At 74.7% G+C, this 55,518-nt stretch carries 51 protein-coding genes (1 of these 51 only partly in view); 22 read left to right on the top strand and 29 right to left on the bottom strand.

Going from position 1 to position 55,518, the window contains the following annotated elements; all coding sequences use genetic code 11:
- The first annotated feature begins 50 nt into the window (after positions 1–50).
- Positions 51–1,109, top strand: coding sequence for a fatty acid desaturase family protein (locus tag Sdagh_RS05710; protein WP_189420703.1), 1,059 nt, complete (start codon positions 51–53; stop codon positions 1,107–1,109).
- 10 nt (positions 1,110–1,119) lie between these two features.
- Here the strand turns inward: Sdagh_RS05710 and crcB are convergent, their stop codons facing one another.
- Both crcB and Sdagh_RS05700 read right to left on the bottom strand, forming a co-directional pair.
- Complete coding sequence (crcB, locus tag Sdagh_RS05705; RefSeq protein ID WP_189420704.1) at positions 1,120–1,494, bottom strand: fluoride efflux transporter CrcB; 375 nt, start codon at positions 1,492–1,494, stop codon at positions 1,120–1,122.
- Positions 1,491–1,910 (bottom strand): fluoride efflux transporter FluC, encoded by a 420-nt coding sequence (locus Sdagh_RS05700; RefSeq protein WP_189420705.1) that lies wholly within the window; start codon positions 1,908–1,910, stop codon positions 1,491–1,493. The genes crcB and Sdagh_RS05700 overlap by 4 nt, the downstream gene beginning before the upstream one ends.
- 117 nt (positions 1,911–2,027) lie before the next feature.
- Here Sdagh_RS05700 and Sdagh_RS05695 point away from each other — a divergent pair, with 117 nt between their 5' ends.
- Positions 2,028–2,510 carry a MarR family winged helix-turn-helix transcriptional regulator gene (locus Sdagh_RS05695; protein WP_189420706.1) on the top strand — a complete coding sequence of 161 codons (483 nt, stop codon included), beginning with the start codon at positions 2,028–2,030 and terminating at the stop codon, positions 2,508–2,510.
- On the opposite strand, the gene Sdagh_RS05690 is transcribed toward Sdagh_RS05695, so the two are convergent.
- The gene (locus tag Sdagh_RS05690) at positions 2,430–2,828 is read right to left on the bottom strand and encodes an SseB family protein (RefSeq protein WP_189420707.1); all 399 of its coding nucleotides are present in this window, start codon (positions 2,826–2,828) and stop codon (positions 2,430–2,432) included. The genes Sdagh_RS05695 and Sdagh_RS05690 overlap by 81 nt on opposite strands.
- 216 nt (positions 2,829–3,044) lie before the next feature.
- Here Sdagh_RS05690 and Sdagh_RS05685 point away from each other — a divergent pair, with 216 nt between their 5' ends.
- From Sdagh_RS05685 to Sdagh_RS05655, 7 genes are all read left to right on the top strand, one after another.
- Positions 3,045–4,808 (top strand): glycoside hydrolase family 35 protein, encoded by a 1,764-nt coding sequence (locus tag Sdagh_RS05685; protein WP_189420709.1) that lies wholly within the window; start codon positions 3,045–3,047, stop codon positions 4,806–4,808.
- Between the two features lie 100 nt (positions 4,809–4,908).
- Positions 4,909–5,952, top strand: coding sequence for a LacI family DNA-binding transcriptional regulator (locus Sdagh_RS05680; protein WP_190078484.1), 1,044 nt, complete (start codon positions 4,909–4,911; stop codon positions 5,950–5,952).
- 76 nt (positions 5,953–6,028) lie between these two features.
- Positions 6,029–7,297, top strand: a complete 1,269-nt coding sequence (locus tag Sdagh_RS05675) for an amidohydrolase (RefSeq protein WP_190078485.1) — start codon at positions 6,029–6,031, stop codon at positions 7,295–7,297.
- Positions 7,298–7,409: 112 nt separating this feature from the next.
- Positions 7,410–8,855: a glyceraldehyde-3-phosphate dehydrogenase gene (locus Sdagh_RS05670; RefSeq protein ID WP_190078486.1), complete on the top strand. Its 1,446-nt coding sequence runs from the start codon at positions 7,410–7,412 to the stop codon at positions 8,853–8,855.
- Between the two features lie 111 nt (positions 8,856–8,966).
- Positions 8,967–9,386 carry a CBS domain-containing protein gene (locus Sdagh_RS05665; protein ID WP_189420717.1) on the top strand — a complete coding sequence of 140 codons (420 nt, stop codon included), beginning with the start codon at positions 8,967–8,969 and terminating at the stop codon, positions 9,384–9,386.
- Positions 9,387–9,420: 34 nt separating this feature from the next.
- Positions 9,421–9,966, top strand: a complete 546-nt coding sequence (locus Sdagh_RS05660) for a hypothetical protein (protein WP_189420719.1) — start codon at positions 9,421–9,423, stop codon at positions 9,964–9,966.
- A complete protein-coding gene (locus Sdagh_RS05655; RefSeq protein WP_189420721.1) occupies positions 9,963–10,421 on the top strand; it encodes a DUF6098 family protein in 459 nt (152 codons plus the stop codon). Before Sdagh_RS05660 ends, Sdagh_RS05655 begins: the two co-directional genes overlap by 4 nt.
- A 50-nt stretch (positions 10,422–10,471) precedes the next feature.
- Here Sdagh_RS05655 and Sdagh_RS05650 read toward each other — a convergent pair whose 3' ends face one another.
- From Sdagh_RS05650 to Sdagh_RS05635, 4 genes are all read right to left on the bottom strand, one after another.
- Positions 10,472–11,062, bottom strand: coding sequence for a hemerythrin domain-containing protein (locus tag Sdagh_RS05650; RefSeq protein ID WP_189420723.1), 591 nt, complete (start codon positions 11,060–11,062; stop codon positions 10,472–10,474).
- 10 nt (positions 11,063–11,072) lie between these two features.
- Entirely contained in the window at positions 11,073–12,272 is a 1,200-nt protein-coding gene (locus Sdagh_RS05645) for a hypothetical protein (protein ID WP_189420725.1), read from the bottom strand.
- A 229-nt stretch (positions 12,273–12,501) separates the two neighbouring features.
- Complete coding sequence (locus Sdagh_RS05640) at positions 12,502–13,446, bottom strand: Rieske (2Fe-2S) protein (RefSeq protein WP_226534626.1); 945 nt, start codon at positions 13,444–13,446, stop codon at positions 12,502–12,504.
- 44 nt (positions 13,447–13,490) lie between these two features.
- Entirely contained in the window at positions 13,491–14,594 is a 1,104-nt protein-coding gene (locus Sdagh_RS05635; RefSeq protein WP_190078487.1) for a sulfite oxidase, read from the bottom strand.
- 409 nt (positions 14,595–15,003) lie between these two features.
- On the opposite strand from Sdagh_RS05635, the gene Sdagh_RS05630 reads away from it, so the two are divergent.
- Entirely contained in the window at positions 15,004–15,801 is a 798-nt protein-coding gene (locus Sdagh_RS05630; RefSeq protein ID WP_190078488.1) for an SDR family NAD(P)-dependent oxidoreductase, read from the top strand.
- Between the two features lie 12 nt (positions 15,802–15,813).
- Here Sdagh_RS05630 and Sdagh_RS05625 read toward each other — a convergent pair whose 3' ends face one another.
- Positions 15,814–16,419 (bottom strand): TetR/AcrR family transcriptional regulator, encoded by a 606-nt coding sequence (locus Sdagh_RS05625; protein WP_189420731.1) that lies wholly within the window; start codon positions 16,417–16,419, stop codon positions 15,814–15,816.
- 88 nt (positions 16,420–16,507) lie between these two features.
- Here Sdagh_RS05625 and Sdagh_RS05620 point away from each other — a divergent pair, with 88 nt between their 5' ends.
- Complete coding sequence (locus tag Sdagh_RS05620) at positions 16,508–17,959, top strand: amidase (protein ID WP_190078489.1); 1,452 nt, start codon at positions 16,508–16,510, stop codon at positions 17,957–17,959.
- A gap of 27 nt (positions 17,960–17,986) precedes the next feature.
- Here Sdagh_RS05620 and Sdagh_RS05615 read toward each other — a convergent pair whose 3' ends face one another.
- From Sdagh_RS05615 to aztB, 7 genes are all read right to left on the bottom strand, one after another.
- The gene (locus Sdagh_RS05615; RefSeq protein WP_190078490.1) at positions 17,987–20,920 is read right to left on the bottom strand and encodes an ATP-binding protein; all 2,934 of its coding nucleotides are present in this window, start codon (positions 20,918–20,920) and stop codon (positions 17,987–17,989) included.
- Between the two features lie 2 nt (positions 20,921–20,922).
- A complete protein-coding gene (locus Sdagh_RS05610; RefSeq protein ID WP_189420736.1) occupies positions 20,923–22,764 on the bottom strand; it encodes an HSP90 family protein in 1,842 nt (613 codons plus the stop codon).
- 46 nt (positions 22,765–22,810) lie between these two features.
- A complete protein-coding gene (locus tag Sdagh_RS05605) occupies positions 22,811–23,800 on the bottom strand; it encodes a hypothetical protein (protein WP_190078491.1) in 990 nt (329 codons plus the stop codon).
- Between the two features lie 158 nt (positions 23,801–23,958).
- Positions 23,959–25,158 (bottom strand): zinc metallochaperone AztD, encoded by a 1,200-nt coding sequence (aztD, locus tag Sdagh_RS05600; protein ID WP_190078492.1) that lies wholly within the window; start codon positions 25,156–25,158, stop codon positions 23,959–23,961.
- A 91-nt stretch (positions 25,159–25,249) separates the two neighbouring features.
- Complete coding sequence (gene aztC / locus Sdagh_RS05595; RefSeq protein ID WP_189420739.1) at positions 25,250–26,227, bottom strand: zinc ABC transporter substrate-binding protein AztC; 978 nt, start codon at positions 26,225–26,227, stop codon at positions 25,250–25,252.
- Entirely contained in the window at positions 26,224–27,465 is a 1,242-nt protein-coding gene (locus tag Sdagh_RS05590) for a hypothetical protein (RefSeq protein WP_190010879.1), read from the bottom strand. The genes aztC and Sdagh_RS05590 overlap by 4 nt, the downstream gene beginning before the upstream one ends.
- Positions 27,466–27,486: 21 nt before the next feature.
- Positions 27,487–28,341: a zinc ABC transporter permease AztB gene (gene aztB / locus Sdagh_RS05585; RefSeq protein ID WP_190078493.1), complete on the bottom strand. Its 855-nt coding sequence runs from the start codon at positions 28,339–28,341 to the stop codon at positions 27,487–27,489.
- 15 nt (positions 28,342–28,356) lie between these two features.
- On the opposite strand from aztB, the gene aztA reads away from it, so the two are divergent.
- Positions 28,357–29,100 carry a zinc ABC transporter ATP-binding protein AztA gene (gene aztA, locus Sdagh_RS05580; RefSeq protein ID WP_190010877.1) on the top strand — a complete coding sequence of 248 codons (744 nt, stop codon included), beginning with the start codon at positions 28,357–28,359 and terminating at the stop codon, positions 29,098–29,100.
- Positions 29,101–29,124: 24 nt separating this feature from the next.
- On the opposite strand, the gene Sdagh_RS05575 is transcribed toward aztA, so the two are convergent.
- The 4 genes from Sdagh_RS05575 to Sdagh_RS05560 form a co-directional block, all read right to left on the bottom strand.
- Positions 29,125–29,892, bottom strand: a complete 768-nt coding sequence (locus Sdagh_RS05575; RefSeq protein WP_189420747.1) for a class I SAM-dependent methyltransferase — start codon at positions 29,890–29,892, stop codon at positions 29,125–29,127.
- A 78-nt stretch (positions 29,893–29,970) separates the two neighbouring features.
- Positions 29,971–31,140 (bottom strand): aminotransferase class V-fold PLP-dependent enzyme, encoded by a 1,170-nt coding sequence (locus Sdagh_RS05570; RefSeq protein ID WP_226534624.1) that lies wholly within the window; start codon positions 31,138–31,140, stop codon positions 29,971–29,973.
- A gap of 5 nt (positions 31,141–31,145) precedes the next feature.
- Positions 31,146–32,486 carry a pyridoxal-phosphate dependent enzyme gene (locus Sdagh_RS05565; RefSeq protein WP_226534621.1) on the bottom strand — a complete coding sequence of 447 codons (1,341 nt, stop codon included), beginning with the start codon at positions 32,484–32,486 and terminating at the stop codon, positions 31,146–31,148.
- Positions 32,483–33,970, bottom strand: coding sequence for a Y4yA family PLP-dependent enzyme (locus Sdagh_RS05560; RefSeq protein WP_370594863.1), 1,488 nt, complete (start codon positions 33,968–33,970; stop codon positions 32,483–32,485). Before Sdagh_RS05560 ends, Sdagh_RS05565 begins: the two co-directional genes overlap by 4 nt.
- A gap of 212 nt (positions 33,971–34,182) precedes the next feature.
- Here Sdagh_RS05560 and Sdagh_RS05555 point away from each other — a divergent pair, with 212 nt between their 5' ends.
- Complete coding sequence (locus Sdagh_RS05555; RefSeq protein ID WP_189424939.1) at positions 34,183–34,992, top strand: alpha/beta fold hydrolase; 810 nt, start codon at positions 34,183–34,185, stop codon at positions 34,990–34,992.
- Positions 34,993–35,011: 19 nt separating this feature from the next.
- Here the strand turns inward: Sdagh_RS05555 and Sdagh_RS05550 are convergent, their stop codons facing one another.
- The 4 genes from Sdagh_RS05550 to Sdagh_RS05535 are packed head-to-tail and all read right to left on the bottom strand — an operon-like array spanning position 35,012 to position 38,389.
- Positions 35,012–36,025 (bottom strand): DUF2891 domain-containing protein, encoded by a 1,014-nt coding sequence (locus Sdagh_RS05550; protein ID WP_189424941.1) that lies wholly within the window; start codon positions 36,023–36,025, stop codon positions 35,012–35,014.
- The gene (gene pcp / locus Sdagh_RS05545) at positions 36,025–36,675 is read right to left on the bottom strand and encodes a pyroglutamyl-peptidase I (RefSeq protein ID WP_189424943.1); all 651 of its coding nucleotides are present in this window, start codon (positions 36,673–36,675) and stop codon (positions 36,025–36,027) included. The genes Sdagh_RS05550 and pcp overlap by 1 nt, the downstream gene beginning before the upstream one ends.
- 23 nt (positions 36,676–36,698) lie before the next feature.
- Complete coding sequence (locus Sdagh_RS05540; protein ID WP_190078562.1) at positions 36,699–37,673, bottom strand: DUF979 domain-containing protein; 975 nt, start codon at positions 37,671–37,673, stop codon at positions 36,699–36,701.
- Positions 37,670–38,389, bottom strand: coding sequence for a DUF969 domain-containing protein (locus Sdagh_RS05535; RefSeq protein WP_189424947.1), 720 nt, complete (start codon positions 38,387–38,389; stop codon positions 37,670–37,672). Before Sdagh_RS05535 ends, Sdagh_RS05540 begins: the two co-directional genes overlap by 4 nt.
- 217 nt (positions 38,390–38,606) lie before the next feature.
- Here Sdagh_RS05535 and Sdagh_RS05530 point away from each other — a divergent pair, with 217 nt between their 5' ends.
- The 3 genes from Sdagh_RS05530 to Sdagh_RS05520 are packed head-to-tail and all read left to right on the top strand — an operon-like array spanning position 38,607 to position 40,878.
- Entirely contained in the window at positions 38,607–39,359 is a 753-nt protein-coding gene (locus Sdagh_RS05530; RefSeq protein WP_189424949.1) for a LamB/YcsF family protein, read from the top strand.
- The gene (locus Sdagh_RS05525; RefSeq protein ID WP_190078561.1) at positions 39,356–40,024 is read left to right on the top strand and encodes a 5-oxoprolinase subunit B family protein; all 669 of its coding nucleotides are present in this window, start codon (positions 39,356–39,358) and stop codon (positions 40,022–40,024) included. Before Sdagh_RS05530 ends, Sdagh_RS05525 begins: the two co-directional genes overlap by 4 nt.
- Positions 40,021–40,878: a 5-oxoprolinase subunit C family protein gene (locus Sdagh_RS05520; protein WP_190012216.1), complete on the top strand. Its 858-nt coding sequence runs from the start codon at positions 40,021–40,023 to the stop codon at positions 40,876–40,878. The genes Sdagh_RS05525 and Sdagh_RS05520 overlap by 4 nt, the downstream gene beginning before the upstream one ends.
- 11 nt (positions 40,879–40,889) lie before the next feature.
- Here Sdagh_RS05520 and Sdagh_RS05515 read toward each other — a convergent pair whose 3' ends face one another.
- The 4 genes from Sdagh_RS05515 to Sdagh_RS05500 form a co-directional block, all read right to left on the bottom strand.
- Complete coding sequence (locus tag Sdagh_RS05515; protein WP_190078560.1) at positions 40,890–41,384, bottom strand: NUDIX hydrolase; 495 nt, start codon at positions 41,382–41,384, stop codon at positions 40,890–40,892.
- Positions 41,385–41,452: 68 nt separating this feature from the next.
- Positions 41,453–43,066 (bottom strand): apolipoprotein N-acyltransferase, encoded by a 1,614-nt coding sequence (gene lnt / locus Sdagh_RS05510; protein ID WP_189424957.1) that lies wholly within the window; start codon positions 43,064–43,066, stop codon positions 41,453–41,455.
- A gap of 60 nt (positions 43,067–43,126) precedes the next feature.
- Entirely contained in the window at positions 43,127–43,672 is a 546-nt protein-coding gene (locus Sdagh_RS05505; RefSeq protein WP_189424959.1) for a hypothetical protein, read from the bottom strand.
- An 82-nt stretch (positions 43,673–43,754) separates the two neighbouring features.
- On the bottom strand, positions 43,755–44,540 hold the full coding sequence (locus tag Sdagh_RS05500) for a glutamate racemase (protein WP_190078559.1): 786 nt from the start codon (positions 44,538–44,540) through the stop codon (positions 43,755–43,757).
- Between the two features lie 39 nt (positions 44,541–44,579).
- Between Sdagh_RS05500 and Sdagh_RS05495 the strand changes: the two genes are divergently transcribed.
- Entirely contained in the window at positions 44,580–45,779 is a 1,200-nt protein-coding gene (locus tag Sdagh_RS05495; protein ID WP_190078558.1) for a glycosyltransferase, read from the top strand.
- Positions 45,780–45,798: 19 nt separating this feature from the next.
- On the opposite strand, the gene Sdagh_RS05490 is transcribed toward Sdagh_RS05495, so the two are convergent.
- Positions 45,799–47,022 (bottom strand): TerD family protein, encoded by a 1,224-nt coding sequence (locus tag Sdagh_RS05490; protein WP_189424997.1) that lies wholly within the window; start codon positions 47,020–47,022, stop codon positions 45,799–45,801.
- A gap of 315 nt (positions 47,023–47,337) precedes the next feature.
- Between Sdagh_RS05490 and Sdagh_RS05485 the strand changes: the two genes are divergently transcribed.
- The 4 genes from Sdagh_RS05485 to Sdagh_RS05470 all read left to right on the top strand — a co-directional run bounded on the left by Sdagh_RS05485 (position 47,338) and on the right by Sdagh_RS05470 (position 52,041).
- Entirely contained in the window at positions 47,338–47,787 is a 450-nt protein-coding gene (locus Sdagh_RS05485) for a DUF6643 family protein (RefSeq protein ID WP_189424965.1), read from the top strand.
- A gap of 48 nt (positions 47,788–47,835) precedes the next feature.
- Entirely contained in the window at positions 47,836–48,660 is an 825-nt protein-coding gene (locus Sdagh_RS05480; RefSeq protein WP_189424967.1) for an MOSC domain-containing protein, read from the top strand.
- Between the two features lie 179 nt (positions 48,661–48,839).
- Entirely contained in the window at positions 48,840–49,445 is a 606-nt protein-coding gene (locus Sdagh_RS05475) for an Rv1733c family protein (RefSeq protein ID WP_189424969.1), read from the top strand.
- A gap of 154 nt (positions 49,446–49,599) precedes the next feature.
- A complete protein-coding gene (locus tag Sdagh_RS05470; protein ID WP_189424972.1) occupies positions 49,600–52,041 on the top strand; it encodes a right-handed parallel beta-helix repeat-containing protein in 2,442 nt (813 codons plus the stop codon).
- On the opposite strand, the gene Sdagh_RS05465 is transcribed toward Sdagh_RS05470, so the two are convergent.
- The gene (locus tag Sdagh_RS05465) at positions 52,011–54,308 is read right to left on the bottom strand and encodes a hypothetical protein (protein WP_372478412.1); all 2,298 of its coding nucleotides are present in this window, start codon (positions 54,306–54,308) and stop codon (positions 52,011–52,013) included. The genes Sdagh_RS05470 and Sdagh_RS05465 overlap by 31 nt on opposite strands.
- Before the next feature lie 420 nt (positions 54,309–54,728).
- Here Sdagh_RS05465 and Sdagh_RS05460 point away from each other — a divergent pair, with 420 nt between their 5' ends.
- Positions 54,729–55,518: the 5' portion of a DeoR/GlpR family DNA-binding transcription regulator gene (locus tag Sdagh_RS05460; RefSeq protein ID WP_190078557.1), read on the top strand. Its footprint extends 26 nt past the window's final position; only the first 790 of its 816 coding nucleotides appear in the window; it begins with the start codon at positions 54,729–54,731; its stop codon lies off the right edge, out of view.

Below are 55,518 nucleotides of genomic sequence, written 5' to 3'. Positions count from 1 at the left end.
GGGGGCCACCGTCATTCATTTCCCCCGCGACCGTTCACATACTGAAGCACATGGCCAATCCCACGGTGCTCACGGAAAACACGACCCCGGCCGAAGCCGGTGCCCGGCGCGAAAGGGGCAGCGATTTCGCCGAACTCTCCCGGCGTATCACCGAAGCGGGACTTCTGCGGCGCCGCCCGCTGTATTACTCGGTACGTTTCACGCTGGTCGGGCTCGCGCTCGCGGGGGGCGTGGTGTCCTTTCTCGCGCTCGGGGACAGCTGGGCGCAGTTGTTCGTCGCGGCCGGACTGGCCGTCGTCTTCGGCCAGCTCGGGCTGGCCGCCCATGACCTGGCCCACCGCCAGGTGTTTTCCCGGCGGCGGCCCAGCGAGGCCGGCGGACTGCTGACGGCGAACCTGCTGCTGGGCATGAGCTACGGCTGGTGGATGAACAAACACACCCGCCACCACGCCAATCCCAATCACGAGGAGAAGGACCCGGATGTCGCGCCCGACCTTCTGGTGTGGTCGCGGCGGCAGGCGCGCGAGGCCGTGGGAATCCCGCGTTTCATCGGAAAGCACCAGGCGGTGCTGTTCTTCCCGCTGCTGACGCTGGAAGGGCTGAATCTCAGCTTCAACAGTTTCAAGGCGCTGCGCAGCCCGTCCATGAAACGGCCGTGGCTGGAGGGCACGCTGCTTCTCGCCCACTTCGCGCTCTACTTCGGCGGGCTGTTCACGGTCCTCTCCCCCGGCAGGGCACTCGTCTTCCTCGCCGTGCACCAGGGCCTGTTCGGGATCTACCTCGGCTCGGTCTTCGCTCCCAACCACAAGGGCATGCCGATGATCGAGGAGGGCACCCGGCTGGACTTCCTGCGCCGCCAGGTCCTCACCTCCCGCAACGTCGACGGCGGGGTGTTCGTGGACGCGCTCATGGGCGGCCTCAACTACCAGATAGAGCACCACCTCTTCCCGAGCATGCCGACGCCCGCCCTGGCGCGGGCCCAGCGGCTCACCGAGCGGTACTGCGCCGAACTGGGCATCCCCTACCACCACACGGGGCTGCTCGCCTCGCACCGGGAGGCGCTGCGGCACCTGCGCGGTGTCGGTGAGCCGCTGCGCGCCGCGCGGTGACCGGGGGCTCTCAGCCCCACAGGGCGCGGCCCAGGGCCACGCCCGCGCACGCCGCGCCGAGGCCGGCCGCCACGCTGAGCAGCACATTGCCGGCGGCGGACCGGCCGGCCCCCGTCTCCACGAGCCGCAGCGTCTCCCAGGAGAAGGTCGAGTACGTCGTGAGCGCCCCGCACAGACCGGTGCCGAGCAGCAGCTGGAGCCGGGAGCCGGCGGCACCGGCGAGGGCCGCGCCGGTGAGGGTGCCGAGCACCAGGCTGCCGGCGACGTTGACCGTGAAGGTGCCCCAGGGGAACGCCGTACCGTGCCGGGAACGGACGGCGCGGTCGGTGAGGTAGCGCAGCGGGGCGCCGGCCATGGCGCCCAGGACGACGAGCAGCCAGTTCACGCGGCGCCTCCCTTCGGTCCGAGGACGCGCCGGGCCGCCGAGGCGGCGAGCCACACCGCCGTGAGCGCCGCGAGAGGCGTCGCGGCCAGACAGACCAGCGCGGTGGCGGGGTGCCCGCCGGCGGCCAGGTCCCGGACGTCGACGGCGTACGTCGAGAAGGTGGTGAAGCCGCCGAGCACGCCGGTGCCGAGGAAGGGCCGCAGCAGGCGGTGCGGGGACCACACCTCGGTGACGGCCACCATGAGCGCGCCCATCGCCGCGCAGCCGGCGATATTGACCAGGAAGACCGCCCACGGGAAGTGCCCGGCCGGGGTGGGCCAGCACAGCGCGGCCGCGTACCGGGCGGCGGCGCCGAGGCCGCCCCCGACGGCCACCGCGGCGACGACCGGCGCCTGGGAGGGCCGTACCGCTGTCATCGTGTGTCTCCTGCTCACCGGGCCGGGCTGCCCCTCGTCCGTGCCTGGTCACGGCGTGGGCCAGGTTATCCCCGGTGACGCCTGGGGGTCACCTCGGCCCGGTACTACCATGCGGACATGGGAGCGACGACGGCCGGCGGCGGGCTGGAGGACCGGTGGCGGGAGATCCTCGCGGTGCACGCGCGCACGATGTGCGGGATCGACCGGGCGCTGCACCCGTACGGCCTCGGCGCGAGCGACTTCGAGGTGCTCGACCTGCTGGCGGGCGCCGCGCCCGGGGAGGCCGGGCACTGCCGGGTGCAGAGCCTGGCCGGCCGGGTCCACCTCAGTCAGAGCGCGCTGTCCCGGCTGATCGCCCGGCTGGAGCGGGACGGCCTGGTGGAGCGCGCCGTCTGCCTGGAGGACCGGCGCGGCGTGTGGGTGACGCTGACGGCGAAGGGCCGCGAGCTGCACGCGCGGGCGCTGCCGGCGCAGCGGGCCGTGCTGGCCCGGACGCTCGGCGACGCCGGGGGCCCGGTGTCAGGGGCGGGCGAGCAGGGTGCGGACGCCGTCCGAGGTGAGGGTGAGCCGGTGTTCGGAACCGGCGTCGATGGACAGTGACAGGTCGTCGGCCGGCCACTGCGCGGCGAGGGCGCCCAGCGGCACCAGGCGGTAGCGGGAGACGAAGGGCAGCAGGCCGGCCATCTCCAGCTCCGAGGTGAAGACGGGCACCACCTGTCCGCCGCCCGACTGCTCCAGCACGGGCAGCGCCAGGGACGCGCCGGCCGCGTCCTCGTCGCTCGCGTCGTCCGGCACCGGCACGAGCACCTCGCTGCCCGCCAGGGTGTCGAGCGCGGCCGGGTCGGAGGTGTTCTCGGCAAGGGTGTCCAGTGCCCGCTGTGCGGGGTTGGCGGCGTTGTCGTTCGCAGGTGTCTGCATGGCGATTCCCTGATAGCGGCGTTCGTACTGCCCGCTGAGACCTCGATCGGCACGGGCCCGGTCCCGCCTCGCGTACCCGAGCGGGAGTACGGCAATCCCCCGCGCGGCGCCGGGTCGCGCCGGGGGTTGACCGGGGGCCGGGCACACGATGTGATGTTACCGGTAACACCAAGCGCTTCCCCGTGGCGCCCCGCCCCTTGCGAAGGGAACCCCCGTATGCCCGCCCTGACGACGACGTCCGACGGATTCCTGCTCCACGGCGAGCCGTTCCGGATCGTCTCCGGCGCGCTGCACTACTTCCGGGTCCACCCGGAGCAGTGGGCCGACCGGCTGCGCAAGGCCCGTCTGATGGGCCTCAACACGGTGGAGACGTACGTCCCGTGGAACCTGCACCAGCCGGACCCCGGGGGCCCGCTCGACCTGGGCGGCATCCTCGACCTGCCCCGCTTCCTGCGGCTGGCCGGCGAGGAGGGGCTGACGGTGCTGCTGCGGCCCGGCCCGTACATCTGCGCCGAGTGGGACGGGGGCGGCCTGCCCGCCTGGCTCACCGCGGACCGGGACGTCCGGCCGCGCAGCGGCGACCCCCGCTTCACCGGTGCCGTCGACCGCTACCTCGACCTGCTGCTGCCCCCGCTGCTGCCGTACCTCGCCGCGTCGGGCGGCCCGGTGATCGCGGTCCAGGTGGAGAACGAGTACGGGGCGTACGGCGACGACACCGCGTACCTGGAGCACCTGGCCGAGGGACTGCGGGCGCGCGGCGTCGAGGAGCTGCTGTTCACCTGCGACCAGGCCGACCCGGCCCACCTGGCCGCCGGGAGCCTGCCGGGCGTGCTCGCCACCGGCACCTTCGGCAGCCGGATCGAGGAGTCGCTCGGCACGCTCCGCGCCCACCGGCCGCGGGGACCGCTGATGTGCGCGGAGTTCTGGATCGGCTGGTTCGACCACTGGGGCGGCCCGCACCACACGCGGGACGCGGCCGACGCCGCCGCCGATCTGGACCGGCTGCTGGCGGCGGGCGCCTCGGTGAACCTGTACATGTTCCACGGCGGCACCAACTTCGGCCTCACCAACGGCGCCAACCACCATCACGCCTACGCGCCCACCGTCACGTCCTACGACTACGACGCCCCGCTCACCGAGGCGGGCGATCCCGGTCCGAAGTACCACGCCTTCCGCGAGGTCATCGCCCGTCACGCCCCGGTGCCGGACGAGCCGGTCCCGCCCCCCGGGCGCAAGCTGGCGCCCACCGGGGTGGAGCTGGACCGGCGGGTGCCCCTGCTGCCGTACGCGGGCGGGGCGGGGGCCGCCGCGTACGGCGCCGATCCGCTGCCGATGCGCGAGCTGGGGCGGGCGGGCGGCCTGGTGCTGTACCGCACCACCGTGCCGGCGGCCGGCGACGGACTGCTGCGCTTCGCGGGCGGGGTCGGCGACCGGGCGCAGGTCTTCGTCGACGGCGCCCCGGCGGGCGTCCTGGAGCGCGAGCGCAACGAGGAGACCCTGGCGGTGCGCGTGCCCCGGCCCGGTGCCGCGCTGGACGTCCTGGTGGAGGACCTCGGCGGGGTGAACTACGGGCCGCGCGTCGGTGACCCCAAGGGCCTCCTCGGCCCGGTCTCCCTGAACGGGACCGCGCTGCGCGGCTGGGAGTGCCGTCCGCTGCCGCCCGGGGTCCCGGACGCGGCGGCGTTCGAGCCGTCCGGCACCGGTCCGGCCGCCGTCCCGGCCTACCACCGGGGCACGTTCGAGGTGGCGGAGCCCGCCGACGCCTTCCTGGCGCTGCCGGGCTGGTCCAAGGGCCTGGCGTGGGTCAACGGCTTCGCACTGGGCCGCTACTGGAACCGGGGCCCGCAGCGCACGCTGTACGTCCCCGCGCCGGTGCTGCGCCCGGGGTCCAACGAACTGGTCGTGCTGGAGCTGCACGGCACGCCCGCCGCCCGCGCCGCGCTGACCGACACCCCCGACCTCGGGCCGGAGCGGGTCTGACCGCGTGCCGCCGCCCGTCCCGCCCCGGCCTATGCTGTGCTCCTGCCGGGCGGGACGGGGCAGCCGTACCGCCGCCGACGACGCCGAGGAACCGACCCGTATGAGCCCGAGCGCGCCCGAGGGACCCGCGCGGCGCAGCCGGCGCAACTTCGCCGGGGCGCGGCCCGTGATGGACGACGTGGCGCGTCACGCCGGCGTCTCCAAGCAGACGGTCTCCCGGGTCCTGAACGACCACCCCTCGGTCCGTCCGGAGACCCGGGAGGCGGTGCGGGAGGCGATGCGGACGCTGGGCTACCGCCCGAGCCGCAGCGCGCGGTCGCTGGCCAGCGGGCGGACCCGGATGCTCGGCGTCATCTCCTTCGACGCCGCGCGCTACGGGCCGGCCGCCATCCTGACCGCGATCGGCACGGCGGCGCAGAAGGCCGGTTACCTGGTCAGTTCGATCGCCCTGGACACCGCCGACCGGGACACGGTGGCCGAGGCGGTGGACCGGCTGTCCGCCGAGGGCGCGGACGGGGTGATCGCCATCGCGCCGCAGCGCTGGGTGGGCCGGGCGCTGGCGGAGACCGGGACGGCCACGCCGCTGGTGGTGCTGGACGACGCCCCGGCGGTGGCCGGCGACTCCCGGAGCGGGGCGCGCAAGGCCACCGGGCATCTGCTCTCCCTCGGGCACCGCACGGTGGCGCACGTCGCCGGTCCGGCCGGCTGGACCTCGGCCGAACTGCGGCTGGCCGCCTGGCGGGCGGCGCTGGAGGCGGCCGGGGCGGAGGTCACCGAGCCGCTGGCGGGCGACTGGAGCGCCGACGCCGGGTACGAGCTGGGCCGCCGGCTGGCGCGGCGCGCGGAGCTGACGGCGGTGTTCGTCTCCAACGACCAGATGGCCCTGGGGGTGCTGCACGCCCTGCACGAGGCGGGGCGGGCGGTGCCCGGTGACGTCAGCGTGGTCGGCTACGACGACGTTCCGGAGGCGGCCCACTTCCTGCCGCCGCTGACCACCGTGCGCACCGACTTCGCGGAGATCGGCACCCGGGCGCTCCGGCTGCTGCTCGACCGCATCGACGGCGCCGGGCCGCCGCCGTCGGACGTGCTGGTCCCGGCCGAGCTGATCGTCCGGGACAGCAGCGGACCGCCGCCGGTCCGGTAGCCGTGGGGCCGGTTGCGGCCGGGGTCACGGGGTGTTTCGCTGGCGCTCGGTGATCACCCGAGCGGAAGGCGGCGCCATGAGTGTCGAGGCGGCGGCGCGGACCGTGCTGTCCGGGCTGGACGGCATCCGGTCCGAGGTGGAGGAGCTCTACCGCGACCTCCACGCCCACCCCGAGCTGGGCTTCCAGGAGCACCGCACCGCCAAGAAGGCGGCCGAGGCCCTGCGGAGCTGCGGTTACGCGGTGACGGAGGGGATCGGCGGGACCGGGGTGACGGGGGTGCTCACGCGGGGCACCGGGCCGACCGTGCTGCTCCGCGCGGACATGGACGCCCTGCCGGTACGGGAGGCGACCGGGCTGCCGTACGCGTCGGCGGCCACGGCGCGGGACGCCGACGGCCATGACCGGCCGGTGATGCACGCGTGCGGCCACGATGTGCACGTGGCCTGCATGACCGGGTTCGCCCGGCTGATGGCGGCGGCCCCCCGGGACACCTGGCGGGGCACCCTGATCGTGCTCTTCCAGCCCTCGGAGGAGAACGGCGACGGCGCACGGGCGATGCTCGACGACGGGCTGACGCGGAAGGTGCCGCGCCCGGACGTGGTCCTCGCCCAGCACGTGCTGCCGTACCCGGCCGGTTACGTGGGCACGCGCCCCGGCTCCTTCCTCTCCGCCGCCGACAACCTCCGCGTCACGCTGCACGGCCGGGGTGCGCACGGCTCGGCGCCGCAGACCGGTGTCGACCCGGTGGTCATGGCGGCGATGTGCGTGGTCCGGTTGCAGACGGTGGTCTCCCGCGAGACCGGTGCGACCACGCCGGCCGTCGTCACCGTGGGCAGCATCCAGGCCGGTACGGGACCGAACATCATCCCCGACCACGCCGTCCTCCAGCTGAACGTCCGCACCTACGACGAGGACGTGCGGCGCCGGGTGCTGGCCGCGATCGAGCGGATCGTGCGCGCCGAGGCGCAGGCGTCCGGAGCGCCGAGGGAGCCGGAGATCGAGCACCTGAGGTCGTTCCCGCCCACGGTCAACGACGAGGGGGCGACGGAGACCGTCACCCGTGCCTTCGCCGGCCACTTCGGCGATGCCCTGCACACGGTCGAGCTCCAGACGGCCAGCGAGGACCTCAGCGAGATCCCGGACGCGTTCGGGGTGCCGTACACCTACTGGGGCATCGGCGGCACCCCGCCCGAGACGTACGCCGAGGCCGCGCGCCGGGGCACGCTCAGCGAGGACGTGCCCTCCAACCACAGCCCGCGCTTCGCGCCCGTGCCGCAGCCGACGCTCGACACCGGTGTGCGGGCGCTGACGGTGGGCGCGCTGGCCTGGCTGGCGGCGGAGTAGCACGGTCCGGACGGGCGGCGGTGCTCATTCGATCACACTTTCCCCCACTTGATCGATCATCCCGGGCCGTGTGGTTAACATATGAGCGCCGCCTAGCTCGAAAGATGGAACCGTGACTGTCAACGACGACTCGTTCACCGACTGGAAGAACCGCGAGGAGATCGCGGAATCGATGATCCCGATGATCGGGAAGCTGCACCGGGAGCGGGACGTGACGGTCCTGCTGCACAGCCGCTCCCTGGTGAACAAGTCGGTGGTCAGCATCCTCAAGACGCACCGCTTCGCCCGGCAGATCGCCGGCGCGGAGCTGTCGGTCACCGAGACGCTGCCCTTCCTGGAGGCGCTCACCAAACTGGACCTCGGCCCGTCCCAGATCGACCTCGGCATGCTCGCCGCGACCTATCAGGCCGACGACCGGGGCCTGTCGGTCGCGGAGTTCACCGCCGAGGCCGTCGCCGGGGCGACCGGCGCCCACAAGACCGACCGGCGGGAGCCGCGCGACGTCGTCCTGTACGGCTTCGGCCGGATCGGCCGGCTGCTGGCCCGGCTGCTGATCGAGAAGGCCGGGTCCGGCAACGGGCTGCGGCTGCGCGCCGTCGTCGTCCGCGACAGCGGCGGCGGCGACCTGGTCAAGCGGGCCTCGCTGCTGCGCCGGGACTCCATCCACGGCCAGTTCCAGGGCACGATCACCGTCGACGAGGCGAACAGCACGATCGTCGCCAACGGCAACGCGATCAAGGTGATATACGCCGCCGACCCGACGACCGTCGACTACACGGCGTACGGCATCGAGAACGCCATCCTGATCGACAACACCGGCCGCTGGCGGGACCGCGAGGGCCTCTCCCAGCACCTGCGCCCCGGCATCGACAAGGTGGTGCTGACGGCGCCGGGCAAGGGCGACGTGCCCAACATCGTGCACGGCGTCAACCACGACACGATGAAGCCGGACGAGCGGATCATCTCCTGCGCGTCCTGCACCACCAACGCGATCGTGCCGCCCCTGAAGGCGATGGCCGACGAGTACGGCGTGCTGCGCGGTCACGTGGAGACCGTGCACTCGTTCACCAACGACCAGAACCTGCTGGACAACTACCACAAGAGCGAGCGCCGGGGCCGTTCGGCGCCGCTCAACATGGTGATCACCGAGACGGGTGCCGCCTCGGCCGTCGCCAAGGCGCTGCCGGACCTGAAGGCCAGGATCACCGGCTCCTCGATCCGCGTCCCGGTGCCGGACGTGTCGATCGCCATCCTCAACCTCCAGCTCGCCCGGGAGACCACCCGCGAGGAGGTCCTCGACCACCTGCGCCAGGTGTCGCTGACCTCGCCGCTGAAGCGCCAGATCGACTTCATCACCGCGCCCGACGCGGTCTCCAGCGACTTCATCGGCTCCCGGCACGCCTCGATCGTCGACGCCGGCGCCACCAAGGTGGAGGGTGACAACGCCATCCTCTACCTCTGGTACGACAACGAGTTCGGCTACTCCTGCCAGGTCGTCCGCGTCGTGCAGCACGTCTCGGGCGTGGAGTACCCGACGTTCCCGGTGACCAGCGCCTGAGCACGTCCCCGGCTGCACCCCGGTTCGATCCGCTCCGGGGGTGGTACTTCACCTCACAGGTGGCGGCACCCCTACCTGACGCGCCGTCACCACCCGGTGAGGAGAGCGGACATGACTGCGCAGGTACGTGAGGTGATGACCCTCGGCCCGGTCACCGTCGCCCCGGACACCCCGGTGACGGAGGTGGCCCGCGTCATGCGGGACAGGAACATCGGGGCCGTGCTGGTGGTGGACGGCGGACGTCTGAGGGGGCTCGTCACCGACCGCGACCTGACGGTGCGCATCCTCGCCGAGGACGGGGACGCCTCCGCCCGGACCGTCGCCGAGGCGTGCAGCCCCAACGTGGTGTGCGTCGCCCCCGAGGACGACCTCGACCGGGCGGTGCAGCTGATGCGGGGCCGGGCGCTGCGCCGGCTGCCGGTGGTCGACGACGGGCAGCCGGTCGGCATGGTCACCCTGGGCGACGTGGCCGTCGACCAGGACCCCACCTGCGTCCTGGCCCGGATCACGGCGGCCGAGCCGAATCTCTGAGCACGGCACCGGGGCGTGTGGGTACTCGCGGCCCATGAGCACACGCGTGTGGTGGCAGGGACTGGTGGCGGGCACGGCCGGGGTCGCGGCGATGACACTGGCGGAGAAGGCGGAGCAGCGGCTCACGGGCCGCCCCGACTCCTATGTGCCCGCCCGGACCCTGGAGCGGCTGACCGGGCTGCCCGAGCAGTCGGGCCGCCGGTCGCTGGCGGTGAACCTGGCGATGCACGCCGGGCAGGGCGCCGCCGTGGGCGTCCTGCGGTCGGTGATGGCGCACGCCGGGCTGCGCGGCCCCTGGTCGTCGGCCCGGTTCGCCGTCGTACGGCTCACCGTCGACCAGATCCTGGAGAACGCGACCGGCGTCGGCGCCCCGCCCTCCACCTGGCCGCGCCGCGAGCTGGTGGTCGACCTGCTGCACAAGGCGGTGTACGCCTTCGCCACCGGCGCCGTCGCCGACGCGCTGGCCGCCCGCTCGGGGCCCGGTCCGGGGCAGCGCCACGCGGCACTGCGCCCCGGCCGGCAGGCGGACGCGGGGCCGCTGCCGCGGGTGTCCCGGCGCGGGAACGGCACCCGCCCGTGACGGCCGCGCGCGGCATGGCCGTCTTCCGCACCCTGGACGGCCTGACCGCCCTGGTGACCGCCCGCCGGGGGCTCTACGTGCGCTGGTCGCTGGGCCCGGACAAGGACCTGTCGACGATCTCCAGCACGGACGACCTCACCGGCGTGCGGATGCCGGGGCTGTCCGCGAACCCGCTGGACATCGAGGACTGGTGGGGCGACCGGCCGGCACGCGTCTGGGTCGCCCGGCGGCTCTACGACTACTCCCACCTGCCGCGCGTGAAGGACCCCGGCACCCGGCCGTGGGTGCTGGCCGGCCGGGAGGCCGCCCGCGGCCCGGACAACGAGCCGCTGGTGACGGAGGCGGAACCGCTCGGATGGATCGGGCTGCGGGTGATCGACGAAGCCCGGGAGGTGATCCGCCGGCTGCGCGGTCCCTGGGGGCCGCTGGACCGGGGCGGTGCGGTCGGGGCGTGACCCCCGTTCGCCGGGCCCCGGACGCGGAGGAGGTCCGGGGCCCGGCCGGGTCAGCCCTTGCCCATGGCCCGGCGGGCGGCGTCCTTGGTGCGGTCCATGAGGGCGGCGACCGGCCCGAGGGCCATGTTCTTCGCGCCGGACTCGACACCGGGGTGCGGCCGGGTGGGCGCCATCGCCTCGGCGGCCTTGATCGCCCGCGCCATGGCGGCCAGGTTGGCGGCGTCCGTGCTGCGGCGGATGTGCGTGAACTCGTAGCGCTCCTCGGCGCGGGCGTGTTCCTGCACGTCGGTGCGGAGCCGCATCAGCCGCTCCAGGAACTTCGGGTCGTCGGTGTCCATCTCGTCCAGGGCCGAGAGGGTCTCCTTGGCGGCCTTCTCCTCGGCGAGCCGGTCGGCGACGACCTGCTCACCGCCGTCGAAGGCGCGCCGGGCGAAGGGGTGGACGACCTCTTCCTCGGCGGTCTCGTGCACCGCCAGCAGCCGCACCAGCCGGCGGAACGCGTCCCGGCGTTCCTCACCGGTGCTTGCCTCGACCTCGTCGAAGAGGTTGCGGATGTCGCCGTGCTGGCGCATCAGCAGGGCCACCACGTCGTCGTCCTCGGCGTGGTCGTCCCCGGCGTGCGGGGTGTGGGTCGTGGTCATGTCGTCCGCCTCACTTCTCGCGCTGGGCGGGGTCGGGGTGCTCGCCCTCGGTCTGGACGCGGTACTCGCGGCCGAACATCTCGTCGTGCTCGTGCATGACGCGGTCGCTCGGCGGTGCCTCGCCGCCGTGGATGCCCGCCTGCATCGCCTCGAACCGCTCGTGCGCCTCGCGGACGTACCCCGCGCCGAGCGTGGTGAGGTCCATCTGGGTGTCGAGCAGCTCCCGCAGGTACTGCTTGTTCGGCTCGAAGGTGAGCACGTTGGGCAGCTCCGGCGCCAGCACCGAGGCGGGGTCGCGGCCGTCGTGGCGGCGCATGAGGTCGCAGGCGGTGTGCAGGTGCTCCAGCTCCATGTTGAGGTGCAGCTCCCAGATCGCCTTGACCCTGGGGTCGCTCTCCTGCTCCATGAAGGAGTGGTACAGGTAGCACTCGTTGTACTCGTGGTTGACGAGCTGCTCCCACCACGTCTCCCCCGGGTCCACCAGGGACTCGTAGTGGGTGACGTGCTCCTCCTCGATGAGCCCGATCTCCTGGTAGAGCTGGCGGGCGATCGGCTCCATGTAGGTGGGGCCGGTGTTCATGTAGAAGTTCATGGTCTGCTGCTCGGCCGACATGATGGTGAGCGCGTGCAGCTTGGACAGCGGGTTCGTCGTGTCCTTGTCGTACGGGTCGCGGACGTTGTCGACCGGGTCGCGGTGGTGGTACCGGGTGGGCCGGCCGGGCATGACCTCGGTGAGGTTGTCGACGATCGACTCCGCCTTGCGGTGCTCGATCATCTCGTACAGGTTGGCGTACCGGTACAGGTGGTCGAAGTCCTCCAGCACACCGAACTGGTACGCCTGCTTCAGGTACGGGTCAGGCTCCATACGGGCCACCCACGCCGTCAGGTCCACCGCGACCTGCTCGTAGGCGATCGTCGTCTCCAGTACCGAGGAGACGCCGGGGAGCAGCCAGTTCACGACCTTCTGCTGCTGGGCCTCGATGTACCGGGTGCGGGCGAGCTGCCGCTTGATCTCGGGGTCGGGACAGTGCCGGGCGAGCTGGTGGCTGAAGAGGATCGCCTCCACCTCGATGCCGTTCATGGTGATGATCCGGCAGCGGGTGTACGGGTCGCACCGGTCGGGGTCGATCGGCTCCACGTTCAGCTCGCGCCAGTTGCGCAGTTGCCGGTCGAGCGGGATGCCCCGCTGTTCGAGCGGATTGAAGGTCATGCGGTTCGCCTCCTGTGGGGCGCGAGGGGGGGGGGAGTCGCGCGCCGCCGAGGTACCCCGTCCCGGGCACCTCGCACGGACCCGCCACCGCAGTCTTTCCGCCGACGGCGGTGTCCGGCCACCGCTGGCGTCCCCCCGCCGCAGGGTTCCCCCCGACGGCCCATTCGGGCGCGACAGCGCGGCACACCTCGTGTGCCGCGCTGTCGCGCCGGGTCGTGCCGGGCGGCCGTCAGCCGCTGCGCTGGGGCGTCCTCGTGTCCGCGTGCCCGTTCCGCGCGGCCGGGTCGTCGTCGCGGTGCAGCCGCACCTCGACGTGGCCGCCGACGACGCGGGTGTCGAAGGCGGGCTGGGGCGCGGTGGCGGGGCCGCGGACGTTCCAGCCGTCGGCCAGCCGGAAGGCGCTGCCGTGCCACGGGCAGGTCACGCAGCCGTCGGCGACCGTGCCCTCGGAGAGCGGCCCGCCGAGGTGGCTGCACCGGTCGGCCAGCGCGTGGAAGGTGCCGCCGCTCTCGCGCACCACCACGAGGGGGACGTCGTCCACGCTGCGCCGGACGGGCTCGCCGGCGGGGAAGTCGGCCACCGCGCCGACCCGGTGCCAGCCGGGCGTGACGACGTGCGGGACCTCCTCGGCGTGGTTGGCGCCGGAGGCCTGGCGGTAGGCCAGGTGACCGCCGAGCATGCCGCCCGCGCCGACCGCCGTGAGGCCCAGGTAGCCGCAGACCCGTCCGGCGCCGGTCCGCCCGGTGAGACGGCAGGCCAGGGAGGCGGCGTACAGGCCGACGGCGGCCGAGTTGGCCACCGCGTGGGCCAGTCCCACGCGCTGCTGCTCGGGGTGGAGTTCGGCCCAGTCGACGGCGCCCGACGCGGCGGCCGGCCCGGCGGTGGCGAGGCCCACGCCGATCAGCAGGCCCGCTTCCCGGGAGCGGCCGGGCCACAGGTCGAGCACGGCCGCGGAGAGCCAGCTGCCGACCGGGACCTGCACCATCAGCGGGTGCAGCGGGTGTCCGAGCCACCGGCCGTGCAGCAGGTCCCGCGCGGGGCCCAGGGGCAGGGACCGCACGCGCCGGCCCAGCGCGTCGATGACGGTGTCCGCCGCGGTGGTCCGCTCCAGGGCGTCCAGCAGCCGCAGCATCCGGTTCTGTCCCATCCGGCGGTGAGCGGGCTTTCTGTTCATGAGCGCTGGGTCCCCCGGTCGGCGGGACGGAAACGCCCGGCGGTTCACCCGGGGCCGCAGCGCAGGCGGACGCGGGGCCAGGAGGTGTTGGCGTAGCCCCTGGGGTTCCAGAGGGCGGCGGGTGATTCGGGGGTGGTGGTGCCGGCCGAGTCCCAGGCGCGGGCGACGATCTCCACCTCGCCGCGGGGCAGGTCGAGCACGGTGCGCCAGTGCTGCCAGACCCAGGGTCCGGCGGGCTCGTCCACGTCGGCCGGGCGCCAGGTCCGGCCGCCGTCCGCCGAGACCTCGACCCGGGCGACGGTGCGGTGCTCGCCTCCCAGGGCGTAGCCGGTGACCTGCGCAGGTCCCGCGGGCGGGCGGGAGCCGTCGACGGGACTGAGGACGGCGCAGTTCAGCGGGGACGGCCCGAGCGGGATGCCGTCGCCGGGGCCGGTGCGGCCGGGGCCGGCGTCGGCCGGGAGCAGGCGGTAGGCGGTGGTCTGGAAGTACGCGTCGGACGGCGTGGTCCGGGCGGTGACCCGCCGGAGCCATTTGACGCTGCGGGCGCCGATCCAGCCGGGCACCACCGCGCGCAGCGGTGCCCCGTGCACCCGGGGCAGCGGGGCGTCGTTCATGGCCCAGGCGAGCAGGACCTCCGGCCCGAGGGCCTTCTCCAGCGGGACGGAACCGCCGTAGGGCTGGGGCGGACGGGCGCCGGGGACGACGTCGGCACCGGTGAAGGCGAGGTGCGCGGTGCCGGGGGCCGGTCCGGCGCGGGCCAGGACGTCGGCGAGCCGGACGCCCCGGAAGCGGGCCGTGGAGATCGCGCCCGGCCCCCACGGTGTCTCGCCGGGGACGGGCCGTACGCCGGTCAGCCCGGTGCGCCGGTTGCCCGCGCACTGGAGGGTGGCGACCACCTCCGTCTCCTCGAACCGGGTCCGCAGCTCCTCCAGGGAGAGACTCAGCGGCCGGGTGACGGTGCCGTCCACCTCCAGGCGCCAGGCGGCCGGGTCGAGGTCGGGGATCGGGCCGTGGTTACGGCTGAAGAAGGCGTCCAGCGAGGTCAGGGCGACGGCGGGGCCGCCGGTGAGCGCGGCGGGCGGTGGTTCGGCGTTGAACGGTTCCCGTTCGTGCACCACCATGTCGTTCCGTTTGCCCCAGAGGTTCATATGCGGTGATTATCCTCTCCTGTCCGGATGTTTCGCTTCCCGTGACCGGGCCCACTCGGCCGTGTGCGCACCGGCCCCGGCCACGTCATCGGAGGCAGTCCCATGGACCACTCGCGCGTCCCCGTGCCGGAAGCCCTGCCGGGGTTCCGGCACCGTGGTGACGTGGTGTACGGGCCACCCGGCCACGAGCGGGGACGGGGCGCCGTCGCGGGGCGCGGGGAACGGCGGTCCGCGGTGCGGCCGCCCGATCCGCGGCGTCCGGGCTGGAGCAGGACGTGCCGTCCCGGGACGCGTTCTTCGCGGCGGCCGCGCCCATCCCGGCCGAACGGGCCGTCGGGGGTCGCCGGCGGGCGCCTGCGGGTGACCGCCGCATGACGTCGCCGGCCGACAGGGAAAGGACGGTACGGGGATGAGTACGCGACGCGGCACGGCCCTGGTGACGGGGGCGTCGTCCGGCATCGGCGCGGCCTACGCGCGGCGGCTGGCCGGGCGGGGCCTGGACACCGTCCTGGTGGCCCGGCGGGCGGACCGGCTGGAGGATCTCGCGCGGCGGCTGCGCGCGGAGACGGCCACCGCGCCGGAGCCCCTGGTGGCCGACCTGTCCGAACCGGCGGACCTGGCGCGGGTGGCCGAGCGCGCGGCGGGCGACGACATCGGGTTCCTGCTCAACAACGCGGGGATCAACGGCTACGGGCCGTTCGCCGGGCTGGAACTGGAGCTGATGGCGAAGGTCCTCGGCGTCAACGTCGTCGCCCTGACGGCGCTGACCCGGGCGGCGGTCCCGGCCATGCTGGAACGCGGGCACGGCACCGTGGTGAACGTCGCCTCGCAACTGGCCTTCGCGGGGGCGCTGCCGCCGGGTCCGCTGCCCGAACGCGCGGTGTACGGCGGCACCAAGGGGTACGTGGTCACCTTCACGCGGACACTGGCGGCGGAACTGGCCGGCACACCGCTGCGGGTGCAGGTGCTGTGCCCGGGGCTGACCGCCACCGAGTTCCACCGGTCACGGGGTGACGCGCCGGTCCCCGGACGCGAGGAGTCGGTGCACGAGGACGGCGGCGCGCCCGTGGACCGGGTGGTCGACGCCTCGCTGGCCGCGCTGGAGACGGACCAGGTGGTGTGCGTGCCGGGGCTGCGGGACCCGGCGCCGCTCGCCCGCCTCGCGGAGGCGGAACTGGCCGTCCGTACGGGCGCCGCCCCGGAGTGAGGCGGCACCGGATCAGACGGCGTCCCCCGGCGCGTCGTCCAGGATGCGCCCGACGCCGCGCAGCAGCCGCTCCCCGGCCCGGTCGACGCTGCCGTTCTGGACGCTGACCTGGGCGCCTTCGAGGACGAAGGTGATCTCGGCGGCGGCCTGCACGGGGTCGGGCAGGCCGGCCTCGGCGCACATCGCGGTCAGTCGGCGGGCCTGGCGGGCCTTGTGCTCCTCGATCACGCGGCGCGCGGGGTGGGCGCGGTCGGGCAGCTCCGCGAGGGAGTTGACGAACGGGCAGCCGCGGTACGACAGGCGCGGCAGCCCCTCGGCGATGAACCGGGCCAGGCCCAGGATCTGTTCGCGGGGCCGGCCGGGGTGGTCGGCCTCGACACGGTCGAAGGCCGCCTGGTAGTCGGCGGCGACGATCCGCAGCCACTCCGCGACCAGCGCGTCCTTGGTCTCGAAGTGCCGGTAGATCGCCATCTTGGTGGTCTCGGCCCGCTCGGCGATCGCCTGCACGCCCACCCGGCTGATGCCCTCGCGCTGGAACAGCTCCTCCGCCGCGTCGAGGATGCGCTCGCGCGGCGGCAGTTTCGCCACCCTGCCCGGCCTGCTCACGGTCGATCCCATGACTGCTACGGTACCAGTCCGTCCCGAGTGATACCGCTCGGTATCACTCGGGACTCACAGGTATCGTTCTCTCTCATCGGGAGTGACAGTGAGACTCACCGAGTACGTGTCCTTCGACGCGGTCGGACTCGCGGAACTGATCGCCGGGGGCGAGGTGACCCCCGGCGAGGTGGAGACGGCCGCGCGCGAGGCCGAACGGGCCGTGGGACCGCGGATCAACGCGGTCGTGGAGACCTGGCCGGCCGACGACGCGCCCGCCCCGGGCAGCGCCCCGCTGGCCGGGGTGCCCTTTCTGATCAAGGACATCGCCGTCGCGCTGGCCGGGCGGCGCATGGAGCTGGGCAGCCGGCTCGCGGCCGGTCACGTCCCGGGCGCCGACTCCGCGCTGATGCGCCGTTTCCGCCGGGCCGGCCTGGTCACCTTCGGCCGGACCGCGACACCGGAACTGGCCTACGGCATCACCACCGAACCGGTGGTGCACGGCCCCACCCGCAACCCGTGGGACCCCGGGCGCAGCGCGGGCGGGTCCAGCGGGGGCGCGGGCGCGGCCGTCGCCGCCGGGGTGGTCCCGCTCGCCCACGCCACCGACGCCGCCGGTTCGATCCGCATACCCGCCGCCTGCAACGGGCTGTTCGGGCTGAAGCCCACCCGGGGCCGGATCTCGGTGGGCCCGTTCTTCGACGAGATCTTCAACGGCCTGGCCGTGCACGGCGCGCTCAGCCGTACCGTGCGCGACAGCGCGGTCCTGCTCGACCTGGTCCGCGGCCCCGAGCCCGGTGACCCCTACGTCGCCCCGGAGCCGGCCCGGCCGTACGCCTGGGAGGTCACCCGGGACCCGGGCGCGCTCAGGATCGGGGTCCTCCCCCACGCCTGGGGCGGCCGGCGCACCACCGCGCCGGTGGCCGCCGCCCTCGCGCGGACCGTCTCCCTGCTGGAGTCGCTCGGTCACCGGGTGAGCGAGGCTGAGGTCGCTCTCGGGGTCGGCTGGGAGGAGTTCCTGCTGGCCAGCGTCCGCCAGTGGACGGCGCAGCTCGCCGTCCAGATCGACGAGCTGGCCGCCGCCACCGGCCGGCCCGTCGACGCGACCACCCTCGAACCGCCGACCCTCGCCGGCTACCGCCACGGGCGGAAGGTCACCGGCACCGAGTTCGTCACCGCGCTCGGGATGCGCAACCGGGTGGCCCGGAGCCTGGCCCGGTCCTTCGACGCCTACGACGTGCTGCTCACCCCGACCCTGCCGGAACTGCCCGTGCCGCTGGGCACCTACGCCGAGGGCGTGGCGGAGCTGGACGGGCCGGGCTGGCTCGACCGCCTCTTCGACCGGTCGCCGTTCACCGCGGCGTTCAACGTCGCGGGGACGCCCGCCATGTCCGTGCCGGTCGTCGCGGACGCCGGGACGGGCCTGCCGGTCGGGATGCAGTTCGCCGCCGGGTACGGCCGGGAGGGCCGTCTCTTCCGGCTGGCCGGGCAGCTCGAACGGGCCGCCCCGTGGTCGGGCCGTACGCCCGCGGTGTGGGCGGGCGACCCCGCGGTCCGCTGACCGGCGGGGTCGCCGCGGCGCCCGGTGTCACCGCTCGTCGCGCAGCCGGGCCGCGAGGACGGTCAGGGGTTCGGTGTGCTCCTCCTGTCCGAGGGCGGTGAGGCGGGCCACGGCCGCGTCGAGGCGGGCCAGCGCGGAGTCGGTGCGCTCCAGGTAGACGCCCTCGACGGCGCCCGCGAGACGGACGCACTCGGCCCACTCGCCGGCCCGGCCCGGCTCCCCCGGTTCCGGCTCGCCGAGCAGGCCGAGGGCCCGCTCCAGGGCGGTGAGGGCCTCCTCGTACGCGCCGGCGTAGGCGTCGACCCGGCCGTGCTCGTAGGCGAGGGCGGCGTCCAGGGGACGGCCGTGGGCCTCGTACCCGGCCGCGCGGGCCTCGTCGGCGATCCGGGCGGCGTCGGAGAGGAAGGCTCGGGCGCCGGACAGCCCCTCGGCTCCCTCCTGCTGGGCCTGGAGCCGGGCGAGTTCGCGCAGGCAGCCGCTGAGCTGCTCGTAGCGCGGCTCCCGGGCGTGGGCGGCGATCGCCTGGTCCACGGCCTCCCGGGCCCGGTCGAACTCGCCCGACTCGCCGAGGAGTACGGCCGTCTCGGCGGCGATCATGGCGTGGCTGCCGGGGTCGTCGTCCCAGCCGGCCGACTCGGCGGCGAGGGCGGCGAACTCGGCGGTGGCGGCCTTCAGGTCGTCGCCCGTGTGCAGCGCGCGGGCGCGGGTCAGCCGCAGCTGGGCCACGAGCCGGTCGTCCATCTCCCCGGCCGCGACGTCGGGTTCGGCCAGCAGGGAGTCGAGCAGCGCGATGCAGTCCTCGACCCGGCCCAGGTCGAGGCTGAGCCGGGCCGCGTTGCTGTAGGTGCGGAAGGCGTCGGTGCGGCTGCCGCCGCGCAGGTCCAGCTCGGCCGAGCGGGTCAGGTGGCGCAGGGCCTCGTCGGGGCGGCCGAGGTGCATGCACGCCTCGGCGAGGTCGCCGTGCAGGCGGGCGGTGCCGACCGCGTCGTCGGACCGGTCGGCGGCGAGCCGCAGTGCCTCGGTCAGATCGGTGTGGGCGGCCTCGGGATCGCCCAGGCCGAGCCGGAGCCGGCCGCGCAGGCCGAGGGTGCGGGGCAGGTGCCAGGCCGGTCCGTCCGCGCGGAGCCGGGCGAGGAGGGCGTCGGTCTCGGCGACGGCGGCGGGCAGGTCGCCGGCGAGGGCGTGGGCACTGGCCCGCAGCAGCAGACCGCCGGAGACCTGCGCGGCGATGCCGTGCCGGCCGGCGAAGTCGAGCAGCAGCTCCGCCTCGGCGAGGACCGGCGCGACGTGTCCCCGGCTGCCCGAGGTCTGCAGGCGCAGCCCGAGCACGGTCGCCCGCAGCCGCAGCAGCCGGGCCTCCAGGTGCGGGGCGAGGCCGGGGTTCTCCTCGTGCAGGCGGACCAGGGCCGCGTGGGCGGCGGTCAGCGCGGCGGTCTTCGTCGCGGGGTCAGGCGCGGGGAGTTCGGCGGTGGCCAGCTCCGCGCAGCCGCGGCAGACCGCCGCCTCGCCGGGCCGCCCGGCGTCCTCGTAGAGGCCCGCGGCCTCCTCGTGCAGGGCGGCGGCGACGGCGAAGTCGTCCCGGTCGCCGGCCCGGTTCGCCTCGTCGGCCAGCAGGTCGGCGCGGAGCCGGACGAGGGGGCCGACGGCGGGGTCGTCGGGATGGGTGTAGCCGGGGGCGGTGGCGAGGGCGCGCAGCCGGGTCCAGCAGGTCCGCGCGTCCGGGTCGCCGCGCTCGTCCAGTTCCCGGGCGCGGAGGATCAGTTCGGGCAGCGGCTCGGGGAGGTCCGGCCGGGTCCGGGGGGCGGGCGCGGCGGGCGGTGCGGCCGGGGCCAGGTCGTCCAGGGCGCGGGGCCGGAGGGTCAGTTCGAGCGCGTCGAGCAGCGGTTCCCGGTCGAGCCGGGCGCGGCGGCGGTCGGCGTGGGCGGAGGTGCCGTTACGGGTGTCGAAGCGGGCGGCGAGGTCGTCGGCGCGGCCCCGTATCTCGGCGCGCAGGGCGGCCACCGTCCAGGCGCGGCCCGCGTAGCCGGCGGCGGGCAGCTCGCCGTGGCCGAGGTGGTCGACGCGGCTGAGCAGCACCTCGACGCCGGTGAGGAAGTCGAGCAGGTCGCGCGGCGAGTCGACCTCGTCGAACAGGGCGCGGTTCTCCGCGAGGAGTTCCAGGCCGCGTGCCTCGTTGCCGGTGAGCGCGCAGAACTCCAGGTGGCGGCCGACCTCCCCGGCCATCGACGGGTTGCGGCGGCAGCCGCGGTAACCCGCCAGGTGCAGGGCGCGGGCCCGGTCGGCGCGGCCGGTGCGCAGGAGCGGCAGCAGCGCGTACGACACGGAACGGGCCGGTTCCTCCTGGCAGGACTCCTGGCCGGCGAGGACCGGTTCCCAGACGGCCAGCGCCCGCTCGTCGTCGCCGGCCGCGAGGTGGTGGCGGGCGCGCTCGCAGGTCTCGCATGCCTCGCAGTCGCTGAGCGGGGTGCGGGTGCGGCCCGCCCACAGCTCGTAGGCGGCGGTGGTGTCCTCACCGAGGTGGGCGGCGAGCTGGTACGCCTGTCCATAGTACGGCTGGAGGCCGAGGCCGGCCTTCTCGTAGCGGTCGCGCATCTCGGTGAGCCACTGGCGCAGGCCGGTCAGCGGGACCTCGGGCAGGGCGAGCAGGGCGTTCGCGACCCACTTGAACCGCCAGAACAGGGTGTGGCGCAGGCGGTCGTCGAAGAGGCCGGGCCGCTCGTCGAAGAGGGTGAGCAGCCGGGCGAAGACGACGGGCGACTTCCGGGGTTCGGAACCGTAGGTGTACGCCTCCTGGAGTTCGAGGAGGGCGTGGACGAGCGGGACGGGTTGCTCGAACCGCTCGGCGGCGTCGACGAGTTCCTCGGCGGTGACGGTGCGGGGGCGGCCGTAGGGGCGGCGGTCGTTCTCCCGGAGTGCCTCGTACAGCTCGTCCGTGGTCCGGGGCGGGGCGGGGGTGGGCATCGTCAGCTGTCCTTGCGCAGGGCGTGGGCGAGAAGGTCGAGGAAGGAGCGGTTGATCAGGCTCGACTCGGCGGGCCTGAGCGGGCGCCGGGACAGCATCGCGGCCTGTCCGTAGAGGGCTTCGGCGCTGGTGCGGGCCAGTTCGGGTTCCTCGATGGCGACGGCGGCGCGGACCAGCGGGTTGAGCTGGTTGAGGATGAGCTGGGCGCGGGGTGCCTCCTGGCGCAGGGCGCCGAGGATGTCGCCCCACAGGCCGCCCTCCTGCTCGCGGGCGAGCCGGGAGCGGGTGCGCTCGTGCCGGGCCTCGCGGCTGTCCATGAGCAGGGCGGGCGCGGAGGCGGGCTGGAAGGTGCGCAGGGCGACGTCGCAGTCGAAGACGGCGAGGGTGTCGCGGGCGAGGGCGAGGTAGGGCGCGGCGGCGAGTTCGGTCTCCCGGTCCACGGGGTCGAGATGGGCGGTGAGGGTGGCCGGGTCGAGGTCGGCGACGGTGGCCTCGGGGCGGATCTCGGGCAGCCGGTGGACGAGTTCGCGGTCGTAGGTGTAGCCGCCGTTGACGACGCCGAGGCCCGCGGCGGAGGCGATGGCGGCTATCTGCCGGAACTCCTCCACGCTGGAGGTCACGAGCACGGTGCGGTGGGTGCGGGCGAACTCGTCGAGGGTGGTGTGGCCGTCGGTGGTCTCGAACGGCAGCCAGGGCAGCAGCATCCGCAGGATCTCGTCGTCGTGCACGGCGAGGGACTTCACGGCGAGGTGGTGGACCTGAAGGAAGCGGCCGAGCAGGTCGGGGTCGCTGGCGGCGGCGCGGGCGATCCAGGCGCGCAGCCGTTCGGCGAGGGCCTCGCGGACGGCGGCGAGGGTGTCGTCCTCGTAGAGGGACTCGCGGGAGGCCGTGGGGCGCAGGCTCTCGGCGTCGATCACGCAGCGGACGAAGAACGCCCACTCGGGCAGGATCTCCTCGGCCTGTTCGGACAGGAGCATGCCCTTGACGTGGACGCGGTGGCCGTGGCGGCGGCCGGCCGGGACGGTGTCGGGCAGCACGCAGGCGATGCCCTTCAGGCCGACGGCGGGCAGGTCCAGTTCGATGGTGTCCAGCGGGGTGAAACCGAAGACCTCCGCGCCGTACGCGGCCAGCGCGCGGGAGCGGGCGCCCGGGGTGGGGTACGTGCGCGCCCAGGGGGCCGGCTCGGGGTTCACCGGCGCGCCGGTGCCGTCGAGGACGTCGGAGAAGGTGACCGGGTGGCGCAGCAGCGAGCCGAAGTGGCGGGCGAGGGCGTGGACCTGGGCCGGGCGGGTCCACTCGCCCGCGTCGGCGCGGGGGGTGAGGGTGACGGTGGTGCCGGGCCGGGTGCGGGCCCCGGCGGGGAGGGTCCGGACGGTGTAGCTGCCGTCGCCGCGGCCCCGCCACTCGACGGCGGGGGCGCCGGGGGTGCGGGCGGAGCGGCTGACGACGTGGATCTCGTCGGCGACGAGGAAGCAGGAGAGCAGGCCGATGCCGAACTGGCCGATGAAGTCGCCGCGCTTCTCGGCGAGTTGCTCGGCGCGCTTGCTGCTGCGGCCGATGGTGGCGAGGAAGGTGTGCACGTCGGCCTCGGTGAGGCCGACGCCGTCGTCCTCGACGCGGACCGCCGAACCGTCGGCGTACAGGCGGACGCCGAAGGCGCCGGCGGGGGCGTCGGGTTCCAGGGTGTGCCGGGCGGTCAGCGCGTCCACCGCGTTCTGGAGGAGTTCGCGGAGGTAGACGCGGGGGCTGGAGTAGAGGTGGTGGGAGAGGAGGTCGACGAGACCGCGCAGGTCGACCTGGAAGGTGCGGTCGGCGGCGGGCGCGGGGGTGACGGGCTGGGTCATCGGACGGTCCGGGGGTGAGGTGGGCGGGCGGCGGGGGGCGTGCGGGTCAGGCGCGGCGCTGGAAGCGGGCGAACTGCTTCTCGGGGTCCGCGAAGTACTGCCACGGCCAGCCGCCGGGGTAGGCGCCGTCGAGCGCCCGGAAGACCCGGCGGACGGTGTGGCGCTCCCCGGCGAGGGACAGGGCCATGGCGAAGGTGCCGAAGTCGCGCTGCCAGCCGGGGCTGCGCCGGTGGGCGGGGTGCAGGATGCTGCGGTCCGCCGCTTCCCGGAGCCGGGCCCGGATCTCGTCGGTCTCCAGGAAGTCACCGCGCTCGGACTCGACCCACTCCTCGATGTACGCGGTGGCGAGGACGCAGCCGAGGCGGTGCCCCTCCGGGGCGCGGGCGGCGGCCTCCTGGGCGAAGGCCAGGGCCTGCCCGGGCTCCCCGCCCCAGCGGGGCTGCAGCTGTGACACCCACTCGATGTGCGTCTCCAGGTCCAGCGGGTCGCGGCGCAGGGCGGCGTCCCGCCGGGTCTCGTTGACGGCGGCGCCCAGTGACATGCCGCGGCCGGAGGTGAGCAGGCAGCGCCACGGGGTGATCCACTCGGGGCGCAGCTCGGCGGCGAGGAAGAGCTGCTCCTCGGCGAGGTCGAGGCGTTCGTGGAAGGTCTGCCACTGCTCCCGTGTCACGTCGGCGGCGCGCGCGGCGGTACGGGCCTCCCAGCCCCAGCTGATGTGCCGGGCGCCGGAGACGAGCAGGGCCGTCGCCCGGTGCTCCTTGTCCTCCTCGACGGCGCGGCCGATCCAGTCCTGCACGCCGTCGAGGTCGGCGAGCTGGTTGAGCACCTGGTGGTCGCGGCCGGGGTCGAAGGGGGCGAGGGCGGCCTTGACGGCCTCCCAGTCACCGGCGCCGGCCGCCTCGACCAGGGCGAGCACCCGCCGGTCGCCGAGCGCCCGCAGCGGATAGGTGCCGTTCCTCTGTCTGTGCGGGACGGGAAGGGCGTGCGGGTCCGCCGCCGGTCTCTCCCCGCCCCTGCCGAACAGCTTGCCGAACATGCCGCGTCCTCCCCTGGTCCCGCGTGATCATCGGGTGCAGCATAAGCGGCACCGCCGACATCACATCCACAGGGTTTTCACGGGGACTTCACGGCTGGGCGCCGAAGCCCCCGGGGCCCGTGTGACCGGGCCGCGGGGGCGGGAGGGACGTACGCGGATCAGTGGCCGGCGACGACGCCGGACAGTTCGTTGGTGCGCTCCGGCAGGGTGACCGAGGTGGTCTTCTTCCCGGTGGTCAGGTCGATGGCGTGCAGGGCCTTCTCGGCGGGTTCGGAGACGTAGGCGGTGTCACCGCGGACGAAGAGGGTGGGCCGGGGCTGCTGCCAGTCCAGCGGCTCCTGCCACGCGCCCACGGCGGGGATCTTCCGCTCGATGTCGCCGGTCGCCGGGTCGATCACCCGGAGCGCGCCGTCGGTGCCGAGGACGAGCGCCTCGCCCTCCGGGCCGCGGGCCAGCGACCGGAACGAGTAGCTGGTGCCCAGGTCGACCAGGGTCAGCTTCGCCTTCTCGGTGTCGATGAGGGAGATACGGGTGGGCCGCTCCAGCTCGGCGTCCGGGTCGGTCTTGTAGTCGCCGAGCAGGACCGGGGAGGTGTCGCTGCCGGCCTGGTTGCCGATGCGGCCGTAGTCGTCCGGGGCGTCGATCTTGGTGAACTTCCCGTCCTTGTACAGGAGTACGCCGTCCTCGCAGCCGACGGCGACGGCCTCGTTCCGGGCCGCGGCCTCGCCGTGGACGCCGGGGCAGTCCTCGTTCCGCGCGATCTCCTTGTCGTTCTCGTCCAGCACCAGGGCGCCGGTGCGCTTCTCCTCGGTGCCGAGGGTGGTGAGCAGGTCACCGCCGGCCAGTTCGATGGCGACGCCGTGGTGCGCCTCGGCGGTGGTGTACGTGCGTCCCTCGGGCTTCGTGCCGCTGCTCAGGTCGGCCGGGTCGAAGACGTTGACCTCGCCGGTGCCGTCGGTGAACAGCACGGTCTTCCCGGCGTGGCGGACGACGTGGCCGGGCTTGGCGCCCGGGTACTCGATGCCGGTCAGGGTCTGTCCGGTCGCGTCCAGGACCCGGAAGCCGCTGTCGGTGGAGACGATGACATGGTCCTCGTCGCCGGCCGGGTTGACCCGGTTGAACCCGGGCAGCTCGATGGTCTTCGTCAGCTTCAGGGTCTCGCCGTCCAGGACGTACAGGCCGCCGTCGAAGGTGGCGACGAGCGGGTCGGTGACCTTCGCGGCGGGTGTGGTGCTCGCGGTGGCCGAGGCCCGGGCGCCGGAGGCGGAGTCGTCGCCCCCGCAGGCGGTCAGCGCGGTGGCCAGGGCGAGGGTGAGGGCGGTGGCCGGGAGGGCTCTGCCGCGTATCGGCTTGTTCATCGGTGTGGTTCCTTTCCGCGCCGCCCGACGGCGGCATGGGGACAGGTGCGGGACCCGGCCGGAGTGGCCGGTGTCCGGTGGGGCAGGGGGTTCAGGCGCCGGTGAGGCCGTCGGTCATGGCGGTGGTGTTGGCGCGCATCATCCGCAGGTAGGTGTCGGCGCCGCCGCCCTTCGCGGTGAGCGACTCCGAGTACAGCCGGACGACGCGGACCCGGTCGTCCAGCTCGGTGCGCAGCACCTCGGCCAGCCGGGTGGGCTGGGAGGAGTCGGCGAACACGGTGCGCACGCCGGCGTCCTCCATCGCCTCGGTGAGCGACTTCAGGTCGGCGGAGCTGGGGGAGGCGAGCGTGGTGCCGCTGGGGACGACCGCGCCGATCACCCGGAAACCGAAGCGGTCGGCGAGGTAGCCGAAGACGTGGTGATTGGTCACCAGGGCCCGGTCGTCCTCGGGGATGCGGTCGAAGGACTTCTCCATCCAGGCGGTGAGGTCGGCGAGTTCGGCGTCGTAGCGGTCGGCGTTGGCGCGGATCGCGGTGCCGTCCACGCCGTGCACGTGCTCGATCACCTGGTCGGCTATCAGGCCGGTGGCCTTGCGCACCCGGTCGGGGTCGGTCCAGAAGTGCGGATCGGCCTGGCCCGCCGCGTCGGCGGGGCCGCCGTCGTCGGACGCGTGGAAGGTGAGCGGGTCGACGGCGTCGCCGACCGCGAGGGTGGCGACGCCGGACGCGCGGGCCGCGTCCACGTGCCGCAGGACGTTCTCCTCCAGACCGAGGCCGTTGCAGATCACGAGGTCGGCGCGCTCCAGCTCGGCCGCCTGCACCGCCGACAGGCCGAAGGAGTGCGGATCGGCGTCGGGTTTCATCAGGACGGTGACCTCGGCCTCGGCGCCGACGATCTCCCGGGTGATGTCGCCGAGGATGTTGGTGGTGACGACGACGCGGGGCCGTTCCTCGCCGGTGGCGCAGGCGGAGGCGGTCACGGCGGTGACGAGGGTCAGCAGCCCCGCGACCAGCCCGCGCAGCCGGGTCGCGCCGGCACGGGCCCGCCGCTTCACCGGGTGCCGGCTCATCGTCCGGTCTCCGCCATGAGGACCGGCTCGATGTCCAGGTCGAAGGAGCGGGCGACGCGCAGTCCGTCGTTGTAGTCGATCTCGAACACCCGCTTGCCCTCCGGGTCGTTGACGTAGGCGCGGCTGCGGTCGACCTCGACGACGGGCGCGGCGGAGCCCTTCGCGGCGGGTTTCCCCCCGGTCAGCAGTGTTTTCGTCCTGGCGGTGCGCTCCCCGGTGGCGATGTCGTAGCCGTGCAGGGCGCCGTCGGTCTCCAGGACGAGCAACGGGGAGCCCTCGCCGGCGGTGTTGGCGGCGACGACCGGGCCGGTCTCCACCCGGGTCCAGGTCTTCTCGGTGACGTCGAGGACCCAGACGGCGTCGGCACCGGCCGGCGCGGTGAGGGTGTCGCTGCCGGGCCGCTGCCGGAAGGCGGCGGCCCGCTCCCGCTCCGGTACGGCACCGTCGTAGGGGATCCTCTCGGCGGTGAAGGCGCCGCCCTCCGCGTGGACGAGCAGCGCGCCGTCCGCGCAGCCGAGGACCAGGCCGCGCCGGGTGACGGCGTCGCCGCGCGGTGCCTCGCACTCGGCGTCGGGAGCCGTGACGCGCCGCCCCTCGCGGTCGAGCACGGTGAGCCGCGCAGTGCCGTCCTCGTCGGTGAGGGCGAGCAGGTGCTCCTCGTACGGGACGACGGGGCCGGTGTACGTGCCGGGCAGGGCGCGGGGGGCGGCGATCCCGCCCTGCTCCAGGTCCGCCCGGTCGTAGCGGGCGGCCCTGCCGTCCGCGCCGGTCACGACCGTCACGGAGCCGTCGCCGCGCACCTGCGCCCCGCCGCTCGCGGGGAACTCGCCCACGTCGCGTATCGCGGCGCTGTAGTAGTGGACGTGGTCGCCGTGGTCCACCGTCCAGGCGCCGCTGTCGAGCACCCGCGTGCCGGCGGCGGTGTGGAGGTGGCCGAACCGCCCGTCCGTGTCCAGCCGGACGGCGTCCGCCACCCGGGCGGTCCGGTGTGCCTCGCCGGTGATGAGGTCGAGCACCCGGGTGTCTCCGCTCACGGGGTCGTTGAGCAGCAGACGGGACTGCTGCTCGGCGGCCTCCCGCGCGCCCTCCACGTATCCGTGCGGAGTGACGGACGGGGAACTCGCCGCCGGGCGCGGGTCGTTGTCGCCGCCCTGGCCCGCCGAGCAGCCCGTGGCGAGCAGTCCGGTGAGCGCGAGGGCGGCCGCGGCCCGGGGAGTGACGTTTCTTCGGACGGTCATGACGATCGCCTCAGGCTTCTTTCAGTGGGCTTCGGGGGCGGGGACGGGCGCGGGGCGGGGACGGCGGTGCCGCAGGCCGGACGCCAGGTGGGAGAGGAAGAACAGGCTCACCGCGAGGGCCGCGACGGTCGCCCCGGCGGCGGTGCCCAGGTGCCAGGAGAGCAGCAGCCCGCCGAACGTGGCGCCGGCGCCGAGGAGCGCGGCCAGGACCATCACCCCGCGCACGCCGCGCGCCCACGGCAGGGCCGTCGCCGGGGGCGCGATGAGCAGCCCCAGCACCAGCAGCGTCCCCACGATGTGGAAGGAGGCGACGATCGCGAGGCCCAGCAGCCCGAGCAGGACGGCGTGCGCGAGGCGCGGGCGCAGCCCCAGGGTGCGGGCCTTGCGGGCGTCGAAGGTGAGGGCGAGGAAGGCCCGGTGGCCGAGGGCCGCGACGGCCAGCGCCACCAGCAGGGCCGCGCCCAGCAGATACAGGTCCCGCTGCCGTACGGAGAGGACGTCGCCGAAGAGGAACCCGGTCAGGTCGACCGCGAAGGACTGCGACCGCGACACGATGATGACGCCGAGCGAGAGCATGCCGACGAACAGCAGCCCGATGCCGGTGTCCTGGGACAGCCGGGGGGTGCGGCCGAGCGCCGTGACGCCCGCCGTCATGACGGCCGCGCTGGCCACCGCCCCCACCATCAGGTTGCCGCCGGACAGCGCGGCCAGCGCCACCCCCGGCAGCAGCCCGTGGGACATGGCGTCACCGAGGAAGGCCATTCCCCTGAGCACCACCCAGGTACCGGCCAGTGCGCAGATCGCGGACACCAGGAACCCGCCCCACAGGGCACGTTGCACGAAGGACACCTCGAAGGGGGCCGTCAACCACTCCATGGCAAAGACACTACAATGAAAATCATGTTCAAAGAACCGGCCTCCGTGCCGCCCCCGCCCACGGAACGTGCCGCACGGGTGCGCTTCACCGGACTCTGCGCCGGCTACCCGGGCCGCCCCGTCCTGCGTCGACTCAGCGCGGAGATACCGGGGTTGGCGACCACCGCGCTGGTCGGTCCGAACGGCAGCGGCAAGTCGACCCTGCTCGGGGTGCTGGCCGGTGTGATCCGCCCGACATCCGGTGAGCTGCGCCACCACGGAGGCCGGCCGCCCGCCTTCGTTCCGCAGCGCGGGGCGGTCGGGGACGCCCTGCCGCTCACCGTCCGGCAGACGGTGGAGATGGGGCGCTGGGGCGAGCGGGGGCCGTGGCGCCGGCTGACCCGGCGGGACCGCGCGACGGTGGACGCCGCGCTCGACCGGCTCGGCATCGGCGACCTCGCCGCCCGCCAGCTCGGCGAGCTGTCCGGCGGCCAGCGGCAGCGCGCCCTGATCGCGCAGGGGCTGGCCCAGGAGTCCGACCTGCTGCTGCTGGACGAGCCGACCACGGGACTCGACCCGGAGGCCAGGGACCGCATCGGCGCCCTGCTGACGGGCCTCGTCGCCGACGGTGTGACGGTCGTCCAGGCGACGCACGACCTCGGGGCGGCCCGCGCGGCGGACACCTGCCTCCTGCTGCGCGAGGGCCACCTCGCCGGGCGGGGCCGGCCGGACGACGTCCTCACCACGGCGGCGCTGGCCCGGATCTGGCAGCCGCTGTGACGGTCGCGGCGGCCGGGGCCCCGCTCAGCCCTTGACGGCCACGAGGACGCGGCTGTCCCCGACCTGCCACACCGGCGTGACATGCCGGAAGCCCGCCCGCCGCAGCAGCTCGGCGTGGCGGCGCACGGACAGGTGCCGGTTGCCGCCACCACCGCCGGCGGCCGGCCGGCTCCGCTCCCGGCGCGCGAAGAGGTCCGCCAGTTCGGGCTCGGCCGCCACCGCCCGCCACCAGGACTCCCAGTCCTCGTGGCCGTGGTCACCGGCCCGCTCGGCCCGGCACCGCCCCACATGGGCCGTCAGGTCGGAGCAGAACCCCACGTCCGGCGGGAAGTGGTCCCCGTTGACCAGTGCACCGCCGGGCCGGAGCAGCGCCCCGAGGGTGCGGTAGATCCGCGCCAGGACGGGCGCGGGGAGGTAGTGCAGGGCGGTCGTCGAGACGGCCACGTCCAGGGCGCGGCAGAGCCCGAGGGCGTCCGTCCAGCCCTCCTCCCCGATGACCGCCTCCACGTACCGCGCGGCGTCGGCGTGGTGCGTCCGTCCCAGTTCCAGCAGGACGGGGTCCATGTCGACGGCGACGATCTCCGCGTCCGGCAGCCGCCGGGCGAGCCGCGCGGACAGCGAACCCGGCCCGCAGCCCAGGTCGAGCAGGAGCGGCCGGGCGCGGCCGGCGCAGAGGTGCTCCACGACATCGGAGATCACGGTGAACCGCTCCTCGCGGTCGACCGCGTACCGCTGCTGCTGCCGCTCCCAGCGCTCCACCCACGTCCCGGCCGTCTCCATGCCCACGCCCATCCGGTCGCGCCACCCCTTCCGTCTCCTCCGCCGCGACCGCCGCGCGGGCCACGGAGGGGACGGTCGTCCGGTGGCTCTTCATGCCAATGACTCGAGTACGGCCAGCAGGCGGTCGATCTCCTCCTCCGTGTTGTAGACGTGCAGGCTCACCCGTACGACGCCGTCCTTCTCGTCCGCGCCCGCCTGGCACAGGCTGTCGGCCCGGACCATGAACCCGTGGCTGAAGAGGATGAACCCGAGGTCGTCGGAGGGGATCTCCCGGTGCCGGAAGGTGACGATGCCCTGCCGCCGCTGTCCCTCGCCGAGCGCGGAATCGGCGGCGAGACTGGCCTGGCACCCCTCGATCTCGTAGGCGTCGAGCCGCCGGAGCCGGTCGGTGAGGCGGGTGGCCAGCCGCACGGCGTGCCGGGCGATCCGGTCCACCCCGGCGGACTCCAGCCAGTCCAGGGCGGCCAGCAGCGACACGATGCCCACCGTGTTCGGCGTGCCGGCCCAGCCGGCCGGCCGCAGTTCCGGCCCCCGGGTGTTGCGCGCCCACACCGCTCCGGTGCCGGGCAGCGCCATCGCCTTGTGCCCGGAGAACACCACGAAGTCGACGTCGAGGTCCGGGTGGCCGACGTCGACCGGGAGGTGGCCGACGCTCTGGGCCGCGTCCAGGCAGATCGGCACGCCGGGGCCGACCGCCGCCCGCAGCCGGTGGACGTTCATGTCGCCGCCGTACACGTGGTGGACGTGGGTGGCGGCGACGAACCGCGTCCGGGGGCCGACCGCCTCGGCCAGCGCCCGGTGGTCGTAGTCACCGGAGGCCGCCTGGTACGGCAGTGCCCGCAGCGTCACCGCCACCCCGCGCTCGGCCAGCAGCCGCCGGGCCTCCTGCCAGGGTTCCAGGTTCGCCCGGTGGTCGGCGAACGGTACGAGGATCTCGTCCCCGTCCGTCAGCAGCGGGACCAGCCAGTCGCGGGCGACGATGCGCAGCCCTTCGGTCGTCCCGCTGGTGAAGTGGACGGTGGACCGCTCGGGCCGGGGGTCGCCGAGGAACTCCTTGACGCGCCGCCGGGTCCGTTCGACGAGTTCGGTGGTCCGGTTGGCCCACGGGTAGGTGCCCCGGCCCGCGTTGGCGTTGGCCGTCGTCAGATACGTCTGCACGGCGTCCAGCACCGCCTGCGGTTTCTGCGCGGTGGCGGCACTGTCGAAGTACACCAGTTCCGGATGGGCGGCCAGGATCGGGAACTGCGCCCTCCGCTCCACGGGGTTCACTCCCGTACCAGTGGTGCGCCCGCGTCCCGCCACGCCACGATCCCGCCCTCCAGACTCCGCACATCCGGATGCCCCAGCCCCGACAACAACGCCGCGTACCGCACCGACTTCTCCCCCACCGGACACGCCAGCAGCACCGGCACCGACTTGCTGAACGGCAACCCGCCCCGCACCAACTCCTCGAACACCTCGTCCACGATGTTCACCGACCCCTCGATATGCAACGCCCCAAAAGCACGCGGCCCCCGCAGATCCACCACCAACGGACGCGGAACACCCGACGCCAGCCACTCCCGGGCCTCCCCCACCCCCACCGTCCGCACCCCCGCCACCGACACCTCCGACACATCCGGCCCACGCCGCACCCGCCCCACCAGATCCGGACGACGCTGCCGCACATAACTCAGATAACTCTCCGCCCGGTCACACACGATGAACACCGCCGTCTCCCGACGACCCGACCCCTCCAACTCCTCGTCCACCGCCCGCAGATGACGCACCGCACCGAAATACGCCCCACCCCCCGTCGGACCCGACAACACCCCACACCGCCGGATCAGCGTCACCATCCCCTCGATCGCCTCCCCCGACGACACCGACGCCAACACGTCATACGTCCCCGGATCGAACAACCCCACCCCACGCACCTCGTCGATCGTCCGGATCCCCGGCACGAAATCCGACTTCTCCGCCACCAGACCCAGCACCCGCACCCCCGGATCATGCTCCCGCAACACCCGCGCCACCCCCGTCGACGACCCCGCCGTCCCCACACACGCCACGAACCAGTCCGGAACCCGCCCCTCCAGATCCTTCACGATCTCCGGACCCGTCCCCACCGCATGCGCCTCCACATTCAACGGATTGAAATACTGATCCGTATGCAGAAACCGGCTCCCCGGCTCCGACAACGCCCGGTGGAAACGCGTCAACGGATCATCCGAATCCATCGGATCAAGACACTCGCTCTGCCCCGGCAACTCCTCGATCTCCGCCCCCAGCAACAGCAGCAGCTCCTTGACCTCCGGCACCCGCATCCGGTTCGTCACACTGCGAAACCCCAGCCCGTGCATCCCCGCCAGCAACGCCAGAGCCTTCGCCGTGTTCCCACTCGACAACTCCACCACCGTCGAACCACCACCACCCCCACCGCCACCCGCCGCCCCCTCCAGCAACGGACGCACCATGTGCCACGCCGGACGGTCCTTCACCGACCCGAACGGATTCAACATCTCCAGCTTCGCGAACAGATCCACATTCCGCAGACCATGCACACCCGGATCGATCCGCACCAACGGCGTATTACCGATGGCCTCCGTGATGCTGTCGTACCTCATGACGAAACTCCCCCTGGGTGCGAGATGGGCCAGTAGTCCTCGTCCAGGCACCAGCGCCAGGACCCGCCTTCCCGGACGGCCGCCACCGTCCGTGCGACCGGCTGCCGCTGGGCGCGGTGGGCGTGGAAGTCCATCGCGTACCCGGCGGTGTTGACGAAGGCCAGCGCGTCCCCGGCGCGCGGCAGCCGGGGCAGGAAGACCAGCCGGCGGGTGATCAGGTCGGCCTCCAGACAGAGGTTGCCCACCAGGTACACCCCGGCGGGCTCCTCCGGCCCGCCGGCCGGGGCACGGGGCAGCAGCACCGGGTCCACCAGGACGCCGTGCTCCTCCAGGCTGACGTCCCCGGCGTTCATGCCGAGGCGCACCAGGTGCCGGCCGTCCTCGGCGGGCCGTACGTCGAGGACCCGGGCCAGCGACAGGCCGCACTGGTCGACGAGGGCGCGGCCCGGCTCGATGTGGAGGTCGTGCAGGTGCTCCAGGAGCAGGGTGGCGGGCGAGCGGCCCAGTGCCGGGGCGGGGCGGGTGAGCAGCTCGTCCAGGTAGCCGGGGCCGGCGACCGGCCGGTGGGCGGGGTAGAGCGCGGCCGAACCCCGGACCGTGCCGCCCTCGTTGCGCAGACCGTAGCCGTGCCCGCGCCAGGTCAGCGGCGGGCGGGTGCCGAGCACCGCCTCGGTCAGCGCGGTGGTCCACCGCTCCCACTCCGCGGCGTCCTCGACGTAACCGACCCCGAAACCGCCGCCGATGTCGACGGCGCGCGGCGCGAAACCACGGGCGCGGCACTCGTCCATCAGCAGCACGCACCGCTCCAGGGCGCGTGCCTTCTCCTCCAGCCCGGTGGTGTCCAGGTGGTAGGCGAGGCCGGTCAGCCGTACGACGTCGGCGTGCCGTTCCAGCGCGTCCCACAGGGCGTCCGCCTCGGCGACCGGGGTGCCGAACCGGCTGCGGCGGGACAGCACCCGGGTGCCGGCGCCCAGCGCGGTGTCCGCCTCGAAGCCCGACAGCCGGGCCAGCACGTCGACCGTGCCGAGCCCGTGTTCGCGGACCAGCCCGGCCAGGAGTTCCAGTTCGCCGGGCGAGTCCAGGTTCACCGTCGCGCCGGTCCGGGCGGCCAGCCACAGGAACTCCCGGTCCTTGGGGCCGGTGGCCATGATCCGGTCGCCGGTGAAGCCGGCCCCCAGCGCGTGCCGCAGCTCCGCCAGGGAGGCCACGTCGATCCCCACCGCGGCCGGGTCGCACGCGGCCAGCCTGCGCACCAGCGCGCTGGAACGATTCGCCTTGTGGGCGAAGTACACCCGCCCGGCGAGCCGGTGGCGGCGGTAGACGGCGCGGAACCGCTCGGCGTTGCCGGCGACCGCCTCCGGCAGCAGCACGTTCAGCGGTGAGCCCAGCGCGTCCACCAGTGAGTGCAGGAACGGCACGTCCCCCAGCAGCGAGGCGAGTGGCGGTGCCACCCGCGGCCGCAAGTACAAGGGCGCGTCCTTCACTTGGGTACCCTCCCCACATCGGCCGGCCGTCGTCCCGTTGTCACGACAACCGCTCTCGATCATCGTTTCCATCTGGACGCGCCGCTAAGCCCCCGTTTCGCACGGGCCGCGACAGCCCGGCCACCGAGGGTGCCGACCCGCCGCGTTGCGGGCCCGGGGCACCCGGCGGACACTGGCCGTGACGGTGACCGCGGCCGGAAGGGGGCCGGGCGATGGGCGGCTACGCGGACCTCCGGGGTGTCCGGACCTGGTACGAGGCCGAGGGGACCGGCGAGCCGCTGGTGCTGCTGCACGGCGGCCTGTGCACCAACGACACCTGGGGCGCGCTCCGCGCGGACCTCGCCGCCGCGTACCGCGTGTACCTGCCCGAGCGGCGGGCGCACGGCCACACCCCGGACGTCGACGGACCGCTCACCTACCGGGACATGGCCGGGGACACGGCGGCCTTCCTGGAGGAGGTGGTCGGCGCGCCGGCGCACCTGGTCGGCTGGAGCGACGGGGGCGTGGTCGCGCTGCTCACCGCCCTCGCCCGGCCCTGCCTGGTGCGCGCGACGGCGGTGATCGGCGCCAACTTCCGCCCCGGACCCGAGTGTTTCGCCGACCCGGGGATGCTGGACGCGATGACACCCGGCAGTGCCGGCATGGCGTTCTTCCGGGAGCTGTACGCGGCGGTGACGCCGGACGGCGCCGGCCACTGGCCGGTGGTGGCGGAGAAGGTGGTCGACATGTGGCGCACCCAGCCGACGCTCGACACGGGGGATCTGGCCCGGATCGCGTCACCGACCCTGGTGATGGCCGGTGACGACGACATGATGACGCTGGAGCACACGGCCGCCCTGTACGACGCGATCCCGCACGCCCGGCTGGCCGTCGTCCCCGGCGCGTCCCATCTGGTGCCGCTGGAACAGCCGGCGCTGGTGCGCCGGCTGATCACGGAGCACCTCACGCACGGCGCCGAGGTCGAGACGATGATGCCGGTGCGGCGCGCGGCGTCCCCCCGGGGCGCCGGCACCGGCCCCTGACCGCCGCCGTCCGGTGCTGTCAGGGGCGGGCGAGCGGGTCGAGGGCGAGGGTGGCGAAGGTGGCCAGCCAGTGGTCGGTGGTGAAGTCGCCGCGGTCCACCGCCGGCAGGCCCGCCGCGAGGTGCGCGTCGGCCGCCGCGCCCAGCCGGTCGCGGACCGGTCCCCCGGGCAGCGCGTCGGCGAGGGAGCGCAGGGCCGCCGCGCGGCTGAGGGTCAGGCCGAGCAGGTGGCCGATCTGCGGGTCGGCGTGGTCGGAGACGACGGGGACCTCGAGCGGCGGGCAGGGGGCGCCGGTGCGCAGCGCGGGCAGGAAGCGGTCCAGCCACGGCGCGAACTCCCCGGCCGGCAGCACCCTGCGCATCGCGTCGGCCTCGGTCAGGGCCGGGGAGAGGAAGTCCTGTCCCGACGGTTCCCAGTGGGCGGGCGCGTCGTGGTCGTCGGCGAACCAGGTCAGCAGGCGTTGCCGTACGGCCTGTCCGGTGGCGGGCGGCAGTTCGCCGGAGTCGAGGGCGAGGCCGAGGGCGAAGGCGCTGTTGGGGTGGTTGCCGTGGCGCACGGGATAGGTGGCCCTGGGCAGCCAGCCGGTCAGCAGCGCGTCGACGGCGGCGACGGCCGGGGCCAGCGCCGCGGTCCAGCGGGCGCCGGCGGCCCCGCCGTACGCGCGGCACTCGGCGGCGAGCGCGAGCAGCCAGGCCCAGCCGTAGGGCCGTTCGAAGGAGGGGTGGTCGCGGAGGTAGGCGGCCTCGACGGCGGCGTTCTCCGGGGTGAGGTGCCGGTCGAGGACGGCGTGGGCGGGGGCGGTGTCCGGCAGTTCGGGGGTGCCGCCGTACCGGCGGAGCAGGCGGACGAGCAGCCAGTGCATATGGGCCGCGGAGTGCCAGTCGTAGGCGCCGTAGAAGACGGGGTGCAGGGTACGGGGGTCGGTGCTCTCGTCGGCGGAGGTGATCAGGTGGGCGGGGAAGTTGGGGTACGCGCGGGTGATGTTGGCGAGCGCGAGCCGGGCGAAGGGCGCGGCGTGGGTGCTGAGCGGCATCAGTGGGTCGCTCCCTCGGTGATCTTCAGGTCCTGGCCCGCGGGGGTCCGGGCGGCGGCGGTCAGCAGGGCGCGCAGACCGTGGGCGACGGTGGCCGGGGGCAGGGCGGGCGCCTGGCCGTCGGTGACCTGTTCCGGCGCCCAGGGGACGTGCGCGAAACCGCCCCGGATGTCCGGGTGCTCGGTGGCGATGAGGTGGCCGAGGCCGTAGGCGACGTGGTTGCAGACGAAGGTGCCGGCGGTGTTCGAGACGGCGGCGGGGACGCCGGCCTCGCGCATAGCGGCGACGCACGCCTTGACGGGGAGGGTGGAGAAGTAGGCGGCGGGTCCGTCCGCGACCACCGGTTCGTCGACCGGCTGCCGTCCGGCGTTGTCGGGGATGCGGGCGTCGTCGACGTTGACGCCGACACGTTCGACGGTGACGCCGGGGCGTCCGCCGGCCTGGCCGAGGCAGAGCACCAGGTCGGGTTCCACGGCGCGGACGGCCTCGCGCAGGGCGACGAGCGAGTCGCCGAAGGCGCAGGGCAGTTCGACGGCGGTGACGGCGAGCCCGGCGGGCGGTTCGGCGGCCACCAGGGACGCCGCCTGCCAGGACGGGTTCACACGCTCGCCGCCGAAGGGGGCGAAGCCGGTGATGAGGACACGGGTCACGGCGGTTCCTTCCTGGAAGGGGGTCAGAAGGCGAAGACCGCCATGATCACGGTGCAGCAGCCGAGGAGCGCGACGCCCGTGGGGAGCTGGGCCTTGATCGGGCCGTACTGGTCCTTCAGTTCGAGCAGGGTGGCCGGGACGATGTTGAAGTTGGCGGCCATCGGGGTGCAGAGGGTGCCGGCGAACCCGGCCAGCATGCCGATCGCGAGGACGGCGGGCTCGTTGCCGTGCATCTGCTGGATGAGCACCGGCCAGCCGATCGCCGCGGTCATCACCGGGAACGCGGCGAAGGCGTTGCCCATGATCACGGTGAACAGGAACATGCCGACGCAGTACGCGATCACCGCGAGGTACCTGGAGTCCTCGGGGAGGACCTTGTTCATGATGTCGCCGACCTGGTCGCCGACCCCGGCGGCGGCGAAGATCGAGCCGAGCACCGCGAGGAGCTGGGGCAGCAGCAGCGCGGAGCCCATCGCCTCCAGCATGGACCGGCCGGAGTGCACCGGGACGGAGACCTTCCTCTCGCCGGTGACCAGCATGCCGACCACGAGGGCGGCGACACAGCCGAGGCCCAGCCCCAGCAGGGTGGCCTTGCCGTCCTCGAAGAGGCCGGACTCGTCCAGCACGGAGGCGCAGACGATGGCGACCAGCGGGATGGTCAGGGCGGGGACGAAGATCTTGTTGCCGAGCCTGGCGGCGGACGCCTCGCGCTGCTCGCCGGTGGTGGTGACCGGGACGCCCTTGCCGAGGAAGTTGAACCCGGCGAGCACGATCAGGGCGAGGACCGCGACGCCGAGCGGTTCGGCGGGCAGGGTCCAGCCGCCGTTGTCCGCGGTGGCGTCGGCGACGCCGGTCCCGTAGGGGAAGGTGAGCCCGAGCAGGCCCCAGAACGCGGCGGACGTCCACCGCTTGGGGTTGGTGCGGTCCATGGCCATCTGCGCGGCCATGACGACGAAGACGAGCCCGATCAGCCAGTAGAGCCACTCGACCTTGATCACTTGTCGGCCCCCTCGGGAAGCGGCAGGTCGTGCTCGGCGGCGGCGAGTGCCATCTCGCGTTCGAGCTGCCTGTCCATGAGCAGCAGCCGGGCGCCGTGGATGAGGAAGGCGCAGACCGCGAGCGGGATCGCCCACAGGGCCAGCTGGGTCGGTTCGATGTCCTGGTGGTACGTGGAGTTCACGAAACCGGTGATCAGCAGGATGGAGCCGATCGCGATGAAGCAGTCCTCGCCGAAGAAGACGCCGACCGTGTCGGCGGAGGCGGAGTAGGAGCGCACCTTCTCGCGCAGCCGGTCGGGCAGCTTCGCCCCCGTGGTGCGCTCGGCGGCGGCCTCGGCCATGGGCGCGACCAGCGGCCGTACGGTCTGCGCGGGGCCGCCGATGCTGTTCAGGCCGAAGGCCGCGGTGACCTGCCGGACCAGCAGGTAGACGGTGAGGAACCGGCCGGCGCTAAGCTTGCCGAGGCGGCCGATCAGGTTGCGGGCCTGCTCGCGCAGGCCGTAGCGCTCCAGCAGGCCGATCACCGGAAGCACGATGGCGTAGACGGTGACCGAGCGGCTGTCGGCGAAGGACCGGCCGAAGGCCGCGAGGACCTCCAGCGGGTCCATCCTGCCGAGCAGGCCGGTGACGATACCGGCGACGCCCACCACGAGGACGGGATTGCGGCGCGTGACGAATCCGAGGATCACCACGACCACACCGAGAAGCACGATCATTCGGTGGCCTTCTTCAGGCTTCGGGGGCAGGGCACGGACCCGGGAGCGGTATGCGGACCGCCTCGTTCCGGATGCATGGGAGATGCACGGACCCTAGACGATCGTTGAACGATCTAACAAGGGGTGACTTTTCCCGCGGCATTCCCGGGCACTTTTCCTCCGCGAGTCTTCCGGGAAGCCCTTGTCGTATCGTTCAACAATCCATTACGTTCAGGGGGTGATCGACCTCAACGCGGACCTCGGCGAGGGCTTCGGCCGCTGGACCCTCACCGACGACGACGCCCTCCTCTCCGTCGTCACCAGCGCCAACGTCGCCTGCGGCTTCCACGCCGGCGACCCCTCGGTGATGCGGCGGGTCTGCGACCTCGCCGCCGAGCGCGGGGTGCGGATCGGCGCCCAGGTGTCCTACCGCGACCTGGCCGGCTTCGGCCGGCGCGCGATGGACGTGCCCGCCGGTGAACTCGCGGACGAGGTCGCCTACCAGATCGGCGCGCTCCAGGTCTTCGCCCGCGCCGCCGGGACGGACGTGGTCTACGTCAAGCCGCACGGCGCCCTCTACAACCGCACCGTGCGCGACGCCGAGCAGGCGCACGCCGTGGTGGCGGGCGTCCGGCTCGCGGGCGGCGCCCTGCCCGTGCTCGGGCTCCCCGGGTCGCGGCTGCTCGCCGCCGCCGGGGAGGCGGGGCTCACGGCCGTCCCCGAGGCGTTCGCCGACCGGGCCTACACCCCGGAGGGCACCCTGGTGCCGCGCCGCGAACCGGACGCCGTGATCACGGACGAGGAGGCGGTCGTACGCCGCGCGCTGGCGTTCGCGGTGGACGGCGCCGTCGAGGCCGTGGACGGCGGCACCGTCGCGGTCACCGCCCGTTCCCTGTGCCTGCACGGCGACACCCCGGGCGCGGCCCGTACCGCGGTCCGGGTGCGTACGGCCCTGGAGGCGGCCGGAGTCGAGATCAGGCCGTTCGCATGACACCGGAACACCCCCCGCGCTCCCCGGAACCGCTGCTCGAAGCCCGCCCCGCCGGACGGCACGCCCTCCTGGTGGAACTGCCCGACGCCGAGCGGACCGCGGCCTTCCACGCCGAGCTGCTGCGGCGGCGCGCGGCCGGCGCCCTGCCGCCGGTGGCGGAGATCGTGCCCGGCGCCCGGACCGTCCTGCTGGACGGGGTACGGGACCCCGACGCGCTGGCCCGCCGGGTCGCCGGGTGGGAGATCCCGCCCATCACCGCCGACGACGGCGACGCCGTCGACCTCCCCGTCCGCTACGACGGCCCCGACCTGGCCGACGTCGCCGCCCGCTGGGGAGTCGCCCCGGACGAGGTCGGCGCCCTGCACGCCTCGTACACGTACCGGGTCGCCTTCTGCGGTTTCGCGCCGGGCTTCGGCTACCTCACCGGGCTGCCGCCGGAGCGGCACGTCCCCCGGCGGGCCACGCCCCGGACCCGGGTCCCGGCCGGCGCGGTCGCCCTGGCCGGCCCCTACAGCGCGGTCTATCCCCGGGCCACCCCGGGCGGCTGGCAGCTGATCGGCACCATGCCCGACCCGGGCCCGCTGTGGGACCCCGCGCGGGAGCGTGCGGCGCTGCTCACACCGGGTACCCGGGTGCGCTTCGTCCGGGTGGAGGACGCGGCATGACCGTCAAGCTCACCACCGTGCGGGCCGGTGCCCTCACCACGGTGCAGGACGCGGGCCGGCCGGGCCACGCCCACCTCGGGGTCCCCCGGTCCGGCGCGCTGGACGCGCCCGCGATGCGGCTCGCCAACCGGCTGCTCGGCAACGAGCCCGGCGCCGCCGTCCTGGAGACCACCCTGACCGGCTGCGCCCTGCGGCCCGACCGTGCCGTCACCGTCGTGGTGGGCGGCGCGCCCTGCCCGGTGACGGTCGACGGCCGGCCCGCGGCCTGGGGCGGGCCGGTACGGGTGCCGGCCGGCGCGGTCCTGGAGGTGGGGACGGTGACGGCCGGGGTGCGCGCGTACGTCGCGGTGGCCGGCGGCATCGCCGTGGACCCGGTGCTCGGCAGCCGCTCCGCCGACCTGCTCTCCGGGCTCGGCCCGGCACCCCTGCGCGACGGCGACGTCCTGCCCGTGGGCACTCCCGGCGCGCGGGCCGCGGCGCCCGCCGCCGCGCCCTGGCCGGCCCCGCCCGCCGAACTCGTCCTGCCCGTCCGCCCCGGCCCGCGCGCCGACTGGTTCACCCCGGCCGCGCTGCGCGCGTTCACCTCGGCGGCCTACCGGGTCTCCGCGCAGAGCAACCGCATCGGCCTGCGCACCGAGGGACCCGCGCTGACCCGGGCGAAGGAGGGGGAACTGCCCAGCGAGGGCATGGTCCTCGGTGCCGTCCAGGTGCCGCCGGACGGCCGCCCGGTGGTCTTCCTGCACGACCACCCGACGACCGGCGGCTACCCGGTGATCGCCGTCGTCGCCGAACGGGCCCTCGCCGCGGCGGCCCAGGCCGCGGCCGGCACGCCACTGCGCTTCACGCTCGGCTGAGCCCGCCCCGCTCAGCCGGCGGCCGGCGGCTCGAACACGGCCGGCTCGAACCAGGCCGGCGCCTCGGCCAGCGCCTGCTTGATCCGGAGCCGGCCGAACTCCCCGACGTCCGGCAGCGCGTCCACCGCGAACCAGCCGACGTCCAGTGACTCGTCGTCGTTCACCCTCGCCTCGCCGCCGAGCGCCCGGCAGCGGAAGGTGATGTCCATGTACTGGCAGACGTCTCCGTTCTCGTACGTCACCGGGGTCAGCGCCTGGACCAGCACCACCCGCTCGACGGCGCACCGCACGGCGGTCTCCTCCCACACCTCGCGCACGGCACACGCGGCGGGCTGCTCCCCCGGCTCCGGGATGCCGCCGATCAGCGACCAGCGGCGCGTGTCGGACCTGCGGTTCAGCAGGACCCGGCCCTCGTCGTCGAAGACCAGGGCGGTGACACCGGGCAGCCACAGCAACTGGTGACCGGCGGATGCGCGGAGGGTGCGGATGAAGTCGGGAGTAGCCATGCGTCCGACCCTAACCGGACGCCGGCCGCCCGCCCGGCGCGTCGGCGGGGCGTGCGACAGGCGTACCGCTACACGCCACCGGCGCGCCGCCCGCGCACACCGGCGGCCACCGCCCAGCCCAGTCCCCCCGCCGCGACCAGCACCAGGAGGATCTCCGGCAGGACCCCCATCCGGGTGGCGGGGGTCTCGGAGGAGCGCAGCGGCACCTCCTGCACCAGGGAGCCGGCGACGAACATGCCGGTGCGCTGGGTGATCCTGCCGTCCGGGAGGATGATCGCGCTGACGCCGCTGGTCACGGGCACGGTGACGGTCCGGCTGTGCTCGACGGCGCGGACGCGGGACATGGCGAGCTGCTGGTAGGTCATCTCGCTGCGGTCGAAGGTCGCGTTGTTGCTGGGGACGGAGATCAGCTGGGCGCCGTCGGTGACCTCGGAGCGCACCGCCCAGTCGAAGGCGGCCTCGTAGCAGGTGACGAGTCCGACGCGGGCGCCGGCCATGGTGAAGACGCCGGGTTCGGTGCCGCGGCTGAAGTCCTGGCTGACCATCGACGTCCAGTCGCCGTTGATCGCCCCGATCAGGGAGCGCAGCGGCAGGTACTCGCCGAACGGCTGGATCTGCCGTTTGTCGTAGGTGTCGACGGGGCCCTTGTCGGGGTCCCAGAGGATCTGCTCGTTGTACAGCCTGCCGTCGCGCTTGACGACGCCGCCGACGGAGACGGGCGCCTTGACGGCCTTGGCGGCGGCGTCGATGACGGCGTAGGCGTCGGGGTTGGCGAAGGGGTCGATGTCGGAGGAGTTCTCGGGCCACAGCACGATGTCGGGGCGGGCCACCTCGCCCGCGTCGACCCGGGCGGCCAGGCGTTCGGTCTCCCGCGCGTGGTGGTCGAGCACCGCGCGGCGCTGGGCGTTGAAGTCGAGCCCCGCGCGGGGCACGTTCCCCTGGACGACGGCGACGGTGACGGTGCCGTCCTCCGCGTCGGCGCTGACCAGCGGCCGGGCTGCCAGGGCGCCCGCGACGGGGAGGAGCACGCCCAGCAGGGCGGCGACGGCCGCGCCGCGGGGCACCGCGCGGGTGCGGCGGACGGTCGGCGCCAGCCGGACCGCCTCGGACAGGCCGAAGCCGCACAGGACGACCGCGAAGCCGAGCACCGGGGTGCCGCCCACCGCGGCGAGCGGCAGGAAGACGCCGTCCGCCTGCCCGAAGGCGACCTTGCCCCAGGGGAAGCCCTCGAAGGGCACGCGCGCGCGTGCCGCCTCCCCGGCGGTCCACAGCGCCGCCGCCCACAGCGGCCAGGCGGGCAGTCGCGTGACGGCGGCGACGCCCGCGCCGACCAGCGCGACGAAGAGCGCCTCGATCGCGGCGAGCGCCAGCCACGGTCCCGGTCCGACCTCCACGCCGGTCCACACCAGCAGCGGCAGCAGGAAGCCGAGGCCGAAGAGGTAGCCGAGGCCGAGCCCCGCCTTCCAGCCGCGTCCGCGCAGCACCGCGCCGAGGACGGCGAAGGCCGGCAGGGCCAGCCACCAGAGGGTGCGCGGCGGGAAGCTGACGTAGAGCAGGACGCCGGCCAGGGCGGCCGCGGCGGCGGGGAGGAGGCGGCGGCCGAGGCGCGCGGCGCGCGAGGCGGGCGCGGTCCGCGGGTCCGGCCGGTCCGGCCCGGCGACGGATGGTGCGGTGACGGTCACCCGGGGAGTCTACGTGGGCGGCCCGGGAGCGGACGGCGGGGCACCGGGGCGGTGGCCGGGTCAGTGCGCGGTACCGGGCGCCTTCGGCCGGAGCCGGTCCTTGATGACGCGTACGGCCGACTCCGCGTCGTCCACGGTGACGGTGAAGGTGTGGCCGTCCCACAGGCGCAGGACCAGGCCCTCACCTCGCCGGACGACGACGGCGGTGCCCTTCTCCGGCCGCCACCGGTAGCCCCAGCCGCCCCAGTGGCGCGGGCACACGACCGGGGCGAACTCGGCGCCGGCCACGTGCGACAGGGGGATGCGGCGGCGCGGGAGGCCGATGTGGCCGCAGCGGACCTCCAGGCACTCCCCGTCGACCCTCAGGGCGACGTGCACGAAGGCCAGGGTGCCGAAGAGGACGAGGAGCCCGGCGGCGATGCAGCCGACGACGGCCATGGCCAGCGCGGCGATGCCGGATTCCCAGGCCGAGTCGACGGCCAGCTGGACGCCGAGCGCGAGACAGGCGGCGCCGATCAGCGCCAGCAGCCACTGGACCCGGTTGGTGGCGCGGCCGGTCCAGACATCGGGACGGGGCGCGTGCCCGCCGTGGGGGTGGTCCCTCATGGCAAAGAGGTTACTCAGGATCGGCCCGGTGTGTACCGGGCCGCGGAGGGTCACTGGGCCGACCGGGCGTCCGGCGACCGGGTCAGCGGGCGGGGGTGGCGGTCCGCAGCAGCCGGCCCTCGGCGTAGGCCAGCGCGGCGGCGGGCAGCGCCCCCTCGCGTCCGCTGAGCAGCACGGTGAGGGTGCCGTCGGGGGTGGCGTCGGGGGCAGGAGCGGCGCCGACGCGGCGCAGTGCCTGGGCGGCGACGGCGCCGGCCGAGCCGTGCAGGACGAGCGGGGGGCGGCCGGGCCGCTGCACGGCGGCCCGGATGCGCTCGCCGACCAGCTCGTAGTGGGTGCAGCCGAGGACGACGGTGGTGACCTCGGGCGGGGTGAGCGCCGCGGCGGCGGCGACGGCGGCGTCGATCGCGGTCTCGTCGGCGTGCTCGACGGCCTCGGCGAGCCCGTGGCAGGGGACCTCGGTGACCGGCACCCCGTCGGCGTAGTCCCGGATCAGGCCGCGCTGGTAGGCGCTGCCGGTGGTGGCGGGGGTCGCCCAGATCGCCAGCGGGCCGCCGCCGGCCGCGGCCGGCTTGATCGCCGGGACGGTGCCGACGACGGGCAGCCCGGGTTCGTGGCGGGCGCGCAGGGCGGGCAGCGCGTGCACGGTGGCGGTGTTGCAGCCGACGATCAGGGCGTCGGGGCGGTGGGCGGCGGCGGCCTCGGCGACGTCGAGCGCGCGGCCGGTCAGGTCCTCGGGGGTGCGCGGGCCCCAGGGCATGCCGTCGGGGTCCAGGGAGAGGATGAGATCGGCGTCGGGTCGCAGGCGCCGTACCGCTGCGGTGGCCGCCAGCAGACCGATTCCGGAGTCCATGAGCGCGATCTTCACCCGGCCACGATAGACGATGGGAGGCGGCGGACCGCCGGGGTGGGTAAGACTGCGCACGTGAACGCGCTCGTGTGGATCTCCGCCGTCTCACTCGCCGCCTGGCTGTGGCTGCTGCTCGGCCAGGGCTTCTTCTGGCGCACCGACGTCAGGCTCCCGCCCCGCCGCGACCCCGGGCCCGGCGCCTGGCCGCCGGTGTGTGTGGTCGTGCCGGCCCGCGACGAGGCGGCGGTGCTGCCCGCCAGCCTGCCGTCGCTGCTGGCGCAGGACTATCCCGGGCGGGCGGAGGTCTTCCTGGTCGACGACGGCAGTACCGACGGCACCGGGCGCCTGGCGCGCGAGCTGTCCCTGGGGGTGGGCGGGCTGCCGCTCACCGTGTCCTCGCCCGGCGAGCCGCCGCCGGGCTGGACGGGCAAGCTCTGGGCGGTGCGGCACGGCATCGAGCTGGCCCGCGCGCGGGAGCCGGAGTACCTGCTGCTGACGGACGCCGACATCGCGCACGCCCCGGACAGCCTGCGGGAACTGGTGGCGGCGGCCCGGACCGGCGGTTTCGACGCCGTGTCGCTGATGGCGCGGCTGCGGGTGGCGAGCCTCTGGGAGCGGCTCGTCGTACCGGCGTTCGTGTACTTCTTCGCGCAGCTGTACCCGTTCCGCCGGATCGGGCGGCGCGGGTCGCGGACGGCCGCGGCGGCGGGCGGCTGTGTGCTGCTGCGCGCGGAGACCACCGGGCGGGCGCGGATCCCGGAGGCGATCCGGCAGGCCGTGATCGACGACGTGGCGCTGGCCCGGACGGTGAAGGGCGGCGGCGGGCACATCTGGCTGGGGCTGGCCGACCGGGTGGACAGCGTGCGGCCGTATCCGCGCCTGGGCGACCTGTGGCGGATGGTGGCGCGCAGCGCGTACGCGCAGTTGCGGCACAGCCCGCTGGTGCTGCTCGGCACGGTCGCGGGGCTGGCGCTGGTGTACCTGGTCCCGCCGGTGGCACTGATCGCGGGGGCGGTGGCCGGGAGCGTGGGGTGCGCCGTCCTCGGCGGGCTGGCGTGGCTGGTGATGGCGGGCACGTACCTGCCGATGCTGCGCTACTACCGGCAGCCGCCGTGGCTCGCGCCGCTGCTGCCGTTCACCGCGGGGCTGTACCTGCTGATGACGGTGGACTCCGCGGTACGGCACCACCGGGGGCGGGGCGCGGCCTGGAAGGGACGGACGTACGCGCGTCCCGAGGCGGTGCCCGAGGAGGGCTGAGCGCACGCGCGGGTGCGGCTCATTTGCGGCCCGGGGTCCAGTCCATGCCCCAGCCGTAGGCGCGGTCGACGGTGCGCTGGGGGCTGACGCCGGGCTCGGGGACGAGGTAGCGGGCCTCGCGCCGGACCACGAGGTCGTCGCCGTCGGCGGTGAGCAGGGCGAGCGCGCAGACCGTGGAGGGGACGGTGCACTCGTCGAGCGAGAAGTCGATCGCGGCGCCGTGCTGCGGCTGGAGGGTGACGGTGGCGTGCAGGTCGGCGAAGGAGCGCGCGCCCTCGTAGACGGTGACGAAGACGAGGATGCGGCGGAACTGCCGCTTGTGGTCGAGGTTGACGGTGAGGTTCTCGCCGTTCGCCAGGGCGCCGGTGCGGTCGTCGCCGTCGAGGTGGATGAACGGGGGCCGGTCCAGGGCGCCGAAGGCGTGGCCGAGGGCCTGGACGACGCCCTTGCTGCCGTCGCTCAGCTCGTACAGGGCGCACAGGTCGAGGTCGGGGCCGCCCTGCGGGGCGAGGGCCCGGCCGAGCTTGCGGGTCCAGCCACCGCCCGTGGAGCGGGTGCGGTCCTGCCAGTTGAGGTTGACGCGGAGGGTGCCGGAGGTGCCGCCCTGCTTGGTCAGCGAGACGGCGGGGGCGGCCTTGGTGAGTGTGACCTTCGTCAGGCGGACCGGCGGCGCCGGCGGTGTGACGGGCGCGGGCACGGCCGCCGGGGCCGGGGTGTTCTGCCTCGGTTCGTCGACCGTGATGCCGTAGTCGGTGGCGAGGCCCGCGAGGCCGGTGTCGTAGCCCTGGCCGACGGCGCGGAACTTCCAGGCGCCCTGGCGGCGGTAGAACTCGCCCAGCACGAAGGCCGTTTCGACCGTCGCCCCCGGGTTGTCGAAGCGGGCCGCCACCGTGTCGCGGGCCGCGTCGCGGACCTCGACGTACAGCCCGGGGACCCGGCCGAAGGCGCCGCCGTCGGCGGAGGCGGCCAGGAGGACGGTCTCGACCGCGGGCTCCACGCGCGCGAGGTCGACGAGGAGGCTGTCGGTCACCCGGCCGTCGTCGTCCCGCTTGCCCTCGTGGCGGACCGCGCCGGAGGCGTGCGCGGGCTGGTTGTAGAAGACGAAGTCCGCGTCGGAGCGGACCTTCCCGTTCACCAGGAGCAGCGCCGAGGCGTCCACGTCGGGCACGCCCGGACCGGACCGCCAGCCCATTTCGACGCGCAGCGCCCCGGTGGGCACCGCCGTGTTCGACCCTTTGGTCATGGGCATGTCCAGCCCCCTTTTTCCGGCCCGTGCCGGACCCGTGCCGGGCCCGTTCCGTATGTGCGTCCATTCTGCCGCGCGTGGCGCGATTCCGCCGTCGCCCCTCCGGCGAACTGCCGTACGGGGCACGGGAACCCGGGCCGCGGCCAGCCGGTGACACGGTCGCAAGTCAGCCTTTATCAGAAGATCGCGTTCCGCGCATGCCCTTTTTCGTCAAGTTCGCTCGCATTGGGGACACCAGGACACGGCGGACACGGAAAACAACCCTCTTATCGGTCTCCCCAACCAGCACATCGTGGGCTTAACTTAGGTGCCATGACCTCCCCCCGCTCCACCTATGGCGGCGGCTACTACTCCGCCTCCTTCCCGGACACCCCGATCTACGACTCGCTCGTCGCCGAACGGGGCACGCCGCAGATCGCCCCGATCCGGGTCCCCGCCGCCTACGACGCCCCGGGCGGCCATCTGCCCGCCCTTCCGTCGGCCCTGCCCGCCCTGCCGGCGGCACCCTCGCAGCCCGCCTACGGATACCCGCAGCAGGCGCCCCAGCCCGCGCCCCTCCAGCAGGCCCCGGCCGCGTACATCCCGCAGCAGATGACCGCGCCGCGCGGCTACCCCGCCCCCCACCAGCAGCCCCAGCAGCCCCGCCCCGCGGCCCCCGTGCCGAGCGGGTACGAGGCGATGCGCCCCGCGGCGCCCCGGCCCGCGCAGGCCCCGGCCCCGTACCAGGACCCGTACAACAACCAGCAGTACCGCGGGTACTGAGCGGGGCGCGGACCCCCCGCCACCGGTGCCTGCTGGCACGATGAGGGCATGGGGAACGCACGACTGCGGTCGATCCACGTACATCCGGTCAAGGCGCTCCGGGGTCTCGCGCCCCGGGAGGCCGAGGTGGAGCCCTGGGGGCTGGCCGGAGACCGCCGCTGGATGCTGGTCGACGACGGGGGAAAGGTCGTCACGCAACGCCAGCGACCGCGCCTCGCGCTGGCCGCCGCCGAGCTGCTGCCCGGCGGCGGTGTCCGGCTGTCCGCGCCCGGCGCGGACCCGCTGACGGTGCCGGTCCCGGACCCCGGGGAGACGGTCACGGTGGAGCTGTTCCGTGACAAGGTCCAGGTGACACCGGCGGCGGAGGCCGCGCACGCGTGGTGCGGCGCGTACCTGGGAGCGCCCGCCCGGCTGGTCCACCTGGACGACCCCGCGACCCGCCGGCCCGTCGACCCGGCGTACGCGCGGCCGGGCGAGACGGTGTCCTTCGCCGACGGCTACCCGCTGCTGCTGACCGCCACGGCCTCCCTGGAGGCCCTCAACTCCCTGATCGCGCGCGGGGAGCACGCCGCCGAGGGGCCGCTGCCGATGAACCGGTTCCGGCCCAACGTGGTCGTCGACGGCACCGGCGCGTGGGAGGAGGACGGCTGGTCGCGGATGACGATCGGCGAGGTCGCCTTCCGGGTCGCCAAGCCCAGCGGCCGGTGCGTGGTGACCACCACCGACCAGGACAGCGCCGTCCGCGGCCGGGAGCCGCTGCACACCCTCGGACGCCATCGCCGTCACGGCGGCAAGCTGCTCTTCGGGCAGAACCTGGTGCCGCTGTCCCGCGGCACGATCCGCGCCGGCGACCCGGTCACCGTCGACGGCTGACGCCCCGGGTGTGATCCACCTCCCGCGTCCCGGCGGGAACCCCCCGGCGGGAGCTGGGCGTTGTCCCGGACGAGAAGTTCGTGAGAGGTCCGCCGGGGTGATCTCGCTCTCTCTTCGCCGGTACCGCTCACGAACTGCCCGGTGCGGGGTTATGACGGAGCGGGAAGGGGGTGCGGACCGTGCGGGTGATCACGGGACTCTGGCGCTGGCGGCGCAATCCGCTGCGCCGCGCGACCGACCTGGCCGAGGTCTGGGTGGCGCTGGCCGCCCTGGTGCTGATGGTGTGTGTCGCGCCCGTGGTGGGCGTCCTGGTGGGCACGGCCGCCGACGACGCCCTGCGGCGGTCGGCGCGCGACCAGCGGGCGGCCCGGCACCAGGTGACGGCCACCGTCGTCCGCGAGCTGGACCGCTCCCCGCTCGACGTCGACCCGGAGACCGCCGTCGCGGGCGACCTGCGCAGCCGCGTCCTCGCCGAGTGGGCCGCCCCGGACGGCTCCCGGCGGCACGGACCCGTCCTGGCCGGCGTCGACACCCCGCACCCCGGTGACCGGTTCCGGATCTGGACCGACGAGCACGGCCGGACGGCGGCCCGCCCGCTCGACGCCGCCACCGCGGCGACCCACGCCGTCCTCGCCGGGACCGGCGCCGCCCTGGCGACCGCCGCCCTGGCCGAAGGAGCGCGGCGGCTGGTCGTCTGGCGCATGGTCCGCCGCCGGTACGCCCGCCTGGACCAAGCCTGGGACCGGGTCGGTCCGGACTGGGGCCGGACCGGCACCGGCAGCTGACCGGCTTCCGCCTCCGGTCAACCCACCCCTCGCGCGCACGCTACGGTGGACCGGCCGAACCCGGTTCGGCATCGACCCGCACGTGAGAACCGCCCGGGCACGCCCCGGCGGCCGACGAGCCATCAGTACGACGAGGTGGGGGCAGAGCAGCACCATGGCACAGGGCACGGTCCAGGTGACGCACACCGGCACGTCGCGGTGGCGGCGCCGTACGGGCGAGTACGCATCACTCGCCGCCGCCCTGGAGGCCGCGGCCGACGGTGACGTGCTCACCATCGCCCCCGGCACCTACCGGGAGAACCTCGTGGTCGAGCGGGCGGTGACCCTGCGCGGTCCCGACGGCTCGCAGGGCTCGGTGCGGATCGCGCCCGCGGACGGGGTGCCGCTCACCCTGCGCGCCTCGGCCGTGGTGCAGGACCTGCACGTGGAGGGCCAGGACGCGGCGGCCCCCGCCGTACTGATCGAGGAGGGCACCCCGGAGCTGCTCGACGTCCGGGTCGTCACCCGGTCCGCCGCCGGGCTGGAGGTGCGCGGCGGCGCCCGGCCCACGGTGCGGCGGTGCACCGTCGACAACCCGGCGGGCATCGGGATCGCCGTGGTCGACGGCGGGGGCGGGGTGTTCGAGGAGTGCGAGATCGTCGCGGCCGGCCAGGAGGGCGTCGCGGTGCGCTCGGGGGCCCGGCCCCGGCTGGAGCGCTGCCGGGTGCACCACGCCGCGGGCTCGGGGCTGACGGCGACCGGTGAGCACTCCTCGCTGGAGGCCGTGGGGTGCGAGATCTACGAAGTGCGGGGCAGCGGCGTCCAGATCACCGGACGCGCCACCGCCCACCTCACCGACTGCGACGTGCACCGCACCACCGCCGACGGCATCACGCTGGACACCGACGCGGTGCTCACCCTCGCCGACTGCCGCATCCACGACATCCCCGAGAACGCGGTGGACCTGCGGTCCCGTTCGGTCCTGACGCTGACCCGCACCACCGTCCGCACGTTCGGCCGCAACGGCCTGTCGGTGTGGGACCCGGGCACCCGCGTCGACGCCAACCAGTGCGAGATCTTCGACAGCACCGGCGACTATCCGGCCGTCTGGGTCAGCGACGGCGCGACCGCCGTGCTCGACTCCTGCCGGGTGCACGACGTGCCGGACGCCCTGTTCGTCCTCGACCGGGGCTCGCGCGCCGACGTCGTCGACAGCGACCTGTCGCAGGTGCGCAACACGGCCGTGTCGGTGAGTGACGGCGCCACCGCGCAGCTCGACGACTGCCGCATCCGGGAGGCCGCGACCGGTGCCTGGTTCCGCGACCACGGCAGCGGCGGCACGCTGAACAACTGCGCCATCGACGCCACCCGCACCGGCGTGATCGTCACCAAGGGCGCCGACCCCGTCATCGAGCGCTGTGTCATCGACTCCCCCGGCGAGGCGGGCGCGTACGTGTCGGCTGGGGGCCGGGGCAGCTTCCTGAACTGCCGGGTGACCGGCAGCGGCGGCTACGGCTTCCATGTGATCGACGGCTGCCGCACCACGCTGCGCAAGTGCCGCACCGAGCGCTGCGCGCGCGGCGGGTACGAGTTCGCGGACGCCGGGCCGGACGCCGGTCCGGACACGGGTCCGGTGGTCGAGGACTGCACCAGCGACGAGAGCGCGGGCCTCCGGCCGGCCCCGGGGACACGGGAGCCGGCCGTGCAGACGGCCCCCCGGTCGCCCGGGCTGCTGGGCTCCATCCCCGGCCAGCGCCGCACCGAACAGGAGCCCCTCGTCACGGCCGTGGAGCCCGGACGGCCGGTCCGTGACGCGCAGGACGTCCTCGGTGAACTGGACGCGCTGGTCGGCCTGGACAGCGTCAAGCGCGAGGTGCGCGCTCTGATCGACATGATCGAGGTGGGCCGGCGCCGGCAGCAGGCGGGCCTGAAGGCGGCATCGGTCAAACGCCATCTGGTCTTCACCGGCTCCCCCGGCACCGGCAAGACGACGGTGGCCCGCCTGTACGGCGAGATCCTGGCCTCCCTCGGGGTGCTGGAGAAGGGGCACCTGGTCGAGGTCTCCCGGGTGGACCTGGTCGGTGAGCACATCGGCTCGACGGCGATCCGCACCCAGGAGGCGTTCGAGAAGGCGCGCGGCGGGGTGCTGTTCATCGACGAGGCGTACGCCCTCTCCCCCGAGGACGCGGGCCGCGACTTCGGCAAGGAGGCCATCGACACCCTCGTGAAACTCATGGAGGACCACCGCGACGCGGTCGTGGTGATCGTCGCGGGCTACACGGCAGAGATGGAGCGGTTCCTGTCCGTCAACCCCGGGGTGGCGTCGCGGTTCTCACGGACCATCACCTTCGGCGACTACGGGCCCGAGGAGCTGCTGCGGATCGTGGAGCAGCAGGCCGACGAGCACGAGTACCGGCTGGCGCCGGGCGCGGCCGAGGGCCTGCTGAAGTACTTCACGGCCCTCCCCAAGGGCCCGGCGTTCGGCAACGGCCGTACCGCCCGGCAGACCTTCGAGGCGATGGTGGAGCGGCACGCCGGCCGGGTCGCGCAGGTCGCGGACCCCAGCACGGACGACCTGACCCTGCTCTACGCCGAGGACCTGCCCGCGCAGCCGTGAGCCCCGCCGTCGGCGCCGGGCACGGTGCCCGGCCCGTCCTCGTCGGGCCGGGGCGCGGGGACGTCCGGGCGGAGCCGGCCCAGCAGCCGCCGGCGTTCCTCGGCGAACGCCGGGTCGGCCTGGTAGTCGCCGTGTCCGAGGATCGGCGCGGGCAGCGGGTGCTCGGTGGTGCGGCCGTAGGAGAGGGGGTCCTTGAGGGCCTCGCGGTCGACCTCGGGACCGCAGTCGCCGGGCAGCCGGACGGGGCCGCCGATCGGGTCGGTGAGCCGGTACAGGTTCCGCCAGCAGTCGATCTCCCGGTGCAGGGAGGCGAGCGAGGCCGGTCCGAAGTGGGCGGGGAACCAGCGGCCGTAGAGCCGCTCCAGCGGTGAGCCGTACGTCAGGAGGGCGACCCGGCCGCGCGCGGACGGCTCAAGCTGCCAGGCCGCCGCGGCGGCGAGCACGCTGCCCTGGGAGTGCCCGGACAGCACCAGCCGGCCGCCGGTGGCCCGGGTCCAGGTCGCCATCCGCCAGGTCAGGTCGGGCACCGCGCGCTCGGCGTAGCAGGGCGGGGCGAAGGGGTGGGCGGCGCGCGGCCAGAAGGTGCCGACGTCCCAGAGGATGCCGATGGTGCGCCGGGCGGAGGCGTCCTTGTAGGCACGCCGGCCCCAGGTGACGAACAGTATGAAGCCGACGCCGATCAGCCAGGAGCCGACGGCCTGCCCGGTCCGCGCGGCGCCCTGCAGCACGGCGTAGGTGCCCTCGGCGGCCTCGGCGGGGGTGCGGTCGGTGACGAGGGCGCCGGCGAGGGCGCCCATGCCCAGCAGGAACGTCGTGGTGGCGACGACGGTGACCAGCAGGGGCACCCGGTCGGTGAGGCCGGCCATGGCGCGGGCGGTGGCGATCCGGCGGGTGCGCCCGGCGTCCGCGGCCTCGTCGGGGTGGTCGCCGGTCACGGCGGCGCGTTCGGCACGGGCCCGGGCCCAGGTGCGCCGGGCCAGCAGGGCGCACACCGCGAGGACGACCAGGAGCAGCGGCGGGATCACGGACGCCTGCCAGGTCAGCAGGACCGGCGGGCCGGCGAGGGAGGTGCCGGTGCCGTCCAGCCAGTCCGACACCCGCTGGGCCACTCCCCCGGACATGACCCCGCCCAGGGCGCAGGCCAGCATCGCGACGGCGGGCCCGCCCAGGCCCCGCATCGCGGCGCGCGGGTCGGGGGCGGCGCGGTACAGCAGATGGGCGACGACGGCGAGGGCGACGACGAGCAGCCCCTGGGTGGCGGCGAGGCCGCCGAACACCGCGTCGCCCGGCAGCCGGCCGGCGGACGCCCACCCCGGCCGGGCCCAGCCGGCGTAGACCGCGGCGAGCAGCAGCAGGGCGAGCGCGGCGAGCGGCAGCCGCCGTACCAGGTGAACGTCGAGGGTGCGGTCCAGGAACCGTTCGCCGCGGCCCCGGCGGCAGACCACGCCCACCACGACGACGGCACCGGTGACCAGCCCGGCCTGGAGCAGCCAGCCGGCGAGGTCGAGTACGGCGGGGCCGCCGGCGCGGCGGTCGAAGCGGGCGGCGGGGACGGCGAGGCCGGCGGCGACGGTGAGCAGCCCGGCGGCGGTGTGCGCGGCGCGCAGCCGGGCGACGAGGCGGCGGCCGTACCAGAAGCCGGGCCGGCCCAGGGCGGAGCGCCCCGCGCCCTGCTCGGGGCCGTCGACGCGCTCCATCGGCTGCTGGGACTCGTATGCCCGCCAGGTGCGCAGGGAGAGGTACCAGAGCAGGCCGGTGAGGGCGGCGGGCACCAGGGCGGCGACGGTGAGCCGGCGGCCGGGCGCGCTCCACCAGCCGGACTCGGCCGGGGAGAGGAAGCCCAGCCAGGAGTGGCCGCCGGCGCACGCCGCGGTGCCCGCGCACTGCCACGCGGCGAGGTCGAGGGCGACCTCCGCGGCGGCGCCGACCAGCAGGACCGTCAGGGTCAGCCCGGCCAGCCGGACCAGCAGCCCGTACAGCCGGACCGTGCGGATGCGGCCGGTGACGGCGGGGCGCATCCAGTGGGCGAGGTTGACCACCATGAACGGCAGGAGCAGCAGCCAGAGGGCGCGGGTGGCGTCGCCGGAGGTGAGGTTGCACCAGACGTACGCCTCCGGGACCGGCTTGTCCCGGTAGTCCGCGGGGCGGGTCTCGGCGTCGGCGTCCTCGGTGCGCCGGAAGACGGCGGCGACGTCGTCGCCGGTGACCCGGACCGTGCGCGGGTCGTCGAGCATCTCCTGCGGGGAGCTGCCGCCCACGCCGTGCACGAGGAGTTCCAGGGCGGTTCCGCTGCCCTGCCCGCCGCCCCCGGCCTCTCCTCGCGCCTTCGCCCGGCCCTGGTGCGCCTGTTCCTGGCCCTGGCCGCGGTCCTGTCTCCGCTTCCGTTCCACTGTGTCGCACTCCCCCGTGACGCGCCGTCGGCTGTGTCCGTGCGGGCACAGGATCTCCGCTGGGCGGCCGGTGTACACCCCTTCCCACGGAATCTCCCCGAACCGGGTGACGCGGCGGCGCACGGGTGAGGCGGAGGGGAGGCGCGGGTGGCGTGTGCGCGGCGCGCAGGCGGTGGCGCGCGGTGTGACGGGGCGTGCGAGGATGGGGCGTCGGCGCGCCGGGCGGACGGACGTCCACGTCACCACGGGCGCGCCGGGCGGGTCTCACTGGTGGCGGCGGAAAGGACCGGAGCGTACGTGAGCGAGAATCAGAACCTCCTCGCGGAGCAGCGGCGGGCCCTGATCCTCGACGAGGTCCGGCGCCGGGGCGGTGTCCGGGTCAACGAGCTGACCCGCAAGCTCGGCGTGTCGGACATGACGGTCCGCCGTGATCTGGACGCGCTGGCCCGGCAGGGTGTGCTGGAGAAGGTGCACGGCGGCGCGGTGCCGTTGGTCGAGGCCAGCACCCACGAGCCGGGTTTCGAGGCCAAGTCGGGGCTGGAGCCGACCGCCAAGGAGGAGATCGCGCGGGCCGCCGCGGAGCTGGTCGCGCCGGGCGCGGCGATCGCGCTGTCGGGCGGTACGACGACGTACGCGCTGGCGCACCGGCTGGTCGACGTGCCGGAGCTGACGGTGGTGACCAACTCGGTGCGGGTGGCCGACGTCTTCCACGCGGCGCAGCGCACCTCGGGGGCGCGGCAGGCGACGGTGGTGCTGACCGGCGGGGTGCGCACGCCGTCCGACTCGCTGGTGGGGCCGGTGGCCGACCAGGCGATCGCGGCGCTCCACTTCGACCTGCTGTTCCTCGGTGTGCACGGCATATCGGTGGAGGCCGGGCTGTCGACGCCGAATCTGGCGGAGGCCGAGACCAACCGGCGCCTGGTGCAGTCGGCGCGGCGGGTCGTGGTGGTCGCCGACCACACCAAGTGGGGTGTGGTCGGCCTGAGTTCGTTCGCGGAGCTGGACCGGGTGGACACGCTGGTGACCGACGCCGGGCTGCCCGCTCAGGCCCGCGCGCAGGTCGCGGAGCAGCTGCGGGTGATCGTGG

Origin of the sequence: Streptomyces daghestanicus (assembly GCF_020521275.1) — a bacterium.
In the GTDB taxonomy this organism is placed as follows: domain Bacteria; phylum Actinomycetota; class Actinomycetes; order Streptomycetales; family Streptomycetaceae; genus Streptomyces; species Streptomyces griseoviridis.
This window is presented reverse-complemented; position numbering and strand designations above follow the sequence as displayed.

Bases quoted from the DNA above. Each gene is read 5' to 3' on its own strand.
- Sdagh_RS05675 (WP_190078485.1), top strand. From the start codon at position 6,029: ATGAGTGTCGAGGCGGCGGCGCGGACCGTGCTGTCCGGGCTGGACGGC.
- Sdagh_RS05665 (WP_189420717.1), top strand. From the start codon at position 8,967: ATGACTGCGCAGGTACGTGAGGTGATGACCCTCGGCCCGGTCACCGTC.
- Sdagh_RS05625 (WP_189420731.1), bottom strand. From the start codon at position 16,419: ATGGGATCGACCGTGAGCAGGCCGGGCAGGGTGGCGAAACTGCCGCCG.
- Sdagh_RS05485 (WP_189424965.1), top strand. From the start codon at position 47,338: ATGACCTCCCCCCGCTCCACCTATGGCGGCGGCTACTACTCCGCCTCC.
- Sdagh_RS05605 (WP_190078491.1), bottom strand. From the start codon at position 23,800: ATGTTCGGCAAGCTGTTCGGCAGGGGCGGGGAGAGACCGGCGGCGGAC.
- Sdagh_RS05635 (WP_190078487.1), bottom strand. From the start codon at position 14,594: ATGAACCTCTGGGGCAAACGGAACGACATGGTGGTGCACGAACGGGAA.
- Sdagh_RS05505 (WP_189424959.1), bottom strand. From the start codon at position 43,672: ATGAGGGACCACCCCCACGGCGGGCACGCGCCCCGTCCCGATGTCTGG.
- Sdagh_RS05660 (WP_189420719.1), top strand. From the start codon at position 9,421: ATGAGCACACGCGTGTGGTGGCAGGGACTGGTGGCGGGCACGGCCGGG.
- Sdagh_RS05710 (WP_189420703.1), top strand. From the start codon at position 51: ATGGCCAATCCCACGGTGCTCACGGAAAACACGACCCCGGCCGAAGCC.
- Sdagh_RS05525 (WP_190078561.1), top strand. From the start codon at position 39,356: ATGACACCGGAACACCCCCCGCGCTCCCCGGAACCGCTGCTCGAAGCC.
- Sdagh_RS05520 (WP_190012216.1), top strand. From the start codon at position 40,021: ATGACCGTCAAGCTCACCACCGTGCGGGCCGGTGCCCTCACCACGGTG.
- Sdagh_RS05550 (WP_189424941.1), bottom strand. From the start codon at position 36,025: ATGCCGCTCAGCACCCACGCCGCGCCCTTCGCCCGGCTCGCGCTCGCC.
- Sdagh_RS05515 (WP_190078560.1), bottom strand. From the start codon at position 41,384: ATGGCTACTCCCGACTTCATCCGCACCCTCCGCGCATCCGCCGGTCAC.
- Sdagh_RS05645 (WP_189420725.1), bottom strand. From the start codon at position 12,272: ATGACCTTCAATCCGCTCGAACAGCGGGGCATCCCGCTCGACCGGCAA.
- Sdagh_RS05555 (WP_189424939.1), top strand. From the start codon at position 34,183: ATGGGCGGCTACGCGGACCTCCGGGGTGTCCGGACCTGGTACGAGGCC.
- Sdagh_RS05490 (WP_189424997.1), bottom strand. From the start codon at position 47,022: ATGACCAAAGGGTCGAACACGGCGGTGCCCACCGGGGCGCTGCGCGTC.
- aztC (WP_189420739.1), bottom strand. From the start codon at position 26,227: ATGAGCCGGCACCCGGTGAAGCGGCGGGCCCGTGCCGGCGCGACCCGG.
- aztB (WP_190078493.1), bottom strand. From the start codon at position 28,341: ATGGAGTGGTTGACGGCCCCCTTCGAGGTGTCCTTCGTGCAACGTGCC.
- Sdagh_RS05680 (WP_190078484.1), top strand. From the start codon at position 4,909: ATGAGCCCGAGCGCGCCCGAGGGACCCGCGCGGCGCAGCCGGCGCAAC.
- Sdagh_RS05615 (WP_190078490.1), bottom strand. From the start codon at position 20,920: ATGCCCACCCCCGCCCCGCCCCGGACCACGGACGAGCTGTACGAGGCA.
- Sdagh_RS05685 (WP_189420709.1), top strand. From the start codon at position 3,045: ATGCCCGCCCTGACGACGACGTCCGACGGATTCCTGCTCCACGGCGAG.
- Sdagh_RS05535 (WP_189424947.1), bottom strand. From the start codon at position 38,389: ATGATCGTGCTTCTCGGTGTGGTCGTGGTGATCCTCGGATTCGTCACG.
- Sdagh_RS05610 (WP_189420736.1), bottom strand. From the start codon at position 22,764: ATGACCCAGCCCGTCACCCCCGCGCCCGCCGCCGACCGCACCTTCCAG.
- Sdagh_RS05470 (WP_189424972.1), top strand. From the start codon at position 49,600: ATGGCACAGGGCACGGTCCAGGTGACGCACACCGGCACGTCGCGGTGG.
- Sdagh_RS05630 (WP_190078488.1), top strand. From the start codon at position 15,004: ATGAGTACGCGACGCGGCACGGCCCTGGTGACGGGGGCGTCGTCCGGC.
- Sdagh_RS05650 (WP_189420723.1), bottom strand. From the start codon at position 11,062: ATGACCACGACCCACACCCCGCACGCCGGGGACGACCACGCCGAGGAC.
- Sdagh_RS05480 (WP_189424967.1), top strand. From the start codon at position 47,836: ATGGGGAACGCACGACTGCGGTCGATCCACGTACATCCGGTCAAGGCG.
- Sdagh_RS05690 (WP_189420707.1), bottom strand. From the start codon at position 2,828: ATGCAGACACCTGCGAACGACAACGCCGCCAACCCCGCACAGCGGGCA.
- Sdagh_RS05575 (WP_189420747.1), bottom strand. From the start codon at position 29,892: ATGGGCGTGGGCATGGAGACGGCCGGGACGTGGGTGGAGCGCTGGGAG.
- Sdagh_RS05640 (WP_226534626.1), bottom strand. From the start codon at position 13,446: ATGAACAGAAAGCCCGCTCACCGCCGGATGGGACAGAACCGGATGCTG.
- Sdagh_RS05695 (WP_189420706.1), top strand. From the start codon at position 2,028: ATGGGAGCGACGACGGCCGGCGGCGGGCTGGAGGACCGGTGGCGGGAG.
- aztA (WP_190010877.1), top strand. From the start codon at position 28,357: ATGAAAATCATGTTCAAAGAACCGGCCTCCGTGCCGCCCCCGCCCACG.
- aztD (WP_190078492.1), bottom strand. From the start codon at position 25,158: ATGAACAAGCCGATACGCGGCAGAGCCCTCCCGGCCACCGCCCTCACC.
- Sdagh_RS05565 (WP_226534621.1), bottom strand. From the start codon at position 32,486: ATGAGGTACGACAGCATCACGGAGGCCATCGGTAATACGCCGTTGGTG.
- Sdagh_RS05590 (WP_190010879.1), bottom strand. From the start codon at position 27,465: ATGACCGTCCGAAGAAACGTCACTCCCCGGGCCGCGGCCGCCCTCGCG.
- Sdagh_RS05700 (WP_189420705.1), bottom strand. From the start codon at position 1,910: ATGACAGCGGTACGGCCCTCCCAGGCGCCGGTCGTCGCCGCGGTGGCC.